General features: G+C 66.4%; 48 protein-coding genes, 1 tRNA gene and 2 pseudogenes. 34 read left to right on the forward strand and 17 right to left on the reverse strand.

Annotated elements, in window-relative coordinates; all coding sequences use genetic code 11:
* Positions 1 to 96: 96 nt before the first annotated feature.
* Positions 97 to 870: pseudogene (locus ABE543_RS07360) on the reverse strand (enoyl-CoA hydratase/isomerase family protein); the annotation flags it as partial.
* Positions 871 to 904: 34 nt separating this feature from the next.
* Here ABE543_RS07360 and ABE543_RS07365 point away from each other — a divergent pair.
* Positions 905 to 1345, forward strand: coding sequence for a copper chaperone PCu(A)C (locus tag ABE543_RS07365; RefSeq protein ID WP_197600864.1), 441 nt, complete (start codon positions 905 to 907; stop codon positions 1343 to 1345).
* A gap of 105 nt (positions 1346 to 1450) precedes the next feature.
* On the opposite strand, the gene ABE543_RS07370 is transcribed toward ABE543_RS07365, so the two are convergent.
* Complete coding sequence (locus ABE543_RS07370; RefSeq protein ID WP_053516131.1) at positions 1451 to 1858, reverse strand: thioesterase family protein; 408 nt, start codon at positions 1856 to 1858, stop codon at positions 1451 to 1453.
* Positions 1858 to 4842 carry an excinuclease ABC subunit UvrA gene (gene uvrA, locus ABE543_RS07375; protein WP_053516129.1) on the reverse strand — a complete coding sequence of 995 codons (2985 nt, stop codon included), beginning with the start codon at positions 4840 to 4842 and terminating at the stop codon, positions 1858 to 1860. The genes ABE543_RS07370 and uvrA overlap by 1 nt, the downstream gene beginning before the upstream one ends.
* A 318-nt stretch (positions 4843 to 5160) precedes the next feature.
* Between uvrA and rplU the strand changes: the two genes are divergently transcribed.
* From rplU to cgtA, 3 genes are all read left to right on the forward strand, one after another.
* Positions 5161 to 5469: a 50S ribosomal protein L21 gene (gene rplU, locus ABE543_RS07380; protein WP_006424709.1), complete on the forward strand. Its 309-nt coding sequence runs from the start codon at positions 5161 to 5163 to the stop codon at positions 5467 to 5469.
* An 18-nt stretch (positions 5470 to 5487) separates the two neighbouring features.
* Positions 5488 to 5751 carry a 50S ribosomal protein L27 gene (rpmA, locus tag ABE543_RS07385; protein ID WP_053516127.1) on the forward strand — a complete coding sequence of 88 codons (264 nt, stop codon included), beginning with the start codon at positions 5488 to 5490 and terminating at the stop codon, positions 5749 to 5751.
* Positions 5752 to 5929: 178 nt separating this feature from the next.
* Entirely contained in the window at positions 5930 to 6982 is a 1053-nt protein-coding gene (cgtA, locus tag ABE543_RS07390; RefSeq protein WP_065181115.1) for an Obg family GTPase CgtA, read from the forward strand.
* Between the two features lie 190 nt (positions 6983 to 7172).
* Here cgtA and rpsT read toward each other — a convergent pair whose 3' ends face one another.
* Complete coding sequence (gene rpsT, locus ABE543_RS07395; RefSeq protein WP_005408560.1) at positions 7173 to 7442, reverse strand: 30S ribosomal protein S20; 270 nt, start codon at positions 7440 to 7442, stop codon at positions 7173 to 7175.
* A gap of 117 nt (positions 7443 to 7559) precedes the next feature.
* On the opposite strand from rpsT, the gene murJ reads away from it, so the two are divergent.
* The 7 genes from murJ (at position 7560) to ABE543_RS07430 (ending at position 17265) form a co-directional block, all read left to right on the forward strand.
* Entirely contained in the window at positions 7560 to 9164 is a 1605-nt protein-coding gene (murJ, locus tag ABE543_RS07400) for a murein biosynthesis integral membrane protein MurJ (protein WP_346475562.1), read from the forward strand.
* A 75-nt stretch (positions 9165 to 9239) separates the two neighbouring features.
* On the forward strand, positions 9240 to 10187 hold the full coding sequence (locus ABE543_RS07405; RefSeq protein WP_197600837.1) for a bifunctional riboflavin kinase/FAD synthetase: 948 nt from the start codon (positions 9240 to 9242) through the stop codon (positions 10185 to 10187).
* On the forward strand, positions 10184 to 13015 hold the full coding sequence (gene ileS / locus ABE543_RS07410) for an isoleucine--tRNA ligase (protein ID WP_065181117.1): 2832 nt from the start codon (positions 10184 to 10186) through the stop codon (positions 13013 to 13015). Before ABE543_RS07405 ends, ileS begins: the two co-directional genes overlap by 4 nt.
* Positions 13015 to 13539: a signal peptidase II gene (lspA, locus tag ABE543_RS07415; RefSeq protein ID WP_065174616.1), complete on the forward strand. Its 525-nt coding sequence runs from the start codon at positions 13015 to 13017 to the stop codon at positions 13537 to 13539. The genes ileS and lspA overlap by 1 nt, the downstream gene beginning before the upstream one ends.
* Before the next feature lie 27 nt (positions 13540 to 13566).
* Entirely contained in the window at positions 13567 to 14517 is a 951-nt protein-coding gene (ispH, locus tag ABE543_RS07420; RefSeq protein WP_346475520.1) for a 4-hydroxy-3-methylbut-2-enyl diphosphate reductase, read from the forward strand.
* Between the two features lie 202 nt (positions 14518 to 14719).
* A complete protein-coding gene (locus ABE543_RS07425) occupies positions 14720 to 16603 on the forward strand; it encodes a peptidase M61 (RefSeq protein WP_346475521.1) in 1884 nt (627 codons plus the stop codon).
* Entirely contained in the window at positions 16600 to 17265 is a 666-nt protein-coding gene (locus tag ABE543_RS07430; protein ID WP_346475522.1) for a lysoplasmalogenase, read from the forward strand. Before ABE543_RS07425 ends, ABE543_RS07430 begins: the two co-directional genes overlap by 4 nt.
* On the opposite strand, the gene treA is transcribed toward ABE543_RS07430, so the two are convergent.
* The 4 genes from treA to ABE543_RS07450 form a co-directional block, all read right to left on the reverse strand.
* The gene (gene treA / locus ABE543_RS07435) at positions 17266 to 18885 is read right to left on the reverse strand and encodes an alpha,alpha-trehalase TreA (protein ID WP_346475523.1); all 1620 of its coding nucleotides are present in this window, start codon (positions 18883 to 18885) and stop codon (positions 17266 to 17268) included.
* 73 nt (positions 18886 to 18958) lie between these two features.
* Entirely contained in the window at positions 18959 to 21748 is a 2790-nt protein-coding gene (locus ABE543_RS07440) for a TonB-dependent receptor (protein ID WP_346475524.1), read from the reverse strand.
* Between the two features lie 14 nt (positions 21749 to 21762).
* On the reverse strand, positions 21763 to 22731 hold the full coding sequence (locus ABE543_RS07445) for a FecR domain-containing protein (RefSeq protein WP_346475525.1): 969 nt from the start codon (positions 22729 to 22731) through the stop codon (positions 21763 to 21765).
* The gene (locus tag ABE543_RS07450) at positions 22728 to 23237 is read right to left on the reverse strand and encodes an RNA polymerase sigma factor (RefSeq protein WP_080375219.1); all 510 of its coding nucleotides are present in this window, start codon (positions 23235 to 23237) and stop codon (positions 22728 to 22730) included. Before ABE543_RS07450 ends, ABE543_RS07445 begins: the two co-directional genes overlap by 4 nt.
* A gap of 442 nt (positions 23238 to 23679) precedes the next feature.
* Between ABE543_RS07450 and ABE543_RS07455 the strand changes: the two are divergent.
* The 3 genes and pseudogenes from ABE543_RS07455 to ABE543_RS07465 all read left to right on the forward strand — a co-directional run.
* A pseudogene (locus tag ABE543_RS07455) lies at positions 23680 to 23981 on the forward strand (autotransporter outer membrane beta-barrel domain-containing protein); the annotation flags it as partial.
* Positions 23982 to 24076: 95 nt separating this feature from the next.
* Complete coding sequence (locus ABE543_RS07460) at positions 24077 to 25081, forward strand: 2-hydroxyacid dehydrogenase (RefSeq protein WP_197600842.1); 1005 nt, start codon at positions 24077 to 24079, stop codon at positions 25079 to 25081.
* A gap of 51 nt (positions 25082 to 25132) precedes the next feature.
* Positions 25133 to 25208, forward strand: a tRNA-Thr gene (locus ABE543_RS07465).
* A 291-nt stretch (positions 25209 to 25499) separates the two neighbouring features.
* On the opposite strand, the gene ABE543_RS07470 is transcribed toward ABE543_RS07465, so the two are convergent.
* The 3 genes from ABE543_RS07470 to ABE543_RS07480 form a co-directional block, all read right to left on the reverse strand.
* Positions 25500 to 25988: a hypothetical protein gene (locus ABE543_RS07470; protein WP_197600867.1), complete on the reverse strand. Its 489-nt coding sequence runs from the start codon at positions 25986 to 25988 to the stop codon at positions 25500 to 25502.
* A gap of 11 nt (positions 25989 to 25999) precedes the next feature.
* On the reverse strand, positions 26000 to 26863 hold the full coding sequence (locus tag ABE543_RS07475; protein ID WP_346475526.1) for a hypothetical protein: 864 nt from the start codon (positions 26861 to 26863) through the stop codon (positions 26000 to 26002).
* 375 nt (positions 26864 to 27238) lie between these two features.
* The gene (locus tag ABE543_RS07480) at positions 27239 to 27661 is read right to left on the reverse strand and encodes a VOC family protein (protein ID WP_197600844.1); all 423 of its coding nucleotides are present in this window, start codon (positions 27659 to 27661) and stop codon (positions 27239 to 27241) included.
* 321 nt (positions 27662 to 27982) lie between these two features.
* Here ABE543_RS07480 and cyoA point away from each other — a divergent pair, with 321 nt between their 5' ends.
* Genes cyoA through cyoD form a run of 4 tightly spaced genes read left to right on the forward strand, consistent with a single transcriptional unit; the run spans position 27983 to position 31999 of the window.
* Positions 27983 to 29023, forward strand: a complete 1041-nt coding sequence (cyoA, locus tag ABE543_RS07485) for a ubiquinol oxidase subunit II (RefSeq protein WP_164150731.1) — start codon at positions 27983 to 27985, stop codon at positions 29021 to 29023.
* A gap of 2 nt (positions 29024 to 29025) precedes the next feature.
* On the forward strand, positions 29026 to 31023 hold the full coding sequence (gene cyoB / locus ABE543_RS07490; RefSeq protein WP_053518988.1) for a cytochrome o ubiquinol oxidase subunit I: 1998 nt from the start codon (positions 29026 to 29028) through the stop codon (positions 31021 to 31023).
* Complete coding sequence (gene cyoC, locus ABE543_RS07495) at positions 31020 to 31658, forward strand: cytochrome o ubiquinol oxidase subunit III (RefSeq protein ID WP_346475527.1); 639 nt, start codon at positions 31020 to 31022, stop codon at positions 31656 to 31658. The genes cyoB and cyoC overlap by 4 nt, the downstream gene beginning before the upstream one ends.
* Positions 31658 to 31999 (forward strand): cytochrome o ubiquinol oxidase subunit IV, encoded by a 342-nt coding sequence (cyoD, locus tag ABE543_RS07500; protein WP_053518984.1) that lies wholly within the window; start codon positions 31658 to 31660, stop codon positions 31997 to 31999. Before cyoC ends, cyoD begins: the two co-directional genes overlap by 1 nt.
* A 135-nt stretch (positions 32000 to 32134) precedes the next feature.
* Here cyoD and ABE543_RS07505 read toward each other — a convergent pair whose 3' ends face one another.
* Positions 32135 to 34192 carry a bifunctional diguanylate cyclase/phosphodiesterase gene (locus ABE543_RS07505; RefSeq protein ID WP_053518982.1) on the reverse strand — a complete coding sequence of 686 codons (2058 nt, stop codon included), beginning with the start codon at positions 34190 to 34192 and terminating at the stop codon, positions 32135 to 32137.
* 149 nt (positions 34193 to 34341) lie between these two features.
* Between ABE543_RS07505 and radA the strand changes: the two genes are divergently transcribed.
* The 3 genes from radA (at position 34342) to ABE543_RS07520 (ending at position 40128) form a co-directional block, all read left to right on the forward strand.
* On the forward strand, positions 34342 to 35718 hold the full coding sequence (gene radA / locus ABE543_RS07510; RefSeq protein ID WP_197600845.1) for a DNA repair protein RadA: 1377 nt from the start codon (positions 34342 to 34344) through the stop codon (positions 35716 to 35718).
* Positions 35719 to 35916: 198 nt separating this feature from the next.
* On the forward strand, positions 35917 to 37773 hold the full coding sequence (locus tag ABE543_RS07515; RefSeq protein WP_164150734.1) for an ATP-binding protein: 1857 nt from the start codon (positions 35917 to 35919) through the stop codon (positions 37771 to 37773).
* Between the two features lie 48 nt (positions 37774 to 37821).
* Positions 37822 to 40128 carry a tetratricopeptide repeat protein gene (locus ABE543_RS07520; RefSeq protein ID WP_346475528.1) on the forward strand — a complete coding sequence of 769 codons (2307 nt, stop codon included), beginning with the start codon at positions 37822 to 37824 and terminating at the stop codon, positions 40126 to 40128.
* Between the two features lie 78 nt (positions 40129 to 40206).
* On the opposite strand, the gene ccsA is transcribed toward ABE543_RS07520, so the two are convergent.
* Positions 40207 to 41001 (reverse strand): cytochrome c biogenesis protein CcsA, encoded by a 795-nt coding sequence (gene ccsA, locus ABE543_RS07525; RefSeq protein ID WP_346475529.1) that lies wholly within the window; start codon positions 40999 to 41001, stop codon positions 40207 to 40209.
* 122 nt (positions 41002 to 41123) lie between these two features.
* On the opposite strand from ccsA, the gene ffh reads away from it, so the two are divergent.
* From ffh to ABE543_RS07580, 11 genes are all read left to right on the forward strand, one after another.
* Positions 41124 to 42500 carry a signal recognition particle protein gene (gene ffh / locus ABE543_RS07530; protein ID WP_053518973.1) on the forward strand — a complete coding sequence of 459 codons (1377 nt, stop codon included), beginning with the start codon at positions 41124 to 41126 and terminating at the stop codon, positions 42498 to 42500.
* 93 nt (positions 42501 to 42593) lie between these two features.
* Positions 42594 to 43028, forward strand: coding sequence for a hypothetical protein (locus ABE543_RS07535; RefSeq protein WP_197572021.1), 435 nt, complete (start codon positions 42594 to 42596; stop codon positions 43026 to 43028).
* Between the two features lie 78 nt (positions 43029 to 43106).
* On the forward strand, positions 43107 to 44183 hold the full coding sequence (locus ABE543_RS07540) for a nitronate monooxygenase (protein WP_346475530.1): 1077 nt from the start codon (positions 43107 to 43109) through the stop codon (positions 44181 to 44183).
* Positions 44180 to 44962: an aminotransferase class IV family protein gene (locus ABE543_RS07545; protein WP_346475531.1), complete on the forward strand. Its 783-nt coding sequence runs from the start codon at positions 44180 to 44182 to the stop codon at positions 44960 to 44962. The genes ABE543_RS07540 and ABE543_RS07545 overlap by 4 nt, the downstream gene beginning before the upstream one ends.
* Before the next feature lie 136 nt (positions 44963 to 45098).
* Positions 45099 to 45359: a 30S ribosomal protein S16 gene (gene rpsP, locus ABE543_RS07550; RefSeq protein ID WP_005415733.1), complete on the forward strand. Its 261-nt coding sequence runs from the start codon at positions 45099 to 45101 to the stop codon at positions 45357 to 45359.
* 44 nt (positions 45360 to 45403) lie between these two features.
* Positions 45404 to 45916, forward strand: coding sequence for a ribosome maturation factor RimM (rimM, locus tag ABE543_RS07555; RefSeq protein ID WP_346475532.1), 513 nt, complete (start codon positions 45404 to 45406; stop codon positions 45914 to 45916).
* Between the two features lie 2 nt (positions 45917 to 45918).
* Positions 45919 to 46677 (forward strand): tRNA (guanosine(37)-N1)-methyltransferase TrmD, encoded by a 759-nt coding sequence (trmD, locus tag ABE543_RS07560; RefSeq protein ID WP_346475533.1) that lies wholly within the window; start codon positions 45919 to 45921, stop codon positions 46675 to 46677.
* A gap of 154 nt (positions 46678 to 46831) precedes the next feature.
* On the forward strand, positions 46832 to 47233 hold the full coding sequence (gene rplS / locus ABE543_RS07565; RefSeq protein WP_053518963.1) for a 50S ribosomal protein L19: 402 nt from the start codon (positions 46832 to 46834) through the stop codon (positions 47231 to 47233).
* Positions 47234 to 47315: 82 nt separating this feature from the next.
* Entirely contained in the window at positions 47316 to 47696 is a 381-nt protein-coding gene (locus tag ABE543_RS07570) for a DUF6404 family protein (protein WP_053518961.1), read from the forward strand.
* Positions 47697 to 47775: 79 nt separating this feature from the next.
* Entirely contained in the window at positions 47776 to 48210 is a 435-nt protein-coding gene (locus tag ABE543_RS07575) for a DUF1801 domain-containing protein (protein WP_053518995.1), read from the forward strand.
* Between the two features lie 38 nt (positions 48211 to 48248).
* On the forward strand, positions 48249 to 48656 hold the full coding sequence (locus ABE543_RS07580; protein WP_111186813.1) for a DUF1801 domain-containing protein: 408 nt from the start codon (positions 48249 to 48251) through the stop codon (positions 48654 to 48656).
* A gap of 19 nt (positions 48657 to 48675) precedes the next feature.
* On the opposite strand, the gene ABE543_RS07585 is transcribed toward ABE543_RS07580, so the two are convergent.
* The gene (locus ABE543_RS07585; RefSeq protein WP_346475534.1) at positions 48676 to 50133 is read right to left on the reverse strand and encodes an MATE family efflux transporter; all 1458 of its coding nucleotides are present in this window, start codon (positions 50131 to 50133) and stop codon (positions 48676 to 48678) included.
* 62 nt (positions 50134 to 50195) lie between these two features.
* Here ABE543_RS07585 and ABE543_RS07590 point away from each other — a divergent pair, with 62 nt between their 5' ends.
* Entirely contained in the window at positions 50196 to 50432 is a 237-nt protein-coding gene (locus tag ABE543_RS07590) for a hypothetical protein (RefSeq protein WP_053518955.1), read from the forward strand.
* A 9-nt stretch (positions 50433 to 50441) separates the two neighbouring features.
* The gene (locus ABE543_RS07595) at positions 50442 to 50849 is read left to right on the forward strand and encodes an RNA-binding S4 domain-containing protein (protein WP_346475535.1); all 408 of its coding nucleotides are present in this window, start codon (positions 50442 to 50444) and stop codon (positions 50847 to 50849) included.
* 73 nt (positions 50850 to 50922) lie between these two features.
* Here the strand turns inward: ABE543_RS07595 and katG are convergent, their stop codons facing one another.
* The 3 genes from katG to mutS form a co-directional block, all read right to left on the reverse strand.
* Positions 50923 to 53163, reverse strand: coding sequence for a catalase/peroxidase HPI (gene katG / locus ABE543_RS07600; protein WP_346475536.1), 2241 nt, complete (start codon positions 53161 to 53163; stop codon positions 50923 to 50925).
* A 147-nt stretch (positions 53164 to 53310) separates the two neighbouring features.
* Positions 53311 to 53919 carry a DUF937 domain-containing protein gene (locus tag ABE543_RS07605; protein ID WP_197571945.1) on the reverse strand — a complete coding sequence of 203 codons (609 nt, stop codon included), beginning with the start codon at positions 53917 to 53919 and terminating at the stop codon, positions 53311 to 53313.
* Positions 53920 to 54056: 137 nt separating this feature from the next.
* Positions 54057 to 56612 carry a DNA mismatch repair protein MutS gene (gene mutS / locus ABE543_RS07610; RefSeq protein WP_065181133.1) on the reverse strand — a complete coding sequence of 852 codons (2556 nt, stop codon included), beginning with the start codon at positions 56610 to 56612 and terminating at the stop codon, positions 54057 to 54059.
* Positions 56613 to 56806: the final 194 nt, after the last annotated feature.

Consider the following 56806-nt stretch of genomic DNA (forward strand, 5'->3'; position numbering starts at 1 on the left):
GTCAGATCCCTTTCGCCTGGCGAAAGGGATCTGACCCCGATGCCACGCGATGCCCCAACTTCGGTCGTGCCGGCCGCTGGCCAGCACGACCGCCCACTTGCCCAGCCGCGCCACCAGCGCCTGCAGGGCATTCTGTGCGTCCGGGGCGAACCAGGCCTCTACGAACCGGTCCAGCTGGATCAGGTCCGGGTGCAGCGCTTCGTGCAGGTCATTGCGGGCCACGGCGCGGGTCAGCAGCATCGGCTGCCGCGGCTGCCTGAGCAGGTTCTGCAGCCAGGCCACGGCGCGGGCGACCACCAGATCGCCCTCGGCCAGTTCGTCGACCAGGCCGATCTGCAGCGCCTGCTCGGCCGGCACCAGGGCGCCGGTGGTGAGCAGCACCCCCGCGCGGTGCACGCCGACGGTACGGCGCAGCAGGCGCTGGATGCCTTCCGGTGCGATCAGGCCGACCTGCACCTCGTTCAGTCCGATGGCATACGGGCGTGCCGGGTCGGCGCTGCGCGCCATCACCCGGTAATCGCAGCACAGGGCGAGCACGCAACCGCCGGCAGGGGCGTGGCCGGTGATCGCGGCGACCACCGGGATGCGGCTCTCGGCCAGCGTACGTACCGCGCCGAAGAAGGCATTCCAGGTATCCAGCAGCTTGTGCTTGTCATCGCCGTGGGAGAGCAGGTGTGGCACGTCCATGCCGCCGGTGAACACGCGCTCGCTGCCGGACAGCACGATGCCGTGCGCATCGTCGGCCATGGCCTGCTCGACGGCGTGGATCAGCTGCCGGCACAGGTCGGTGTCCAGCGCATTGACCGGCGGCCGCGCCAGGCGCAGTTCGCGGATGGGACCATGGTTGATCACCTCGATGAGCGTCGTCATGCTGCGGTCTCGTTGCGAAGAAGGAACGTGGGCGATGATAACCAAACCATTCGTTGGCGTACTGTTGCTTCTGTGTGCGTCCGCAGCAGCGGCGGCGGAATCACGCTGTGTGACGGTGGAGCAGGGCTGGGTGCGCCTGCCGCCGAACCCGGCCATGCCGATGACGGCGGGTTACGGGACGATCGTGAACCGCTGCGCAGCGCCGGTGACGGTGGTGGGCGCGGGCAGCAGGGCCTTCGGCGACGTGTCACTGCACGAGACCACCGTGGTCGACGGTGTCAGCCGGATGCGCGAAGTCGAACGGCTGCCGATTGCAGCCGGGGCGCGCACCGAGCTCAAGCCCGGTGGCCTGCACCTGATGCTGATGGAAGGCGAGAGAGCTTTGAAGGAAGGGCAGGTCGTGCCGCTGCAGTTGCAGCTGGAGGGCGGTGGCACCGCCAGCGCAACGCTGACGGTACGCAAGGCCGCTCCATGATGCAGCGCCCGTTCCGCCGGGTATCAGGGTCGGACCGGCGTCGGTAGCGCCGGGCCATGCCCGGCGGGGTGGGGCCGACCCGGGCCGGCACCCACCCGCAGTGCATCAGCTCGATGCGCTGCGGATCGCGTCCGGCAGCGGCGCGCTTTTGCCGGTCTGGGTATCCATCCAGACCACCACCACGTTGCCATCGGAGTACAGCTTCGACTCGTCCTGCTGGTCGACGATGCGATGACCGATGGTGACGCTGCTGTTGCCCAGGCGCTCGACGAACAGTTCGACCAGGATGTCGTTGGGCCACACGATCGGCAGCCGGTAGTTGACGTTGGTCGCGGCCACCACCGGCGCGATGCGGTCGGTCATCGACACGCCTTCCACGCCCAGCATCCAGCGCACGCGCGCTTCCTCCAGGTAGGAGATGTACTTGGCGTTGTTCACATGGCCCATGCTGTCCATGTCGCGCCAGCGCACGCTGATCGGGATGCGGGCCAGGATCTTGTGTTCGCTGCTCATCAGGCGTCCTTCTTCTTGGTCGTGCTCTTGCTGGCCTTGCCGGTGCTCTTGGCGGCCACGGCCTTCTTCGCCACCTTCTCCGGCTTCACCTTGCGCGGCGGCCGGGCGTCGGGCTTGTTGGCCACGGCGGCCGGCTGCTCCGGGCGCGCACTGGTGGACGGCAGCATGCGTGCCAGGAACTGCCCGGTGTACGACTGCGGGCAGGCGGCCACGTCTTCCGGCGTGCCGGTGACCAGGATGGTGCCACCCCGGTGGCCGCCTTCCGGCCCCAGGTCGACGATCCAGTCGGCGGTCTTGATCACATCGAGGTTGTGCTCGATCACCACCACCGTGTTGCCTTCGTCGCGCAGCTTGTGCAGCACGCCCAGCAGCGCTTCGATGTCGTGGAAGTGCAGGCCGGTGGTCGGTTCATCGAGGATGTACAGGGTGCGGCCGGTATCGCGGCGCGACAGCTCCTTGGACAGCTTCACGCGCTGCGCTTCACCACCGGACAGCGTGGTCGCGCTCTGCCCCAGCTTGATGTAGCTCAGGCCGACATCCACCAGCGTTTCCAGCTTGCGCGCGATCGACGGCACGGGCTCGAACAGCTTCAGCGCATCTTCGACGGTCATTTCCAGCACGTCGTTGATGTTGAAGCCCTTGTACAGGATCTCCAGCGTTTCGCGGTTGTAGCGCTTGCCGTGGCAGACATCGCAGGGCACGTACACGTCCGGCAGGAAGTGCATCTCGACCTTGATCAGGCCATCACCCTGGCACGCCTCGCAGCGTCCGCCACGCACGTTGAAGCTGAAACGACCCGGTGAATAACCACGCGCACGCGCTTCGGGCACCTGTGCGAACAGCTCGCGCAGCGGGGTGAACAGGCCGGTGTAGGTGGCCGGGTTCGAGCGCGGGGTGCGGCCGATCGGCGATTGGTCGATGTCCACGACCTTGTCGAACAGGTCCAGGCCATCGATCTCCTTGTACGGGGCGACAGGGTGCGAGGAGCCGTTGATCTCGTTGGCGGCCAGCGAGAACAGGGTGTCATTGATCAGCGTCGACTTGCCCGAGCCGGACACGCCGGTCACGCAGGTCAGCAGGCCCGAGGGAATCGACAGGTCCACCCCCTTCAGGTTGTTGCCGCTGGCGCCGCGCAGATGCAGGGTCATCTTCGGATTCGGCCGGTGCCGGCGCGCCGGAATCTCGATCGAGCGCTTGCCGGACAGGTACTGGCCCGTCAGCGAACGGGGCGCATCCAGGATGTCCTGCAGGGTGCCCTGGCCGACGATCTCGCCACCGTGCACGCCCGCGCCCGGGCCGATGTCCAGCACGTAGTCGGCCAGGCGGATCGCATCTTCGTCATGCTCGACCACGATCACCGTGTTGCCGAGGTCGCGCAGGCGGGTGAGGGTGCCCAGCAGGCGTTCGTTGTCGCGCTGGTGCAGGCCGATCGACGGCTCGTCGAGCACGTACATCACGCCGACCAGGCCGGCACCGATCTGGCTGGCCAGGCGGATGCGCTGTGCCTCGCCACCGGAGAGGGTATCGGCCTTGCGCTCCAGAGTGAGGTAGTCCAGCCCCACGTCGACCAGGAAGCCCAGGCGTTCGCCGATCTCCTTGACGATCTTCGAGGCGATCTCGCCGCGCCAGCCCGGCAGGCTCAGTTCGCTGAAGAACTTCAGGGCTTCGTCGATCGGCAGCACCACCAGGTCCGGCAGCGGCCGGTCGGCCACGAACACGTTGCGCGCAGCCTTGTTCAGGCGGGCACCGTTGCACTCGGGGCAGGCGCGCTCGCTGATGTACTTGCCGAGCTCCTCCTGCACGGCCGCCGACTCGGTTTCCTTGTAGCGGCGTTCCAGGTTGGGAATGATGCCCTCGAAGCGGTGCTTGCGCTGGGTGCGGCCGCCGGCTTCGGTGAAGTAGGTGAACGTGATTGCGTCCTCGCCGCTGCCATACAGCACCGCCTGCTGCACCTTGGCCGGCAGCGAGTTCCAGGCGGCATCGACGTCGAACTTGTAGTGACGTGCCAGCGAGGCGATCAGCTGGAAATAGTACGCATTGCGACGGTCCCAGCCACGCACTGCGCCGGCGGCCAGGGACAGCTCGGGATGCACGACCACGCGCGAGGGATCGAAGAATTCGGCCATGCCCAGGCCATCACAACCGGGGCAGGCGCCCATCGGCGCGTTGAACGAGAACAGGCGCGGTTCCAGCTCCGGCAGCGAGTAATCGCAGACCGGGCAGGAGTATTTGGAGGAGAACAGGGTCGGCGCGCTGGCGGTGTTGTCCAGGCTCTGCACCGAGGCCATGCCGTCGCCGAGTTTCAGCGCGGTCTCGAAGCTCTCGGCCAGGCGCTGCTTGATGTCCTCGCGCGGGCGGAAGCGGTCGATCACCGCCTCGATGGTGTGCTTCTGGCGCAGCGCCAGCGGCGGCACCGCGTCGATCTCATGCAGCTCGCCATCCACGCGCACGCGCACGAAGCCCTGTGCGCGCAGCTGGTCGAATACCTGCGCGTGTTCGCCCTTGCGGTCGCGGATCACCGGAGCCAGAAGCATGTAGCGCTGTTCCGGGTCCAGCGTCAGCACCTGGTCGACCATCTGGCTGACCGTCTGCGCTTCCAGCGGATAGCCGTGGTCGGGGCAGCGCGGCGTGCCGACGCGGGCGTACAGCAGGCGCAGGTAGTCGTAGATCTCGGTGATCGTGCCGACCGTCGAGCGCGGGTTGTGCGACGTCGACTTCTGCTCGATCGAGATCGCCGGAGACAGGCCCTCGATGTGGTCCAGGTCCGGCTTCTCCATCACGCTCAGGAACTGCCGGGCGTAGGCCGACAGCGACTCGACGTAGCGACGCTGGCCTTCGGCGTAGATCGTGTCGAAAGCCAGCGACGACTTGCCCGAGCCGGACAGGCCGGTGATCACGATCAGCTTGTCGCGGGGCAGGTCGAGGTCGAGGTTCTTCAGGTTGTGCGTCCGCGCGCCGCGGATGCGGATGAAATCCATCGCCATGGGGAATCCGGTTGTGGGGGCGTTGGCTGGGTGCCGGGCCAGCAGGGAACGGCAATCGGTCAGCCTACCGAGGTGACCAGATGGGGGCAATGGGCGACAATGCCAGCCCGGTGTCTCACCTTTTGAGACAGGCCGACAGGTGGGGGTCAGATCCCCTTCTCACGTTGTGAAAAGGGATCCGACCCCGTTCCGGCCGGGCCCCCCAGCCCGTTCAGGGGTTGACTTGACCCGCGGCCGTTGATCTGCGTACAATTCCGCTCCTGTCCGCCCTCGATGGCGGCAGCTCAGACCACAATAACTACAGAGGAAGGCCTGGTCATGTACGCAGTACTGGTCACCGGCGGTAAGCAATACCGCGTGGCGCAGGGCGAAAAGCTCCGCGTTGAAAAGCTCGAAGTCGAAGTCGGCAGCGAGATCAAGTTCGACAACATCCTGATGCTGGGCGACAGCGATGGCGTGAAGCTGGGCGATGCGCTGAAGGGCGCCGCCGTCACCGCCAAGGTTCTGTCCCAGGGTCGTGCTGACAAGGTCCGGATCATCAAGTTCCGTCGCCGCAAGCACCACATGAAGCGCCAGGGTCACCGTCAGTACTACACCGAAATCGAGATCACCGGCATCGCCGGCTAAGCATCAGGAGAAGCAGTCATGGCACATAAAAAGGGCGTAGGCTCCTCGCGCAACGGTCGCGACTCCAACCCGAAGTACCTCGGCGTCAAGATCTTCGGCGGCCAGGCCATCGAAGCAGGCAACATCATCGTGCGCCAGCGCGGCACCCAGTTCCACCCGGGTTCCGGCGTCGGCCTGGGCCGTGACCACACCCTGTTCGCCCTCGTGGACGGCAAGGTGGAGTTCTCGGTCAAGGGTCCGAAGAAGCGTCGCACCGTCAGCATCGTCTCGGCCGAAGCCTGATCCAGGCATCCGCCGGCACCCGTGCCCCGGCATGGGAATGCTGCATGAAGAGCCCCGCTTCGGCGGGGCTTTTCGTTAGAGTAAAAGCAAGACCGGCTGCGCCGGGTTGCCCGCCATCGGCTGGCATTACATTCAAGGCGACGGCAGGTTGGCCGCGCCCATCGCAGGCATCGAAACAATGAAACTGGTAGACGAAGCAGAAATCGAAGTGTTCGCCGGCAACGGCGGCAACGGCTGCATTGGCTTCCGTCGCGAGAAGTTCATTCCGCTCGGCGGCCCGGACGGCGGCGACGGCGGTGCGGGCGGCAGCGTGTACATCCGCGCCGACGAAAACCTGAACACCCTGGTCGACTTCCGCCATGACCGCATCTTCAGGGCGCAGCGCGGCGAGAACGGCATGGGTCGCCAGGCCTACGGCAAGGGTGGCGAAGATCTGACCATCACCGTGCCGGTCGGCACCGTGGTCATCAACGTCGCCACCGATGAAATCATCGGCGACCTGACCCAGCACAACGACCGCCTGCTGGTGGCCAAGGGCGGCAGGGGCGGCCTGGGCAACATGCACTTCAAGAGCTCGACCAACCGTTCGCCGCGCCAGGCGCTGCCGGGCGAGCCGGGCGAAGAGCGCACGCTGAAGCTGGAACTGAAGCTGCTGGCCGACGTCGGCCTGCTGGGCTTCCCCAATGCCGGCAAGAGCACCCTGATCCGCGCTGTCTCGGCGGCGACGCCGAAGGTGGCCGACTACCCGTTCACCACGCTGTACCCGAATCTGGGCGTGGTGAAGGTCGAGAACTACCGCAGCTTCGTGATCGCCGATATTCCGGGCCTGATCGAGGGTGCGGCCGACGGTGCCGGCCTGGGCGCGCAGTTCCTGCGCCACCTGCAGCGCACCCGCCTGCTGCTGCACCTGGTGGACATCTCGCCGATGGAGGGTGGCGTGGAGGGCATCTCCCCGGTCGAGCAGGTGCGCGCGATCGAGCGCGAGCTGGAAAAGCACGATCCGGAACTGCTGCAAAAGCCGCGCTGGCTGGTGCTGAACAAGGCTGACCTGATGTTCGAGGACGAGGCCAAGGCGGCGGCCGAACAGATCGTGGCCGAGCTGGGCTGGAAGGAGCCCTGGTTCCTGGTGTCCGCCCTGGGGCGCGAAGGTACCTTCCCGATCATGAGCCGGATCATGGCCTTCTTCGATCGGCAGAAGGAAGAGGAGCTGGAGGCCCGCAACGCGCAGTAAGGGCGTTGTGGCTCCCGCCAGAAAAGCCCGGCTTCGGCCGGGTTTTTTTGTTGGTTGCGATGCAGGCAGCAGCCGAGCATGGGCTCGGCTCTACGGAAAGCGGGCAGGGCCCGGAGTGCAGGCAACAAAAAACCCGGCCGGAGCCGGGCTTTTGCGTGTCGCCGGGACGGTAGCCCCGGCGGCAACCGGATCAGGCGGCCTTGAGGGCCTTGATGCGGTCGTTCAGGCGGCTCTTGTGGCGAGCAGCCTTGTTCTTGTGGATCAGGCCACGCGCGCTGAAGCGATCCAGGATCGGCTGGGCAACGGCGAAGGCGGCTTCGGCGCCGGCGGCATCGTTGGCGTCCAGCGCCTTGATCACTTTCTTGACAGCGGTGCGCAGCATCGAGCGCTGAGCCACGTTGCGCGCGTTGCGCACGACGGTCTGCTTGGCGCGCTTCTTGGCGGACTTGATATTGGCCACGGTGGTGGTTTCCTGAAAAAATCGGTGTTATGGGAACAGCAAGCTGGCTAGTATGATGGCGCGGGAAATGTACGTCAAGTCGATTGTCAAGAGGGACGTTGAGTGAGTTCACCGAAGATGTTGCGGGGCCTGCTGTCGTTCAGCAGCATGACCATGGTCTCGCGGGTGCTCGGACTTGTCCGGGACCAGGTGATCACCACCACGTTCGGCACCAATGCGGTCACCGATGCGTTCTGGGTGGCGTTCAGGGTACCCAATTTCCTGCGTCGCCTGTTCGCCGAAGGCTCCTTCGCCACCGCCTTCGTGCCGGTGTTCACCGAGGTGAAGGAGACCCGCAGCCACACCGAACTGCGCGAACTGATGTCACGCGTGGCGGGCACCTTGGGCGGGACGCTGCTGGTGGTCACCGCGCTGGCGTTGATCTTCGCTCCCCAGCTGGCGGTGGTGTTCTCAAGTGGCGCTGATACCGACCCGGTCAAACAGACCCTGCTGGTCGATCTGTTCCGCCTGACCTTCCCGTTCCTGTTGTTCGTCTCGCTCACCGCGCTGGCCGGCGGGGCGCTGAACAGCTTCCAGCGCTTCGCGATGCCGGCGCTGACCCCGGTCATCCTCAACCTGTGCATGATCGCCGGCGCGCTGTGGTTGGCGCCGCAACTCGGCGGCACCCCGGAAAAGCAGATCCTGGCGCTGGGCTGGGCCGTGCTGGCGGCCGGTATCCTGCAGCTGCTGTTCCAGCTGCCCTCGCTCAAGGGCATCAATCTGCTGACCCTGCCGCGCTGGGGCTGGAGCCACCCGGGTGTGCGCAAGGTGCTGACCCTGATGGTGCCGACCCTGTTCGGTTCCTCGGTGGCGCAGATCAACCTGCTGCTGGACACCCTGATCGCGGCCAAGCTGACGGATGGCTCGCAGTCCTGGCTGTCCCTGGCCGACCGCTTCCTGGAGTTGCCGCTGGGGGTGTTCGGCGTGGCCCTGGGCACGGTGATCCTGCCGGCGTTGGCCCGCCACCACGTCAGCACCGACCGCGAGGGCTTCTCGCGCTCGCTCGACTGGGGCCTGCGCATGACCCTGCTGATCTCGGTGCCGGCCATGCTGGGCCTGGTGCTGCTGGCTGAACCGCTGATCGCCACGCTGTTCCAGTACCGCCAGTTCACCGCCTTCGACACCCGCATGACCGCGCTGTCGGTGTATGGCCTGAGCTTCGGCCTGCCCGCGTTCGCCCTGTTGAAGGTGGTCCTGCCGGCCTTCTATGCCCGCCAGGATACCCGCACCCCGGTACGTGCCGGCGTGGCCGCGCTGGTGGCCAACATGGTGTTCAACTTCGTCCTGCTGGCCGTGCTGTATCAGGTGATGGTGCCGGACGCGCTGAAGGCGCAGGGTGTGATGACCGCCATCGGCAAGCAGCCCGGCCTGCATCTGGCGCTGGGCATTGCCAGTGCGTTGTCCAGTTACCTGAACCTGGGCCTGCTGTGGTACTGGCTGGGCAAGACCGATGTCTACCAGCGCCTGCCGGGCTGGGGCAGCTACCTCGTGCGGCTGCTGGTGGCCTGCGCGTGCATGCTCGGCGTGCTGCTGGCCCTGCTGTACTGGATGCCGGCCTTCACCGGGATGGACAAATGGCACCGGATTGGCGGCCTGATCCTGCTGGTGGGGGGCGGTGGCCTGACCTATCTGTTGGCGATGCTGGCCATGGGCTTCCGCCCGCGCGACCTGCGCGGGCATTGATCGTCGCCTGCGGCGGCTATACTTCAGGGTTACACCATTGAAGCGGCGGCCCCGGGTGGGCCGGAACGGGAGTTGATGAGCAGGCTGTTCAGAAGCGTCGAGGGCGGGGAGCTGCTCCCCAACGGAAGCGTGGTCTGCATCGGTGCATTCGACGGCCTCCATCTGGGGCATCGTGCACTGGTGCGGCATGCCGTTGCGCGCGCGCGCGCCTTGGGCGTGGCTGCGGTGGCCGTGGCGTTCGAACCGTTGCCCCGTGAGTTCTTCGCCCAGGGCACACCACCACCGCGCTTGACGCTGGCACGCAGCAAGGTCGAGATGCTGCGCGAGCTGGGGGTCGACGCGGTGGGGCTGCTGCGCTTCGATGCAGCGATGGCGGCGATGCCGGCCGAAACCTTCGTCCGCCAGCTGCTGGTGCGGCGACTGAATGCCCGCGAAGTGTGGATCGGGCCGGAGTTCTGCTTCGGCAACCGTCGCCGCGGTGATCTGGCCCTGCTGCAGAAGCTGGGTGGCGAGCTGGGCTTCAGCGCGGGCGAGATCGAGGCGGTCGACCTGCACGGCGAGCGCATTTCCAGTACCCGCATCCGCCAGCTGCTGCAGTCCGGCGATTTCGCCCGGGCCGGCGATCTGCTCGGTCGCCCCTACGCGATCAGCGGGCGCGTGGTGCGTGGTCGCCAGCTCGGCCGCACGCTGGGCTTCCCGACCGCCAACCTGCGTTTCCCCAAGACCCCGGCGTTGTCGGGCATCTACGCGACCTGGGTGCACGGTGTGTTCGACCAGCCCTGGCCGTCGGTGTCCAGCTTCGGCACGCGGCCGACGGTGGAGGGCGTGGAGCCGCTGCTGGAAGCCCACCTGTTCGATTTCCAGGGTGACCTGTACGGTCGCCACATCGACGTTGAATTCGTCGCCAAGCTGCGTGACGAAGAGAAGTTCAATGATCTGGCGGCACTGACCGACCAGATGCACCGCGACGCCGAGCAGGCGCGCGCCATCCTTTCCGAACATAGATTGCGAGCCACTGCGTGAGCCAGGACTACAAGACCACCCTGAACCTGCCAGCCACCGATTTCCCGATGCGCGGCGACCTGCCCAAGCGCGAGCCGGGCATTCTGGCGCGGTGGGAGGAGCAGGGGCTCTACCAGCAGCTGCGCGACAACGCCGCCGGCCGCCCGCTGTTCGTGCTGCACGACGGCCCGCCGTATGCCAACGGCCGCATCCACCTGGGCCACGCGGTCAACAAGATCCTGAAGGACATCATCGTCAAGTCGCGCTACCTGGCCGGTTTCGATGCGCCCTACGTGCCCGGCTGGGACTGCCACGGCCTGCCGATCGAGATCGCGGTGGAAAAGAAGTGGGGCAAGGTCGGCGTGAAGCTCGATGCGGTTGAATTCCGGCAGAAGTGCCGTGAGTTCGCCGAGGAGCAGATCGACATCCAGCGCGTGGACTTCAAGCGTCTGGGCGTGACCGGTGACTGGGACAACCCGTACAAGACCCTGAGCTTCGACTTCGAGGCCAACGAGATCCGCGCACTGGCCAAGGTGGTGGCCAATGGCCACCTGGTGCGGGGTGCCAAGCCGGTGTACTGGTGCTTCGACTGCGGTTCGGCGCTGGCCGAAGCCGAGATCGAATACCAGGAAAAGGAATCGCCGGCGATCGACGTGGCATACCCCGCGCGCGATCCGCAGGCCATCGGCCAGGCATTCGGCGTGAGCGTGCCGGCCGATGTGGACGTGGCGGTGCCGATCTGGACCACCACGCCGTGGACGCTGCCGGCGTCGCTGGCCGTGTCGCTGGGTGCGGACATCCGTTACGTGCTGGCCGAAGGTCCGGCGCACAACGGCAAGCGCCGCTGGCTGGTGCTTGCCGCTGCGCTGGCTGGACGTGCGCTGCAGCGCTACGGCGTCGAGGAGGTGGTACTGCACGGCGAAACCACGGGCGCTGCACTGGAAAACCAGCTGCTGTCGCATCCGTTCTATGCCGGGCGCGCGATCCCGCTGCTCAACGGCGACCATGTGTCCGACGAAGACGGTACCGGTGCGGTGCACACCGCTCCCGGACATGGCCAGGAAGACTACGTGGTCAGCCAGAAGTACGGCCTGCTCGACACGTACAACGCCGGCCAGGTGACGCCGATCGATGGCCGTGGCGTGTACCTGGAATCGACGCCGCCGGCCGGTGACGTGGTACTGGCCGGCCAGCACCTGTGGAAGGCGCAGGAGGCCATCATCGGCGTGCTGCGCGACAACGGCACGCTGCTGGCCTTCCACCCGATCCGCCACAGCTATCCGCACTGCTGGCGCCACAAGACGCCGGTGGTGTTCCGTGCCACCCCGCAGTGGTTCATCTCGATGGACAAGGCCAACCTGCGCAGCGATGCGCTGGCCGCGATCGACACCGTCGGCTGGTTCCCGGCCTGGGGCAAGGCGCGCATCCAGAGCATGGTCGATGGCCGTCCGGACTGGACGATCTCGCGCCAGCGCACCTGGGGCGTGCCGATCGCACTGTTCACCCATCGCCAGACCGGCGAGATCCACCCGCGCTCGGTGGAGCTGATGCAGCAGGTTGCCGACCGTGTCGAAGCCGAGGGCATCGACGTGTGGTACTCGCTGGATGCAACCGAACTGCTGGGCGCCGAAGCGGCCGACTACGAGAAGGTCACCGACATCCTCGACGTCTGGTTCGACTCGGGTGTCACCCATGAAGGCGTGCTGGCCGCGCGTGGCTTCGGCAAGCCGGCCGACCTGTACCTGGAAGGCTCGGACCAGCACCGCGGCTGGTTCCAGTCGTCGCTGCTGACCGGCGTGGCAATCGACAGGCGTGCGCCCTACAAGCAGTGCCTCACCCACGGTTTCACCGTGGACGAGCACGGCCGCAAGATGTCCAAGTCGCTGGGCAACGGCATCGAGCCGCAGGACATCATGAACAAGCTGGGCGCGGACATCCTGCGCCTGTGGATCGCCTCGGCCGACTACAGCAACGAGATGTCGCTGTCGCAGGAAATCCTCAAGCGCAATGCCGACGCCTACCGTCGCCTGCGCAACACCGCGCGCTTCCTGCTCGGCAACCTGGACGGGTTCGATCCGGCCCGGGACCTGCGCCCGCTCGACCAGATGGTCGCGCTGGACCGCTGGATCGTGCATCGCGCGTGGGAACTGCAGGAGAAGATCAAGGCGGCCTACGACGGCTACAACATGGCCGAGATCGTGCAGCTGCTGCTGAACTTCTGCAGCGTGGACCTGGGCTCGCTGTACCTGGACGTCACCAAGGACCGCCTGTACACGATGCCGACCGACTCGCACGGTCGCCGTTCGGCGCAGAGCGCGATGTATCACATCGCCGAGGCGTTCACCCGCTGGGTGGCACCGATCCTGACCTTCACCGCCGACGAGCTGTGGGGCTACCTGCCGGGCACGCGCACCGGCCACGTGCTGTTCACCACCTGGTACGAGGGCCTGGCGCCGCTGCCGGCGGATGCCCAGCTCAACGCTGCCGATTTCGACCAGCTGCTGGCCGTGCGCGAGCAGGTGGCCAAGGTGCTCGAGCCGATGCGTGCCAACGGCGCGATCGGCGCCGCCCTGGAGGCCGAGATCACCGTGGCCGCCAGCGAAGAGCAGGCGGCGCGCTGGCAGCCGCTGGCCGACGAACTGCGCTTCCTGTTCATCAGCGGTGACGTGCAGGTGCGTCCGGCAACCACCGACGAGGTGTTCGTCAGTGCCCAGCCGACCACCAAGGCCAAGTGTGTGCGCTGCTGGCATCACCGCGCCGACGTCGGCAGTCATGCCGATCACCCGGAACTGTGCGGCCGTTGCGTGAGCAACATCGACGGCGCTGGCGAAGTTCGGAGCTGGTTCTGATGAGCGCCGCCCGTCCGCATCCCAACGCTCTGGTCTGGCTGCTGCTGTCGGCGGCCATCATCGGCCTGGACCAGTGGTCCAAGGCCTGGGTCCTGTCGAGCCTGCCGGAGTTCCAGCCGGTGGTGGTCATCGATGGCTTCTGGAACTGGTATCGCACCTACAACACCGGTGCCGCATTCAGTTTCCTCAGCGACGCCGGTGGCTGGCAGAAGTATTTCTTCACGGCGCTGGCGATCGCCATCAGCGGCCTGATGGCATGGTGGCTGCGTGGCACCGCCCGTGGCAACTGGAAGGCCGCCGTTCCCTATGCGCTGATCATCGGCGGGGCGATCGGCAACGTGATCGACCGCCAGGTGCACGGTCATGTCGTCGATTTCATCCAGTGGTACGTTGGCAGCTATACCTGGCCGGCGTTCAACATCGCCGACTCGGCCATCGTGGTCGGTGCCATCGGCATCGCCCTGACCGGCCTGTTCGACGGCAGGTCCGCCAAAAAGGCGGATAATGCCACTCCGAAACCGTAAGCCGGCCGCTGCCGGGAGATTGAACTGATGGATGTGCTGCTCGCCAACCCGCGTGGTTTCTGTGCCGGTGTCGATCGTGCGATCGAGATCGTGAAGCGCGCGATCGAAACGCTCGGCGCGCCCATCTACGTCCGTCATGAGGTGGTGCACAACCGCTTCGTGGTCGATGATCTGAAGCAGCGCGGTGCGATCTTCGTCGAGGAACTGGACGAGGTGCCGGACAACAACACCGTCATCTTCAGTGCCCACGGTGTATCCCAGGCAGTGCGCCTGGAAGCGGAGCGTCGTGGCCTGAAGGTATTCGATGCTACCTGTCCGCTGGTCACCAAGGTCCACTTCGAAGTGGCGCGCCATTGCCGTGCGGGCCGCGACGTGGTGCTGATCGGCCACGCGGGCCATCCGGAAGTGGAAGGCACGATGGGGCAGTGGAACCAGGAAGCCGGTACCGGCCAGATCTACCTGGTGGAGGATGTGGAGCAGGTCGCCACGCTGCAGATCAACCAGCCCGAGAACTTCGCCTACACCACCCAGACCACGCTGTCCGTGGACGATACGCGCGGCATCATCGACGCCCTGCGCGAGCGCTTCCCGGCCATGCAGGGGCCGAAGAACGACGATATCTGCTACGCCACGCAGAACCGGCAGGACGCGGTACGTGACCTGGCCAAGCGCTGCGACCTGGTGCTGGTGGTCGGGTCCCCGAACAGCTCCAATTCCAACCGGCTGAGCGAGCTGGCACGGCGCGAAGGCGTCGAGAGCTACCTGATCGACGGCGCCCATGAGATCAACCCGGCCTGGGTGCAGGGCAAGCAGCGCATCGGCGTCACTGCCGGTGCGTCGGCACCGCAGGTGCTGGTCGATGGCGTGCTTGCGCGCCTGGCCGAACTGGGCGCCGGCACTGTGTCCGAGCTTGATGGCGAGCCGGAATCGATGGTGTTCGCGCTGCCGAAGGAACTGCGCCTGCGCCTGATCGACTGACCGGGAAAGGCCTCGTCCACGCACGGCGTGGATCTACTGAAACCGCTCTGGTGGGTGCAAACCAGCACAAGGTGGGTGCGAACCTTGGTTCGCACGCTTTTGGGCATGCGCGGATGGGCAGCCCGCCCATGACCTTTGGCCATGGGGCCGCGCACCACACAGGCCTAGCATCGGAGGATTCTCCGCTGTTGGAAGCCGCCCGATGAAGACCCGTGCCCTGGTGATGTCCGTGCTGTTCGCGCTGGCGGCCACACCCGCGCTGGCGCAGAGCCCGCCGCCGGCCGATGCCGCTGCGCACGGCCTGCTGCGCATCGACGTGGACGCGCGCGATCTGGCCCGGCGCATCTTCAAGGTGACCGCCACCGTGCCGGCAAAACCCGGCCCGATGACCCTGCTGTACCCGCAGTGGATTCCCGGCAACCATTCGCCCACCGGCCCGATCGACAAGCTCGCTGGCCTGCGCGTCACGGCCAATGGCAGGCCGCTGGCCTGGCAGCGCGACCAGTACAACGTCTATGCGTTCAAGGTCGATGTGCCGGAGGGCGTCAGCGAGATCGTGGCGCAGTTCGATTTCCTGTCCTCGCAGGGCGGCAACCAGGGCCGCGTGGTGATGACGCCGGAAATGCTCAACCTGCAATGGAACGCCAACGCGCTGTATCCGGCCGGGGTCGATGCACGCCATCTGCAGGCCCAGGCCAGCGTGACCCTGCCGAAGGGCTGGAGCTATGCCACCGCGCTCGAAACAGTCCGGCGCGACGGTGACACGGTGGTGTTCAAGCCGATCACTTTCGACCATCTGGTCGATTCGCCGCTGTTCGCCGGTGAGCATTACCAGCGCATCGATCTGGACCCGGGCGCCAAGGCGCCGGTGCACCTGAACGTGTTCGCCGATGAAGCGAAGTCGCTGAAGCCGACCGAGGCACAGATCAAGGCGCACCGCGCCCTGGTGCAGCAGGCTGACCGCTTGTACGGCGCGCGCCACTACGACCATTACGAGTTCCTGCTGGCATTGACCGACCGACTGGGCGGCATCGGGCTGGAGCATCATCGCTCCAGCGAGAACAGCGCTGCGCCGGGCTACTTCACCGAGTGGGATGACTCCGCATGGATGCGTGACCTGCTGCCGCACGAGTACACGCATTCCTGGAACGGCAAGTATCGCCGTGGCGCGGACCTGGCAACCGACAACTTCAACGTTCCGATGGGTGACAGCCTGCTGTGGGTGTACGAAGGCCAGACCCAGTTCTGGGGCCAGGTGCTGGCCGCCCGCTCGGGGTTGTGGTCCACCGAACAGGCGCGCGACATGCTGGCCAATGTTGCGGCGACCTATGATCGCGGTCGCCCGGGACTGGCCTGGCGGCCACTGCAGGACACCACCAACGACCCGACCATCGCCCAGCGGCGCACACTGCCGTATCGCAATTACCAGATGAGCGAGGACTATTACTCCGGCGGCCAGATGCTGTGGCTGGAAGTGGAGGGCAGGCTGCGCGCGCTGACCGGAAACCGGCGCAGCCTGGATGATTTTGCCCGTGCCTTCTTTGGCGTAGGCAACGGTGACTGGGACGTCAATCCGTATACGTTCGACGACGTGGTGGCGACCTTGAACGCCATCGCTCCGTACGACTGGGCCGGATTCCTGCGGCAGCGCCTGGACGGCCATGGGTCGCTGACCGGCGGTCTGGAACTGGCCGGCTGGAAGCTGGTCTACCGCGACGCGCCGAACGATGCCTACAAGGCACAGGAAAAACGTGCCAAGGCGGCGCTGCTGGCGTACTCGCTCGGCGCGACGGTGATGGACAGCGGTGTGGTCGGCGATGTGATCTGGGACAGTCCCGCCTTCAATGCAGGCCTGGCGCCAGGCATGAAGGTGATCGCCATCGGTGACCGCGAGTACAGCAGCGAGCGGTTGAAGGACGCGGTTGCCGTTGCCGCCACCAACAAGGCGCCGATCACTCTGCTGGTCAAGCAGTTCGACCGCATCGTGCCGATCCGGATCGACTATCACGGTGGCCTGCAGTATCCGGTGCTGGAGCGCATTCCCGGCCGCCCGGATCAGCTGGCCGAGCTGTGGAAGCCGCGATGAGACCACGCCTGGGCGGCAGTGCGGTCCTGCTGCTGGCGGTGCTGGCCATCGTCGGTGCATTCCTGCCCGGCGAAGGCCGCTGGCTGCACTGGCTGGCAAAGCCGACAGCGACCCTGCTGATCGCGGCGATGGTATGGCAGGTGCATCCTGCTGGATCGCCGTCGTACCGTCGCGCGGTGCTGGCGGGCATGCTGCTCTCGTGCGTAGGCGACATCGCGCTGATGCTGCCGATGGATGCCTTCGTCCCCGGCCTGCTGGCGTTCCTGCTGGCCCACCTCTGCTACATCGTCGCCTTCCGCGATGGTCTGCGCGCGGGTCGCGGCCTGGTCGCCGCAGGAGGACTTCTGGGTGTGTTCGCCGCGCTCAACGTGTCCGGTCTATGGCCGCATCTGCCACCGCCGATGCGCATCCCTGTGCTGGCCTATGTGGTGGTACTGGCGTGCATGGCGATCCTGGCGCTGGCGCGGCAGTGGACCCGCCCGCGACCGGACGCTGTCGAAGCGGGCAGTGCGCGCTGGGCGGCAGCCGGCGCCCTGCTGTTCGTCGCCAGCGATTCACTGCTGGCCTGGGACCGCTTCGCCGGTGGCTTGCCGCTGGCAAGCCTGCTGGTGCTGTCCACCTACTACGCGGCGCAGTACGCGATCGCACGATCGGTGCGCTAGCTACTCGACGTCGCCCGCGTTCTCGCAGGTCCGCTGCCGCGGGCACAGGCGATCCAGCAGTGCCAGTGTCACCCCGTTGCTCCAGCCGAAGCCATCCTGCAGCGGATACTCGCCGCCACCCCCTCCGCCCGCGGAGCCATCGACCACGTACTTCTCCACCAGTTTGCCTTGCCGATCGTAGACGGACTGCACGGTGCGCAGGAAGCGCACTCCCAGCTGCCGCGCCAGGCGCTCCTGACCGTAGTGCTGCAGGCCATCGACGGCCACCCACTGCAGCGGTGCCCACCCGTTCGGCGCGTCCCACTGCTGGCCGCTGACGAGGGTGGTGGTCAGCAGGCCGCCCTCACGCATCAATTGTGCTTCGGCTGCGTCGGCGCTGCGTCGCGCCTGCTCATCGGTGGCGATCTTCAACCACAACGGATACAGCGCGGCAGCGGTCAGGGCAGGGCGCAGCTGTCCGCTGCGCAGATCGTGATCGGCATACCAGCCCTGCGCCGCATCCCACAGCAGGCGATTGATGGCACTGCGTCGGGCCTCGGCCCGGGCCGAGTAGTCGCGGGCCGAGGCGCGGTCGCCGGCCACGCGGCTGGCCCGGGCGATGGTCTGCTCGAGGTGGTACAGCAGACTGTTCAGGTCGACTGGAACGATCGACGTGGTCTGGATGCTGGACAGTGCACTGGGGTCGTCCATCCATCGCGAGCTGAAATCCCAGCCGGATTCGGCGCCGGCGCGAAGGTCGCGGTACACCTGCGAGGGTGCCCGCTGCGGTGCCTGTGCCGCCGTCGCCAGATCGTCCGTCCACGATTCGCTACGCGGCACCGCGCGCGCATCCCAGTAGCGGTTGAGCAGGTCGCCATTGGACATGCGCACCACGCGCTCGCGTGCCTGGCCGGGCGCAAGGCCATCGGCGCCCCGCATCCAGAAGTCGTGCTCGGTGCGCAGCTGTGTCAGATAGCGGCGGTACGCCTGATCGCCTTCGTGCGCGGCCAGCAGGGTCACCATCAGACTGAAGAACGGCGGCTGCGAGCGGCTCAGGTAGTAACTGCGGTTGCCGTTGGGAATGTGCCCGTACTGGTCGAGCTGCCACGCGAAGTTGTCGACCATCGCGCGGACCTGGGGCCAGCGGCCACTGGAGGCCAGTCCCAGCATCGTGAAGTAGCTGTCCCAGTAATACACCTCGCGGAAGCGCCCGCCGGGCACCACATACGCGTGCGGCAACGGCAGCAGCGAGCCATGGGGATCGACCGCCGTGGACTGCCGGGTCAGCACGGGCCACAGGCCTTCGATATGCGCGCGCAGGCTCTGGCCGGCGGGTGAGACGTAGGGCGCAGGCCCACCGGGCAGGTCGAAGGCCCTGTCGACGAAGGCCTGCAGCGTGTAGCCAGGCTCTCGCTGCGCGCGCTGCCAGTCAGCCAGCAGTGCAGCCGGCGACTGCCGCGGCACAGCATCGGCAAAGGTCTTCTGGTCGGGGAACAGATGTGCGCGCTGGACCTGCTGGAAAAGCGGCTGCCAGGCCTGGTCCGGTGGAGCAGGGGTCGAAGCGGGCGAGTCGGCGCATGCCGCGCCGGCACTGAGCAACAGGGCCAGTACGCAGACGACCGGGCGGATCGAAGGACGCATGACGTACCTCACGGTGGGCGTGCGCCCACCCTAGCGTGCCGCCCGTGTCACCCGCGTGTGGATGCCAGCGGCCTCAACGGAACTGCAGGGTCAGCAGGAAATAGCGGCCCAGCGGATCATCCAAGCCCGGCAACTGTCCGCCGTTGCCGACCAGATAGTTCACCGGCTGCCGGTCAAGCACGTTGTGCACGTCCAGCGCGGCGATCACGCGCGGCCCCAACCTGCGCGCCATGTGCAGGTTCCAGCGCAGCTGCCGTGGATTCATGCAATGGTTCATCTCGCGCTGGTCATCGGGGCATTCCGCACCGGGCAGCCAGGCGCGCGTGCGTCCCACCTGGTTGCCGCGCAATGCCACGTCCCATGACGTGTTCTGCCATTGCACGGTGAGGATCGCGGCCATTGCCGGCGTGGCATGGCCGCGAAGATCCACGCTGCCATCCTGCCCTCGTTCGCGGCGCAGCGCCTGCTGTTTCAGCGCGTCCAGTGAGAAAAGCCACTGGCCGGTGTCATCGGTGTCGACGCGGTATTCGCCGCGCATTACCCAATTGCGCGACGTCGTGCGGCCGATGTTGTCGAATGACAGGCGAAGACTGCTCAGCCGCCCTTCGTCATCCAGCTCCCACGTGCTGCGGTTCCATGCCGCGTCGGTGGGCCGCAGGGCAAGGATCTCGTTGCGCAGCTCGACGATGTTGTGGGTCAGTGACAGCGAGAACACGTCGTTGGGCGTCCACGTGGCTGCCAGCGAATGGCTGCGTGAACGCTCTGCCTTCAGCGCGTCGTTCTCGGCGACCTCCACGTTGACCAGGCAGCTGCCGTCGATCGCGGGCTGTGCGCAGGGCGGCAGGCCCGGCGAGGCCGGCAGCGCGACCAGGCCGAAGTAGCCAGGGGGGCGTCGCTGCTCGAACAGGCTGGGCGCACGGTAGCCTTGTCCGCTGGTCAGCAGGAACGACCAGTGGGGCGTTGGACTCCAGCGCAGTCCCGCGCGTGGCGAGAACGCCAGGTAATCGCCATCGCGGTCCCAGCGTGCGGCCACGTCCATGCGCAGCGAGCGGCTGAGCGGCAGGCCGACCTCGGCATAGGTGGCTCCGCTGCGACGTGACAGGCGTCGCTGCTGCTGGGGCAGGCCCAGTGCCAGATCGCCCTGGATCAACAACGGATCGGGTAACGAGGCCCATGCTTCGTAGCGCAGATCGACGCCGGTGGCCAGCTGGGCCGGCCCTCCAGGCAACTGCATCAGTTGCCGCTGCATGCCCCACCAGCCCTGCCACTGGTCAGTGCGTCCACGATTGCGGATCGACGGGAACAGCTGTTGCGCTTTGTCCGCACGCAGCGAGGTAAAGCCGGGAAGGTAGTCCAGTGTCTCGGCGGCGTGCAGCAGCGGTTCGGTGCGCACGGTGCCCGGCGTGACCAGGGTGACCTGGCTGCGTTGCGCGCTGATGCCCGCATCCCAGCTGCGTGACTGCTGCTCGCGACCGATACCCAGGGTGATGTCGGCATCGCTGGCGCGCACGTGCGGGCGCACGCTTCCGGCCTCGCGCAGCACGCTGTTGAACGTGATGCCGTACAGGCCGATGGCAACGGCGGTCGGCCCCAGGTCGAAGCGCTGCCGATTGTGACTGCCACGTGCTTCCAGATAGGCGTAGCGTCCTTCGCCACGCTCGTGCCGGTAACGCAGGTAGGCCGAGGCAGTATCCGACGCGGGCTGCAGCGAGCGCGGCCGCGCGCTGTCGAACCAGCAGCCATCCTCACGCTGCATCAAGGGACCTTCGCAGAGTTCGGCCGGGATGTACGCGCCGTCGTAGAACGCGCCGATCGGATACAACGATGTTTCCGCATGCCACGCGCGGCGATCGCCGGCCACGTGCTCGATGCGATGCAGGTCCAGGCCGGCGAACCAGCGGTCCCCACCTTCGCGTACGCCGCCGTTGGCGATCTGCAGGCGATTCTGCTGCGCGTCGCCGCGGCTGCTGATGCCCGATTGCACCGTCGCCTCCGGGCCTTCGGCCTGTTCGCGCAGGATGATGTTGACCACGCCGGACATCGCGTCGGCACCATAGATGGCCGACGCGCCTCCGCGCACCAGCTCGATGCGTTCGATGAAACTCAGGGGAATGCCGCCCAGATCGGTGAGCCCGCCCTGTTCCAGCGACACCATCGGATAGCGTGGCAGCCGCCGGCCGTTGACCAGGAACAGGGTCGCACGCGGCCCCATGCCATCCAGGCTGGTGGTGGCTGCAGCGCCCACCGGCAGATACTGCGAATCGCCGCCGCGCGACGTGGTCATCGCCGGGTGGCCGTTCATGCCGGGAAGGTGTCGCAACAGGTCGAACAGGCTGCCGTAACCACTGCGCAGGATGTCTTCGCGATCGATGATCGTCATCGGCAGCGTCGTCTGCACGGAGGTGCGCGGCAGGCGGCTGCCGGTGACGTGTACCGGTGCCAGTTCCACCTGCGCGGGGGCCAGTGCGACGGGCGGCGGCGGCTTGGGCGACGTCACGGTCGGGGCACGTGCAGGGGGCGCGGCAGAAGCAGCGACGCGGCGGATGACGAACGCCCCCGAGGGTGTGCGCAGGATGTTCACCGGCATCCCGGAGACCAGCTGCTTGAGAGCGATCGCCGGTGCCTGTCGGCCGTCGGCGCCGGGGGTGTGCAGGCCCGTCAGCTCGCGGGCGTCGAATACCAGGGCGATGCCGCTCTGGCGTGCCCATTGCTGCAGTGCCGGTGCCAGCGGGCCGGGTGCGATGTGGTAGTCGACATTGGCGGGTTGCTCGCCGGCGTGGGCCGGCGCGGCGCTGGCAGCGCCGAACATGACCCACAGCAGTCCCCGGAGCAGCCCCCACTGCAGCGCGCCCGGTCCTGCCATCACCGCCTTTCTCCTCAGTAGGTACGCCGCAGTTCCAGCGCGCCATCCGGACGCGCCTGGCCGGCAACCGACCATCCCAGCTCCAGTGCAGACAGCAGTTCCTCTGCGTCGCCTGCACGGAAGGTGCCGCTGACCGCGAGATTGGCGATCTCCGGATCGGCGATCACCATCTGCGTGCGGCCGTAGCGGTTCATGCGTTCGACCACGGTCGCCAGGGGAGTGGCATCGAACACCAGCCGTCCCTGCAGCCACGCCTCAGCCGCTTCGGTCGAGGCGAGCGCAGGGCCCGGCTGGATCCGCCCGGAGGGCAGTACCTGCAACTGCTGGCCCGGTGCCAGCGTGTGCTGCGCGCTGCCGCTGGTGACCTCCACTGCGCCTTCCAGCAGGGCGACCTCGACATGGCCGTCGCGCAGGCGCTCCACCTGGAAGGTGGTTCCGATATCGCGGATCGAACTGTTGCCCGCCTGCACACGCAGGGCCTTGCGCGACGGTGCCACCTGCAGTTGCAGCCGACCCTGCTCCAGGACCAGTTCCCGATGGCGCCAGCCCATGCGCACGGTCAACGTGGTCCCTGCGTCCAGGATGGCAGAGCTGCCATCGGCCAGCGTCTGTTGGCGGGGAGCAAGGCTGTCGTTGGCATAGATGCGGGGCGTGGGATTGCCATCGGTGGCGACCATCCAGCCCATGCCGATGGCAAGACAGAGCGCCGCCGCAGCAGCGACGCCGGGCAGCCAGCGGCGCCGGGCCGGACGCGCGGCGCGCGCCGCCGCCGTGCGCAGCCACGGATCCTGGGCCAGGCCCGCACTCTGCTGATAGAGCGTTTCGGCCTGTACCCACGCCTTGACGTGGCGGGTGTCCTGCGCCAGCCAGTCTTCGAAGCGCTCGCGTTCCTCGGGCGTGCAGTCGTGTGCCTCCAGGCGCGCCACCCAGGCGCTGGCGCGCTCGAACACTCCCGCCTCTTCCGTGTGCCGGGTGCTGATCATTCGTTGTCCCTGTCGTTGTGCAGCGGGTGTGGCCCCAGCTCCTGGCGCAGGCCCTGCAGTGCACGGGCGATGTGTTTTTCCACGGTCTTGGCGGTGATGCCACAGTGCTGCGCGATCTGCGTGTAGCTCATCCCGGTGATCCGGTTGAGCAGGTACACCTCGCGCGCGCGCTCCGGCAGTTTGAACAGGGCCTGCCGGAGCAGGGCTAGCATCTGCCCGGATTCGGCCTGGCGCAGCGGGTCGGCTGACGTGCTGGAGGGCTCGTCGCTGCCATCGCGCTCGGCCAGCGACAGATGCGGTCTCGCCTGCGGCGAGCGGCCGCGGTCTGCCAGGCGGTTGCGGGCGATACGATACAGCAGCAGGCGCAGCTCCTCGGTGCCGTGCGCGCGATAGCGGATCAACCGTTCCATGCAGTCCTGGGCGATGTCCTCCGCATCCTCCGGGCCCACCCCACGGGTACGCAGGAAAGTGCACAACGGCGCGCGCTCTTCCCTTACGAACGTGATGAAGGCGTCCGGAGGCCCAGGCGGATCCGGTGCGCGATGGATCAGGGGGGACGAAGCGGACAGGGCTGGCCTCGGGCAACGATGGGGGGGGCGTCACCGAGTTTTACGCGACGATGACCGGATGGGGAAGAGCCGCCAGCCTGCACGTGTCGATCATGAATTCGTTCACTTTTCTCCCGGGTGGCCACTGGGGGTGTTGGCGCCATTTCTGCGTTTTTGCCTTTGCCGGAGGCTGTATTTCTCCTGTGGAAGCGTTGAGAGCGCTAACTAAGCCACGGTTTTGACTGTCAACTTGATCTGAATATGTTCATTATTTTTCGTGATACGCAGTGGCGAAGGGTTTCCCTCTCTGGCGTTTAGCTTCCCGTCCGCGTGTTGCGGGGGAGAGAGAACGATATGAAGCAGGAGTCTGGCCTTGGCCGGCCTGATTGGTGTTGGCGTCATGGTCAAGGCTGATGACGCCATGGCAATGAACTATCACGTGCAGGGAGACCGCATCTTCCTCAGCGGTGGCGTCACCTTCGCCGACGTCGTTTCGCTGCCGGGGGTGATTCGCACGTCCGGCCTGAACACCATCGTGTCAGGCGACTGCATCTCGTCCTGCTCGATCATGCAGTCCGGTGGCAAGGAAGACTATCTGGCCGGCGATCTGCCGATTGTCGATTCGGCGGAGATCCACGCGGGCAACAACGGCGACATTGGATCTGCGAGCCGTCACCGTGCATGACCCAGATCTACACTGGGACACCCGGCGCAGCATCGCCGGCATCGAGGGCCTGCAGGACCCGTTGCGTGCGCCTGCGGTATGGTTCGGCATGGAATTCCAACCAGGCCCCTCCATGCAGATCGCAGTCTTCAGCGCCCGGCCCTATGACCGCCGCTTTCTTGACGAGGCCAATCAGCGCGGCGCCGCAGAACAGGATTTCGCGTTCGTCTACTTCGATGCCGCGCTCGACCTGCATACCGCCACGCTGGCACAGGGCTGCGACGCCGTCTGCGTGTTCGTCAATGATCGTCTTGATGCCCCTGTGCTGCAGGCCCTGCACGCGCAAGGCGTACGTGCCGTGCTGCTGCGGTGCGCCGGCTTCAACAACGTCGATCTCGCCGCTGCGACGTCGTTGGGCCTGTTCGTCGCGCGCGTGCCGGCCTACTCGCCTGAAGCCGTCGCCGAGCATGCACTGGCCCTGGTGATGACCCTCAACCGGCAGACACATCGCGCATACAACCGCGTGCGCGAAGGCAACTTCATGCTCGATGGCCTGCTCGGGCACACCCTGCATGGCCGCACTGTCGGCATCGTGGGCACCGGCAAGATCGGCGTGGCGACGGCGCGCATCTTCAAGGGGCTGGGCTGCACGGTGCTGGGCCATGATCCCTATCCATCGGCATCCTTCGCCGGGCTGGGAGAAAACGTGGCTCTGGCCGAGCTGTTGTCCCGCGCCGACATCGTGTCGCTGCACTGCCCATTGACGGCGGACACCCATCACCTGATCAACGATGCGTCGCTGGCGCAGATGAAAGCGGGTGCCATGCTGGTCAACACCTCGCGTGGCGGTCTGGTCGACACCCATGCGGTCATCCGCGCGTTGAAATCACGCCGGCTGGGCCACCTGGCCATCGACGTGTACGAGCAGGAAAGCGCGCTGTTCTTCCAGGATCTCTCCGGGGAAATCATCGATGATGAAGCATTCCAGCGCCTGATGACCTTCCCCAACGTACTGGTGACCGGCCACCAGGGCTTCTTCACCGTGGAGGCCCTGCAGGAGATCTCGGCGATCACGCTGGGCAACCTGGCGGATTTCGTAGCCGGGCGGGCATGCGCGAACCGGGTGGAGGCAGGCTGACCGAGGGTGGATTGACCACCGGGCAGGGGAGCCCGTAAAATCGCGTGCTCGGCCGGAATAGCTCAGTTGGTAGAGCGGCGCATTCGTAATGCGTAGGTCGCAGGTTCGACTCCTGTTTCCGGCACCATGTTTGATGAAAAAGCCCCGGCCCTGGTCGGGGCTTTTTTGTGTCTGGTGGCGCCTGGCCATGCCCGGCGGAATACGAGTTCCCCAGCAGTGAGCGATGACGATCAGTCAGAGTTCCAGTTGTGCAGGGTGGGGCAGCGTTGATCGGCGGATCCCTGCTCGAGTTCCAGGATCCGCCGTCTTGCTACCTGGAGGTGATCAGTCTCCAGACCGTTGAAGGTTCAAGCGTGCTTCATGACTGACACCAGCGTGGCGCTGCGGTCGCAGTTGCCTGTGCGTTCGCTGCCGGCATTCACTGCTGTTCGATGGGGCCAACTATGACCCGCCCGCAACAATCACCACCGCCGCCACCACCACCACCACCACCCCAATCGCCCCAGCTACCACCGCCGTAGCCTCCGCCGAAGTCACCACCACCGCCGCCACCACCGCCCTGCGCGGGTGGGGGCAGAACGGTTGAAATGACCGTTCCGGAATTGAAGCGATCATTTCCGCGCCAGGTGTACTCGACGCATTCGATGCCGTTGCAGACCACTACCGTATCGCCTGTCTTCAGCCCTTGGGCACCCCAAGAGTTCAATCGCCCTTTTTCGCCCAGTAGTACACTGCGGGTGCTTCCATCCGGGTCAGGCGTGCTTACTGCGCAATGACCGCACTGCAGGACACTGGCTCGCTTGGCTGCATCCGCCGTATCAATGGCCGCGCAGAACGCAGCTGCAAAAGCCGAGGCACAGATCACTCCCTTGAAACTTGCAGCGTTTGCAAAACGCTTACTCTGCATGCTTGATTTCCTTATTGTTTAACGCAGCATTTGTTGTAGATCTCGTCAGAAGCAGACTTCACTCGCATCATTTCCCTTGCGTTCAATCTCCTTTCCATATCGGACACCTGGTCCGGGGCGATAAAACTGGAGTTCACCCTGCTCACCACGCGCGAGTACGCGGCTGCCATGACAGGGTCTGCATCGACCACGCCGCCGTAGGTGTAGGCGCTGGCGAGATCCCAGAGGGCAGAGACGTTTCCTTGACTGGAAAGCTCTGTCAGGTACTGCCGGGCATTGCTCCGCCATTCAGCCACCTTGTCTGGATCGCCGACCGCCTTGTCCAGCGAGCCCAAGACTTCCTCCGGCGAGTTCGCATACGTCCTCATCGCCGACTGCGAACCCATCGCGGCGGCAGTCGACAACCAATCTTCCTCATAGATCTCTTTGTGCAGAACCAGGGATTCGCATTCCTTGAGTTTTTGTTCGGACCTCTGCAGGAACTGCCCTTCGTTTCCAACCGATCTGGCCGACTCCGCAAGTTCATCCGCGTGCTGCGAAGTAAAGGTCTTGCACTCCCTTACCGTCAGGTAGATGTCGTAGGCCGCGTTCGCGTCACCTGCTCTGGATCGGTCGATCAACTGCTTTACGTGTGCCAGTGCCTCGCCGGGAGGCCGGATGTGGTTGCCGCGGATGATTTCGTAGGCTTTGGGGCCCATGGGCTTGAACGAGCCTTGCGGAATCTTGTTCTCTGCTTCAAGTCTCTGCGCCGCTGCGAGTGACGGTACTGAAGCAGCGCCGTTCTGGCCCTGCGTCAGCGCCACTACGCCGGTGTTGGCGCCGGGAGCGGGTATCTGCGAATTGGAGTAGATCGCGGCAAACGTGATCGCCGCCACTGCCCCTGCTACAACTGTTCCTGTAAGCCATCTGTTCATTGGTCGATATGGGTCTCTTGGTGGAGTGCGCGGTCAAAGACAGCCATTCCGGATCGGTGCGGGCGCAAGCCTCCTGCGCGGAATCCAGACGATTCCGCAGGCAGCTTTTCAACATAATTTAAGGGTGCTGAGTGTCGGCCCTGCACCACGTTGGTGGTCCGACACATCGACATGCGAATCCCCGATTTCAGGATGTGATAACGCTGCATGGGGCAAGTCTCCCCCAGGACTGCATCTGATTGTTCATGATGCATTCATGCTGCATCGGAGTGGCATTAACGACACGCATCGCGTTGCTCGCCCAGATACGCCCGATATCCCGATCACCGTCCGCGCTCATGTGGTTGCGGCTGGCCCCTTCAGTTCAAGGGCGTTGCCATCGGGGTCGTTGAAATAGAGCGATGGTCCATCGCCCTCGGCGCCGAAATTGACTTCGGCCGGGCCGGTTACCGGCACGCCAAACACCTGCAGGTGTGCCACCAGCGCCGCCTCGTCGAAGGGAGTGATGCGCAGGCACAGATGATCGGTGTTGCGACCCTGCACATCGGGCCCGCGCCCGCCGCGCTGGCCCAGCGAGCCGTCCAGGCTCACCAGGTCGATCATCGAAGCCCCGGCGCGCAGATGCACCAGGCCCAGATGATCGCGCCGCCGCACCACTTCGCAGCCCAGCACCTGCTCGTAGAACGCCACGCTCCGCGTCAGGTCGCGAACCCGGAACACCACGTGGTCGATGCGTTCAACACTAAACGGCCTTGCCACCCGATCCTTCCTCCCTGTAGGGGTGTTGTTGCCTGAATGCGTTCATTCGACTTTGCCGAACGAGGGATTCGGGCGTGGCGACACCTGCGGCTGCGATGCTCCGCGCCCCATTGCGCGCACGGTGCGACAACGTGTCGCAGCCAGAATGGGGCCTTTCCTGCGGAGGATCATTGTCAATGCCTTTCTTAAATGGTGGGTGACGGCCTAAAATTGCAAGGCTGACTCGACCCCACCTCCCTGCCTGTCTCCGGACGGGTGGGACCGGCTTTGGCCGGAGCGGGCAGGACGGGGAACGGCATTCCCTCGCAATTGGATCGACCGATGATTCCGTTGAAAACCCTTGGGCGCTGGTTGCGCCCGGGCCTGCTGCTCGCAGTGCTGGTGATGCTCACCGGCTGCGATGCCGTGGCCATCCTCAGTCCGAAGGGCCAGATCGGCCAGGATGAGAAGACCCTGCTGATCACGGCCACCGTGCTCATGCTGCTGGTCGTCATCCCGGTCATCATCATGACCCTGACCTTCGCGTGGAAGTACCGCGCTTCCAACACCAAGGCCCGTTACGAGCCGAAGTGGTCGCACTCGACGGCGATCGAGGTGGTGGTGTGGTCGATCCCCTGCATGATCGTGCTGGTGCTGGCCGTGCTGACCTGGCGCTCCTCGCACGCGCTGGATCCGTACAAGCCGCTGGAATCGGACGTCAAGCCGGTCACCATCGAGGCGATCTCGCTGGACTGGAAGTGGCTGTTCATTTATCCGGAAGAGAAGATCGCGGTCGTCAACGAGATCAAGTTCCCGGTCAACACTCCGCTGAACTTCAAGATCACGTCCGACACGGTGATGAATGCCTTCTTCATCCCGCACCTGGGCAGCATGATCTATTCGATGGCGGCGATGGAGACCAAGCTCCACCTGATCGCCAACGAAACCGGTGAATTCCCGGGCATGTCCTCGCACTACAGCGGTGCGGGCTTCGCCAAGATGCACTTCACTGCCTATTCGGTCACCGATGCCGAGTACCGCCAGTGGCTGGACCAGGTCCGCGCCGGTGAGCAGACGCTGGACAAGACTTCGTTCAAGGCCCTGGGTGAAGCGCGCAATGCCGAGTGGTATCCGGTGACCTACTACGGCCGGTCCGAGGAGGGCCTGTTCGACTGGGTCATCGCCAAGCACATGGGCGACAACAAGCACTACGGCATGAAGCACGCCCATGCGGGCGCCGCTGCCGCCGATGCTGCCAGCCATGAAGGGCACGAAGGCCACGCCCCGAGCGAAGAGCACAAGTCCAAGGAGTCCGGGGAAAACCTGGATGCCACTGAACACGAGCACGCCGGCCACGCCGGTCATGCGGGCTCGGGAGAATGAACATGCTGGGAAAACTCTCTCTTGAGTCGATCCCCCACGATCCGATCGTGCTGACCACACTGGTCGGTGCGGTGCTGGGTGGCCTGGGCGTCGTCGCCCTGATCACCAAGTTCAAGCTGTGGGGCTATCTGTGGAAGGAGTGGTTCACCTCGGTGGATCACAAGAAGATCGGCGTGATGTACCTCATCGTCGCCTTCGTCATGCTGCTGCGCGGTTTCTCCGACGCGATCATGATGCGCACCCAGCAGGCCATCGCCGTCGGTGGCTCCGAGGGTTACCTGCCGCCGCACCACTACGACCAGATCTTCACCGCCCACGGCGTGATCATGATCTTCTTCGTGGCGATGCCGTTGATCACCGGCCTGATGAATCTGGCCGTGCCGCTGCAGATCGGTGCGCGCGACGTCGCGTTCCCGTTCGTCAACTCGCTCAGCTTCTGGCTGTTCGTCGCCGGTGCGGTGCTGATCATGCTGTCGCTGTGGATCGGTGAGTTCGCCGCCACCGGCTGGCTGGCATTCCCGCCCTTGTCGGGGATCGAATACAGTCCAAGCGTAGGCATGGACTACTACATCTGGGGTCTACAGGTGGCGGGTCTGGGTACCACGCTGAGTGGTATCAACTTCTTCATCACCATCCTCAAGATGCGCACGCCGAGCATGAAGCTGATGCAGATGCCGGTGTTCACCTGGACTGCCCTGGTGACCAACGTGCTGATCGTCGCTGCCTTCCCGGTGCTGACCATCACCCTGGTGCTGCTGACCCTGGACCGTTACCTGGGTACGCACTTCTTCACCAATGACGGTGGCGGCAACGCCATGCTGTACATCAACCTGATCTGGATCTGGGGCCACCCGGAGGTGTACATCCTGGTCCTGCCGGCGTTCGGCGTGTTCTCGGAAGTGATCGCCACGTATTCGCGCAAGGCCCTGTTCGGTTACAAGGGCATGGTCTACGCCACCGCCTGCATCGGCGTGCTGTCGTTCATCGTGTGGCTGCACCACTTCTTCACCATGGGTTCGGGTGCCAACGTCAATGCCTTCTTCGGCATCACGACGATGATCATCTCCATTCCCACGGGCGTGAAGATCTTCAACTGGCTGTTCACCATGTTCCGCGGCCGCGTGCAGTTCACCACGCCGGTGCTGTGGACGATCGGCTTCATGGTCACCTTCACCATCGGCGGCATGACCGGCGTGATGCTGGCCATCCCGGCCATCGATTTCGTGCTGCACAACAGCCTGTTCCTGATCGCGCACTTCCATAACGTGATCATCGGCGGCGTGGTGTTCGGCATGTTCGCGGGCATCACCTACTGGTGGCCGAAGATGTTCGGCTTCCGCCTCAACGAGTTCTGGGGCAAGTGCGCGTTCTGGTGCTGGTTCATCGGCTTCTACGTGACCTTCATGCCGATGTACGTGCTGGGCTTCATGGGCATGACCCGTCGCCTGCAGAGCACGGTCAATCCGGCCTATGAGCCGCTGCTGCTGGTTGCTGCTGCAGGTGCCTTCATCGTCGGTGCCGGCATCCTGTGCCAGATCATCCAGGTGGCCGTGTCGATCCGCGACCGCAAGAAGACCGTCGACCTGACCGGCGATCCGTGGGATGCCCGTACGCTGGAGTGGGAAACCTCTTCGCCGCCGGCGTTCTACAACTTCGCCACGCTGCCGGACGTCACCGAGCTGGACGATTTCTGGGAGCGCAAGCAGCGCGGTGAGGCCTGGCCGAAGCCGGCGAAGTACACCGACATCCACATGCCGCGCAATACCGGCACGGGTGTTGTCATCGGTGCCTTCAGCCTGGTGTTCGGCTTCGCGATGATCTGGCACATCTGGTGGCTGGCCATCGTCGGCTTCGTCGGCATGATCGCCACGTTCATCTACCGCACCTTCGACCAGGACGTGGACTACTGGGTCCCGGCCGCCGAGGTGGAACGCATCGAGAACGAACACCGCAAGCACCTGGAAGCCCAGGGCCTGGTGAAGTCGGAGCTGAAGGCATGAGCACCAATACCTCGACCCTGAGCCACGGGCACGCCGCGCATGCGGCGGCCCATGGCCATGACGACCACGAGCATCACGACACCGGCGGCAACACCGTCTTCGGTTTCTGGGTGTACCTGATGAGCGACTGCCTCATCTTCGCGTCGCTGTTCGCCACCTATGTGGTGCTGGCCGGCGGCACCGATGGTGGCCCCGGTCCGAAGGACCTGTTCGAACTGTCGTTCGTGGCCTGGGAAACCGCGCTGCTGCTGACCTCCTCGCTGACCTTCGGTCTGGGCATGATCGCCCTGCACCGCAAGCAGGTGGGTCAGATGTACCTGTGGCTGGCAATCACCTGGCTGCTGGGCTTCGGCTTCATGTGCATGGAAGTGTGGGAATTCCAGCACCTGATCCACCAGGGCTATGGTCCGGACCGCAGTGCCTTCCTGTCGGCGTTCTTCGCCCTGGTCGGTACCCACGGCCTGCACGTCAGCGCCGGCCTGCTGTGGCTGCTGGTGATGTTCGTGCAGCTGAACAAGTACGGCCTGACCCCGACCAACAAGACCCGCATGGCGTGCCTGAGCCTGTTCTGGCACTTCCTGGACCTGATCTGGATCGGCGTGTTCTCCGTCGTCTACCTCAATGGAGCGCTGTAATGGCACATGACAACCACGCACACGATCATGGCACCGGTGGCGAAAGCCACGGCAGCGTGAAGTCGTACCTGATCGGCTTCGTGCTGGCAGTGGTGCTGACCGTCATCCCGTTCTGGATGGTGATGTCGGGCGACTTCTCCCGCACCGTCAACGGTGTGGTGATCGCGATCACCGCCGTGCTGCAGATGCTGGTCCACCTGGTGTTCTTCCTGCACCTGGACCGCTCCTCGGAGAGCCGCTGGAACGTCAACGCTGCTGCCTTCACCATCGTGGTGATCGGCATCATCGTGGTCGGCACCCTGTGGGTCATGCACAACATGAACGTGCATATGATGCACTGACGTCCCCGCGACGTTGCCACGCAGAAAGGCCGCCCCCGGGCGGCCTTTCTGTTGTCGGGTGGATGGGGTCGGATCCCATGTCGCAGGCGAGGGCTCCGAACTCGCACGCCGGGCCTCACCCCACCTTGCGCAGCCTCACCCCACCTTGCGCAGGAACTCCTCGGCATCCATCGGCCGACCCAGGTGGTAGCCCTGCAGCTGGTCGCAGCCCAGTTCGCTCAGGTACTCGCGCTGGGCCTGGGTCTCCACGCCCTCGGCCACCACCTGCAACTGCAGCGTACGGCCCAGGGCGATGATCGAGGAGACGATCGCGGCGTCTTCGGCATTGCGTTCCAGGTCGTGCACGAAGGCCCGGTCGATCTTCAGCTCGGTGGCCGGCATGCGCTTGAGGTAGAGCAGGCTGGAATAGCCGGTGCCGAAATCGTCGATGGCGATGTGCACGCCCATCGCGGTGAGATCGTTGAGAATCGCCAGGCTCGCGTCGACATTCTTCATCGCAGTCGTTTCGGTGATCTCAAGCGTCAGCAGAGGCGGATCGATGGCGTGTCGTTCCAGCGCCGCACGCACGCTGGCCAGCAGCGTCGGCGAGGCGAACTGCAGGGGAGACAGGTTGACCGCCATCGTCCAGCCGCGATGGCCGGCATCATGCCACGCACGCAGCTGGGCGCAGGCGCGATCCAGCACCCAGTCACCGATCGGCAGGATCAGCCCGCTGCGCTCGGCGATCGGGATGAACACGTCCGGTGCCAGCAGGCCCAGTTCCGGGTGCTGCCAGCGCAGCAGCGCTTCGGCGCCGCTGGCGGGGGCATCGGCGGCGGGAAATTTCGGCTGGTAGTGCAGCACCAGTTCGTCCCGGGCGATGGCCTTGCGCAGATCCTGCAGCAGCCGCAGCTGGCGGTTTGCACTGAGCTGCATCGAGGGAGTGAAGAACGTGTAGCCGTTCCGGCCAGTGTCCTTGGTGTGGTACATGGCTGCATCGGCGTGGGCCATCAGCTCGCGTTCGTTGCCGGCGTCGTCCGGGTACAGGGCGATGCCGAGGCTGGCGCTGACCTGCAGCTCGGCCGCGTCGAGAATGAAAGGCTCGCTGGCCGCGGCGATGATGCGCTCTGCGACGACCACGGCGTCATCCGGGATGTCGATCGCCAGCACGATCACGAATTCGTCCCCGCCCAGGCGCGCGAAGGTGTCCTGCGGTCGCAGCAGGCCGCCGATGCGTTGCGCGACGGCGACCAGCAGGCGATCACCCAGTTGATGACCGTAGGCGTCGTTGACCGCCTTGAATCCGTCAAGATCGCAGAACATCACGGCCACCGCGTGCTGGTGCCGGCAGGCTTTCTCGATGGCCTGTTCGATGCGGTCCTGCAGCAGCATGCGGTTGGGCAGCTGGGTCAGCGGGTCGTGCAGCGCGGCCTGGATCAGCCGGTTGTTGGCGTGCGCCAGCGAATCGGCCAGCAGCCCGGTACGGACCCGCATCTGGCGATCGAACAGGGAGGCCACCAGCGCAATGCCAAGCGTCGCCACGGTGGTGACGATGACCAGTACCGCCAGCCAGCGGGCATCGATGCCGCCATTGACCACGGCACCGCAGATGCTGCCGTCCGCGAAGCGTGCGGCCGCCATGCCGGTGTAATGCATGCCGACGATGGCCAGCCCCATCACCAGCGAGGCGAGCAGGCGCAGGCGCAGCGTGTTGCGCTGCTCGGTGCGCAGGCGGAAGGCGATCCACAGCGCAGCGCCGGCTGCGCCGATGGCCACCACGATCGATGTCGCGAACCATCCTGGGTGGTAGTCGATGCCGGGCTGCATGCGCATGGCGGCCATGCCCAGGTAATGCATGGCGGCGATGCCGGTGCCCATCAGCACCGCACCGGCCAGCAGCCGCCGTCGCGGCAGGCTGGGGCGGGAGACCAGCCACAGCGCATAGGCCGATGCGCCGATCGACACGGCAAGGGAGTAGAGGGTGATGGCCAGGTCGTAACCGATCGGGATCGGCAGGTCGAACGCCAGCATGCCGATGAAGTGCATCGACCAGATGCCCAGGCCCATCGCGGCGGCGCCACCAGCCAGCCACCAGCGGGCGACGCGTCCCTGCGCGCTGGCGACACGCCCGGCCATGTCCAGGGCCGTGTACGAAGCAAGAATGGCCACCAGCAGAGAGATGGCGACCAGGCTCTGACTGTAACTTCCAGTCATGTTGAATCCAGTGGGAAAGGGAGGGGCGCCCGCAAGGCGCACGCCCGCGACCCCTATCGGCGCAGGTGGGCGGTACTTGAGCGGTCGCAGCACCTGCGACCGGGCTCGGCTATCCTGCCACGCCCGTCCCCGCCGCAGGAAATTCCCAGATGGCAAAAGCCCGCACCGCCTACGTCTGCAATGAATGCGGCGCCGAGTACAGCAAATGGCAGGGCCAGTGCACCGAGTGCAATGCCTGGAATTCGCTGTCGGAAATCGTCCTGGAAAGCGGGGCGGCGGCAAAGGCGCCGGCATCGCGGCGGGCCGGCTGGGCGGGCAAGGTCGATCCGCCGAAGATCACCGCCCTGAAGGACGTGGAGCAGACCGAGCATCGCCGGGTCAGCACCGGCATCGGCGAGTTCGACCGCGTGCTCGGCGGCGGCCTGGTGGAGGGGGCGGTGGTGCTGGTCGGCGGCGATCCCGGCATCGGCAAGTCGACCCTGCTGCTGCAGGCGGTCGCCAGGATGGCGGCCGAGCTGCCGGTGCTCTACGTCACCGGCGAGGAGTCTTTGGCCCAGGTGGCCGGTCGCGCGCATCGGCTGGAACTGCCCCTGGATGGCGTCAACGCGCTCGCTGAAACCGGCGTCGAGTCGATCCTCCAGCACGCGGCCAAGGCCGGCCCGCGCCTGATCGTGGCCGACTCGGTGCAGACGCTGTGGACGGAAAGCCTGACCGCCGCACCGGGGTCGGTCAGCCAGGTGCGCGAGAGTGCCGCACGGCTGGTGCGTTTCGCCAAGGAAACCGGCACCGCCGTGTTCCTGGTCGGCCACGTCACAAAGGAAGGTGGCATCGCCGGCCCGCGTGTGCTGGAACACATGGTCGATGCGGTGCTGTACTTCGAAGGCGAAAGCGGCAGCCGCTTCCGGCTGCTGCGTGCGTTCAAGAACCGTTTCGGCGCGGTCAACGAGCTGGGCGTGTTCGCCATGGGCGACAAGGGCCTGAAGGAGGTCTCCAATCCGTCGGCCATCTTCCTGTCCGGTGGCAGTACGCATCAGCCCGGCAGCTGCGTGATGGTGACCCGTGAAGGAACCCGTCCGCTGCTGGTGGAGGTACAGGCGCTGGTCGACGCGTCGCCGCTGTCGAACCCGCGCCGTGTCGCCGTAGGCCTGGAGCAGAACCGTCTGGCCATGCTGCTGGCGGTGCTGCACCGGCACGGCGGTGTGCTGGTGGGCGACCAGGATGTGTTCGTCAATGTCGTCGGCGGCATCCGCGTGCAGGAGACGGCCGCCGACCTCCCGGTGCTGCTGGCGGTGCTGTCGTCGCTGCAGGACCGGCCGTTGGCCGAGAAGACCATCGCCTTCGGCGAAGTGGGCCTGTCCGGCGAGATCCGCCCGGTGCCCAATGGTGAGGACCGGCTGCGCGAGGCGGCCACCCATGGTTTCAGGCGTGCGATCGTGCCGAAGGCCAATGCGCCCAAGGGGGGCTCGGTCAAGGGCATGGAGGTGATCGCCGTGGAGCGCCTGTCCGAGGCGATCGACGCAGCGTGATTCCATCGGAGGCGCGCCGGCGGCCGCGATCCTGTTGAGCCTGGCCACGCGCGTCTGCTTCACCGGCGAAGGACCGCCGGGCATGGGCCAGACCCTGCAGACGTCAGATGCGGCTACGGTCAGCCTCGCTGTGCTAGTTTTTCCCGCTCGACGAAGGCGCCCTGTGGCGCCTTTCCGCGCCCAGGAGTAAACGATTACATGCAGGACCCCGCGCTTACCGCCCCCGCCGCCGAAATCCGCCGTGCGGGCGTCGACCTCAATGGACTGATGACGGTGCTGGGCAAGCACCTGTACTCCACGCCGATGGTGGCCCTGCGCGAGCTGGTGCAGAACGCGCATGACTCGATCATCCGCCGTCGCATCGAGCAGCCGGGCAGGGACGTGCCTTCCCGGATCTCCGTCCAGGTCGACGCCACCGCCGGCGTGCTGCGCATCAGCGATACCGGGGCGGGCCTGACCCGCCAGGAGATCCACGATTACCTGGCGACCGTCGGTGTCGGCTACACCCGTGGCCTGCGCCAGGGCGGCGCCGACGAGGATGGCCTGATCGGCATGTTCGGTCTCGGCTTCCTGTCCGCCTTCGTGCTGGCGCGTCGGGTCAGCGTTCGCACCACCTCCTACCAGACGCCGGAACTCGGCCATCTGTACGTGTCCAGCAATGCCGAGCAGTACACGGTCAGCGAAGTGCCCGCGCGCGAGATCGGAACCGAAGTGGAGCTGGAACTGCACCCCGACTTCCTGCCGCTGGCCAACGAAGCACGCCTGCACGAGGTGCTGGGGCGGTACTGCGCGCTGCTGTCCGAACCAATCTTCATCGGTGCCGCCACCTCGGCGATCAATCCGGAGCCGCCGCCGTGGCGGGCGCAGGGCGAGGTCGCGCTGCACCCGGTGCAGGCGCGCCGGCAGTCCCTGCAGTTCGCCGCGCGTTTCGAGCATGACTTCGAGCCCATCGTCACCCTGCCGCTGCGCGCCGATGGCGTCAGCGACGCCACGGGCCTGTTGTGGGTGCAGGATGGCGCCACCTATGGCACCAGTGACAACCGCAATCTGTCAGTGTTCGTGCGCGGCATGCTGCTGGACGACGATGCACGTGACCTGCTCCCGCCCTGGGCCGGCTTCATCGGTGGCGTGATCGAGTCCTCGCGGCTGACGCCCACCGCCAGTCGTGAGGATCTGCAGCGCGATGATCATTACCGCGCCGTGCAGCATGCCCTGCTGGAGGCGTTGATCGATGGCCTGGCCGAGGTCGCACGGCAGCAGCCTGAAGCCTGGCGCCGGGTGCTGGCCCGCCACAACGAAGCGCTGCTGGGCGCGGCGCTGTGTGATGACCGCCTGTTCGAACTGCTGGTGGAGCACGTGCGCGTGCCGACCTCGCAGGGCGATCTGCCGGCCAGCGCACTGCCGGCACGCGGCGCCGTGCATGTGATCCTCGACAACGGTGGCGGTTTCGAAGAGATGCTGTTCCGCGCGATGGGGGTGCCGGTCGCGCACGGCCATCGTTATGCGGTGGTTCCGTTCCTGCGTCGCTGGGCCCAGGCCAAGGGCCTGCGCTTGGTGGAACTGGGCACCGAGCAGGGCAACCGCGCGCTGTTCCGTACCGATGACAGCCTCGATGAGGCGCAGCTGGCCTGGCTGCGTGAGCAGTTGGGCGATGGTGAGCAGCTGCTGCCGGCGCGCTTCAGTCCGGAGGCACTGCCGGTGGTGGTGGTGCCCGACCGCGAGGCCGAACTGAAGCAGCGGCTGGAGGACGACGAGAACGACAAGCGTGTGTCGATGGCCGCGCTGCGGCTGGCCCGCCAGTTCACTGCACGCATCGAATCGCGTGCACCGTCGCGGCTGTATCTCAACCTCGACAACACCGCGGTGCAGGCGCTGCTGCGCGCACAGCGCGAAGGCCACCCGCAGGCCGAAGCGGCTGCACGCCTGCTGCGCTCCCTGAAGATCATCGTCGCCGCGCAGGGCAGGCCCCTGGCGCGGACGACGGCAACCGCAGGCCCCGACCTCAATGGAGCCTTCACCGACATCGCGGGCGCGCTGCAGCAGATGCTGCGCTGACGCCCGCTCTCATCCAGCCTTCGCTAGACAGGAGCACGTAATCCCCTCATGGACATCTGGAACTGGGTAGAAAAACTGCAGGGCGACCTGCGCCAGGCCGGGCAGGCGCAGAACGCGCACCTGCTGAACCGCCTTGCAGACGACGTCAGCGAGCTGCAGGTCGACCGCGTCGATGCGCTGTTGCCCGAGGCGCGTGCGCTGGGCAAGGCGCTGGACAATCCCTGGGTCGATGTCTACGTCGGCCACTGGGCGCTGCGCAACCGCGTGGGCAACCGCGTCGAAGGTGAAAGTGCACTGGGCGAGGCGGTCGCGCTGTTCGAGCGTGCGCATCGCGATGACACCTTGGAGTGCCCGCAGTCGATCTGCGTGACCCAGGATCTGGCTGCCTGCTACGGCAACATCGACGGCCCCGGCTGGGTGCCCGAACGGGTCGAGGTCTGCGACGAGACCCTGGCACGCATCGATCCGAGCTGGGCCTGCTTCCAGTGCCTGAGCTGCGAGAAGGCGGACGCGCTGCTGGACGACGGTCGGGGCCAGGAGGCGCTGGATTACCTGCAGGCACAGGCCGACGCGATCAAGGCCTGCGGCAAGGAGGTGTTCGACAGCTTCCCGGAGATGCAGATCAAGATCCTTCTGGGCCTGGGCCGCGCTGAGGAAGCGCTGGCACTGATCGAAAAGCGGGAGGCCGAGGTGGTCGCTTCGGGCGAGTATGAGCCGGCCAACTGCACCGTGCCGCGCCGCCTGTCCAAGGCCTGGGCGCTGGCACAGCTGGGCCGCGACGAAGAAGCGCTGCAGCAGATGGTGCCGTGGAGCGAGCTGACGCCGAACTACTGGCGACTGTGGGCGAACACCGCCGCCGCGTTGTGCCGGCGCGATCCGGCGCGCAACACCTGGGACCTGGGTACGCGCTTCAACACCATCATCGAGCATTTCGCCCGCGTCGGTTCGCACCGGCTGTTGATCGAGGTGGCTGCACTCAGCCTGGAGCTGGCGCTGCAGCGGGGCGCGCGCTGGGTGGCGCAGCGGCAGCTGGGCCTGGCCCGTGCCCACCTTCCGCAGCTGCGCCAGGACCGCGGCGCGTCCGCGCTGGTGGCCGCCCTGGCTGCACGCGTGGAAAGCCTGCCGGAGGTCGCGCCGTTGCCGGTGCCGGCCACGGAGCTGCTGGCGTGGCTGGAAGCGCGCGGGGAGCAGAACCACGCGCGCGATCCCGAGCAGGAGGCGCAATGGTTGCTGCAGGCCCACGCACAGTGTCCCGATGATGAGCCGTTGGCCGACACGGCGGCTTCGGCGCTCAATGCCTGCGGCGCGCAGGCCGAAGCACGCGCACTGCTGTGGGACTTCGTGGCGGCGCATCCGCAGCACGATGGTGCTGCGGCCTACACGCTGATGCGGTGGCTGGCCGAACAGGGCGATGACGCCGGCCTGCGCCGGTTGGCGGATGTCTTCCGCGACAGCGTGCCGGTGTTCGCCCACTGGTGCGAGGTGCAGCGCGCGCGCCGGGTGTCCGACTGGCCGGCGTTGGAGCTGGCCGCAAAGGCACTGCTGGAGCTGTCGCCGGGATCGCATGGCGCGCGTGGCACGCTGGCCCGCATGTACATGGAGACCGGACGCTTCAGCGATGCCCAGGCCTGCTACGCGCAGCTGATCGAACTGCTGGAGGAGCCCAATGCCGCGCATTGGGACCACATGAGTGCCGCCAGCGCCGCGCATGACTGGGACGCCGTGCGGCGGTCGGCGGCGGCGATCGGCATGGAACTGTCCAGCACCGAGGGTGTGGTCGAAGAGCCGTGGGGCTGGGTGATCATCCGCAGCGAGGAAGAGGGCGAGCCGATGGAGTACTACGCCCGGCGCAGTGGCCCGGTGACCGCCCGCATCGTCGAGAACGCGCCGGCCAACCGCGCCCAGCAGGTGGGTGACTGGGTGGTGTTCGACGCGGCGCTGGTGCATCCGGCACCGGAAGACGAGGAGGCACGCGAGCACTTCATCCCGACCTACGCACAGGTGCATGTGCTGGAGCGTGGCGGCTTCGCCCGCAGCTGGCTGATCGACGGCGCCCATCCGGGTGAGGACGCCTGGAATGCCCTGGTCGAGGCGGTTGAGGCGCAGGGCTGGAAAATCTGGGCCCACAGCCGTCCCGACTACACCGTGACCGACCCGGAGGCCGAGGATGGCACGCTGCCGGGGCTGCTGTTCACCATCGCCCAGCCTCAGGATCACGCACCGCTCGCGCTGCACCGGTTCCTGCAGCAGGCCACCGCCGGCTGGGCACATCCGCTGTGCTGGCTGCGCCTGGCCGAAGCCTGCGACCAGGATCGCCAGCCGCATCTGGACGTGATCGAGCGGTACGGCCTGTAGGCACGCCTCGCTCGCCGGGCATGGCCCGGCGCTACTGCTCTGCGCCGCCGGGCGATGCCCGGCGGACCTGTCATCCGATCAACGGGAGTGTCCGAACACCAGCTCGATCGCGAACTGGCTGCCGAAGAAGGCCAGCAGCAGCAACAGCATGGCCGTCAATGTCCAGTGCACCGCCTTCACCCCGCGCCAGCCGTAGCGGCGGCGGCCGATCAGCAGCACGCCGAAAACGATCCACGACAGCACGCTCAGTACGGTCTTGTGCACCAGCTTCTGTGCAAGCAGGTCATCGACGAACAGGACGCCGGTGACCAGGGTCAGCGTGAGCAGGGCGAAGCCCACCGCGATGACCCGGAACAGCAGCGCTTCCAGATCGGCCAGCGGGGGCAGGGCGTGCAGCCAGGGCCGGAATTCGCGGCGGCGCAGCGCGCGTTCCTGCAGCCACAGCATGATCGCCAGCAATGCCGCGATGCTCAGCGTGGCGTAGGCCAGCAGGGCCAGCCAGGCATGGCTGGCCAACCGCCAGCCCAGCACCTTGCTCGGCTCGTGGCCATAGCCGTGATAGGCCAGCAGCAACAGTGCCGCGAGCGGAAACACCACCACGCCCAGCGCGGACATGCGGCCGCGTGCACCCACCAGCGACGTCAGCCAGGCCATGCCCAGGCCGACCAGCGACAGCGCCGCGAAGAAATGCATGTCCGGCCCGCCGTTCGTGCGCATCGCCACCATCACGTGATAGCCGCCATGCAGCACGATGGCTGGCAGCGCCGGCCACAGCCAGGCGGGCGAACCTACGGCACCATCGCGGCCGAGCGCGCGCACCAGCAGGACGCTGGCGGCCAGGTAGAGCAGGACGGCGATGAGAACGATTGTCATCGTGGCAGTTTCGCATACCCCCGGGGTGCTGGCGACGGCCGCCGTGTCGCAGCCCGGGAGCAGGGGCGGACCGGCTATACTGTGTGCCTTATTGTCCCCCGTTTTCAGACAGGTCGCACCGCATGTTCGAGTCCCTGACCCAGCGCCTTTCCGGCACCATCGAGCGCCTGCGCGGCCGTGGCCGCCTGACCGAGGAGAACATCCGCGAGGCCACCCGCGAGGTCCGCATCGCGCTGCTCGAGGCCGATGTCGCGCTGCCGGTGGTACAGGCGCTGATCGAGCGCATCAAGGTGCGCGCCGTTGGCCAGGAAGTGTTGAAGTCGCTGACCCCCGGCCAGGCGCTGATCAAGGTCGTCCGCGACGAGCTGACCGCGGTGATGGGCGCTGAAGCCAGCGACCTGAACCTCAACGTGCCGGCGCCGGCCATCATCCTGATGGCGGGCCTGCAGGGCGCCGGCAAGACCACGACCGTGGGCAAGCTGGCCAAGCACCTGAAGGAAAAGCGCAAGAAGAAGGTGATGGTGGTCTCGGCCGACGTCTACCGTCCTGCGGCGATCGAGCAGCTGAAGACCCTGGCCGAACAGGTCGGCGTGCTGTTCTTCCCGTCCAGCGCCGACCAGAAGCCGGAAGCCATCGTCCGCGCCGCCATCGACGATGCGCGCAAGTCGTTCGTCGACGTGCTGCTGGTCGATACCGCCGGCCGCCTGGCCATCGACGAAGCGATGATGGCCGAGATCAAGGCCCTGCACGCAGCGGTCAACCCGGCAGAAACCCTGTTCGTGGTCGATGCCATGACCGGCCAGGACGCGGCCAACACCGCCAAGGCCTTCGGTGATGCGCTGCCGCTGACCGGCGTGGTGCTGACCAAGACCGACGGTGACGCCCGTGGCGGTGCCGCCCTGAGTGTGCGCTACATCACCGGCAAGCCGATCAAGTTCGTCGGCGTCAGCGAAAAGCCGGACGGCCTGGATGTGTTCCATCCGGATCGCATCGCCAGCCGCATCCTGGACATGGGCGATGTGCTGTCGCTGGTCGAGCAGGTCGAGCAGCAGGTCGACAAGGACAAGGCGGCCAAGCTGGCCGAGAAGGTCGCCAAGGGCAAGAAGTTCGACCTGAACGACATGCGCGACCAGCTGGAGCAGATGCAGAACATGGGCGGCATCGGCGGGCTGATGGACAAGCTGCCGGGCCTGGGCAACATCCCGGACCACCTCAAGCAGCAGGTCAGCCAGGGCAAGGAAGTGCCCCGCATGATCGCCATCATCAGTTCGATGACCAAGAAGGAACGGCGCAACCCGAACCTGCTCAACGGCTCGCGCCGCGCGCGCATCGCCAAGGGCTCGGGCGTGACTCCGGCCGACGTCAACAAGCTCATGAAGCAGTACATGCAGATGGAAAAGATGATGAGCAAAATGGCCGGCGGCGGCATGAAGGGCATGATGCGCAGCATGAAGGGCATGATGGGCGCCATGGGTGGCCGCGGCATGCCGTTCCGTTGATTTTCACCGGCGGGCGCGTGCGTGTCGGGATCTGCACTTGCGCGGCCGCTGCCGAATTGCTTGACTACCTGCGTGTCTGACAAGGGAATGTTCATGAACAGAACCATCATGGTGATCGCGCTGGCCTTTGGGCTGGTCGCATGCAAGGACGACACGTCCGTCTCGCAGAAGGCTGGCAGCGCCATCAGCGGTACGGCGGCGGATTTCGTCGCGGGACTCGGTGAAGGCGTGGACAAGCGCATGAACGTGACGCTGCAGGCCGATCCAGGCCTGGCTGCGCGCGGCCTGACCATCACGTTGGGCAAGAGCCGTGGCATGGGCTCCAAGGAGGCCGCGGTGTATGTGGTGGCTGACAAGGCCTTCAATGGCAAGCTGGTTGCGCGGGCACTGGACGCTGAGGGCTCCGAGATCGGTCGTGCCTCGGCTGATGTCGAATTCGCCGCCGACGACGCACGCTATGTGACTTTCCAGTTCAACGAGGAAATGGACAGCCAACTGGTCCGCAGCTACGCGGTGGCGGCGCGCTGACCTCCACGGTCGGATCTACGGATCAGACCGTGACGACTGGCGTATGCTGGGCGGCGACCTCTCCCGCAGGTATGTCGCGTGAACGCATCGCCGATTCTTGAACGCGCCGACGCCTTCTGTCGGCGTTTTTCATTGCAGCTTCCGATCCTCCTCGCCCCCATGGCCGGTGCCTGTCCGGTGCCGTTGTCGGCGGCGCTGGCCAATGCCGGCAGCATGGGCGCAATGGGCGCGGTGCTCTCCTCGGCCGCCGATATCGGGCGGTGGATGGATGAGTTCCGGGCCATCTCCACCGGCCCGGCGCAGGTGAACCTGTGGTTGCCGGACCCGGCGCCGACGCGCGACGTGGTCGCCGAATCCGCCAGCCGTGCCTTCCTCGCGCAGTGGGGACCGGAGGTGCCGGCCAGTGCGGCCGATGCCACGCCAGCCGATTTCGAGGACCAGTTCGCTGCGTTGCTGGCCGCGCGCCCGGCGGTGGCCTCGACCATCATGGGCGTGCTTTCCCCCGCGCATGTGCAGCGGTTGAAGGACGCCGGCATTGCCTGGATCGCCTGTGCCACCACGCTGGCCGAAGCGCGGGCTGCACAGGACGCCGGGGCCGATGCGGTGGTGGCACAGGGGGCTGAAGCCGGTGGCCATCGCGGGGCCTTCGATCCGGCGCTGGCCGAACGCCAGTTGGTCGGCCTGTTCGCACTGCTGCCGCGGCTTACGGACCATCTTCAAATTCCGGTGATCGCGGCCGGTGGCATCGCCGACGGGCGTGGCATCGCCGCGGCATTGACGCTGGGTGCCAGCGCGGTGCAGATCGGCACCGCGTTCCTGCGCACACCGGAGGCAGCACTGGCGCCGGCCTGGGCCGACGCGCTGGCGATCACGGAACCGGAGGATACCTGGCCGACGCGCGCGTTCAGTGGCCGACTGGGCCGCGGCCTGGCAACGCCCTATGTACGCGCCGCTGCGGCGGCCGGTGCGCCGGCTCCGCGCCCGTACCCGGTACAGCGTGGACTGACCGGGCCGATGCGCGCGCAGGCCACACGCGAGAACCGGCTGGCGGCGATGCAGGCCTGGGCCGGGCAAGCGGCGTGGATGGCGCCGGCCCAGCCGGCCGCCGACGTGCTGCGCGGCATGTGGGAACAGGCGCAGGCGCTGCTGCGATGATGCTGACCTGCAACGGCCAGCCGGCGCAGGTGGAGGATCTGCTGCCGGCGCTGGTGAATTACGGTCACTTCACCTCGCTGCAGGTGCGTGGCGGAGCAGTGCAGGGATTGGACCTGCATCTGGCTCGACTGTTGCAGGCCACACGTGAACTGTTCGGCAGCGAGCTGGACACGGCGCAGGTGCGCGGCTGGATGGCGCAGGCGCTGCAGAGGGCCGGTCTTGCCGACGCCTCGCTGCGGGTGACGGTGTTCTCGCGTCACTTCGACTTCCGCGATCCACTGGCCCGCGTGGCGGTCGATGTGCTGGTGGCGGTATCCGCGCCGGTATCGCTGTCCGCGCCGCGGCGCGTGCGCAGCGTCACCTGGCAGCGGGAGCTGCCGCAGATCAAGCACGTCGGCACGTTCGGCCTGTTCGCGCAGCGGCGCGCGGCGATGGCCGACGGGTTTGACGACGCGCTTTTCGTGGACACGCAGGGGCACGTCAGCGAGGGCACGACCTGGAACGTGGCCGTGCATGATGGGCACCAGCTGATCTGGCCACGCGCCGCCGCGCTGCGGGGTACCGCAGAGGCCCTGCTGCGTGAGCATTGGAACGGACCGCAGGTGTGCCGGCCCCTGCCGGCAGGCGCCCTGCATGGAGTGCAGGCTGCGTTTGCCTGCAACGCCAGCGGACTCTGGGCGCTGCAGAGCATTGATGGGCGGGCCCTGACCGGCTCGCTGGCGTTGGCTGAACAGGGCCGGGCGGTACTGGCCGGCGTGCCGTGGCAACCGCTTTCCTGAACGGATGCATGGCCTGCCGGCCGCCGGGCATGGCCCGGCGCTACCGTGACGCATGGGGTTGGCTCGGTCACGCTCTGCCGCTATAATCGCCCGCTTACCTCGCCATCCTGGCGACTGGGCAATAGGAAAACACACCATGGTCAAGATTCGACTGACCCGCGGCGGCGCCAAGAAGCGTCCGTTCTACCACATCATCGTCACCGACGTGCGCAGCGCGCGCGACGGCCGCAACATCGAGCGCGTTGGCTTCTACAACCCGGTCGCCCAGGGCGCCGAGAAGCGCATCGAGCTGGATCTGGCCCGCGTTGACCATTGGGTCAAGAACGGCGCCCAGCCGACCGACAAGGTCCGCAACCTGATCAAGGAAGCGACCAAGTCCCAGGCCGCTGCGGCCTGATCCTGACGGGCCACGCTCCGGCGTGGCCCTCCTGGTTGAAGCAGATGAAAGATATCGAGCGCCGCATCCTGCTGGGCAGGATTGTCGGCGCTTTTGGTGTGCGCGGCGAGATCAAGCTCGAGTCCTGGACCGAGCCACGTTCCGCCATTTTCCGTTACCAGCCATGGATCGTGCGCAGTCCGTCCGGCGTGGAAACCACGATTGAAGGTGTGCGTGGTCGCGACAGCGGCAAGCACCTGGTCGCGCGTTTCCCCGGCGTCGAGGACCGTGACGCGGTCGAAGCCATGCGTGGCACCGAGATCTACGTGCCGCGCAGCGCGCTGCCGCCGCCGAATCTGGATGAATATTACTGGGTCGACCTGGAAGGCCTGGACGTGAAGACGACCGAGGGCGTTGCCCTGGGCCAGGTCTCGCACCTGTTCAGCACCGGCGCCAACGACGTGGTGGTGGTCCGTGGCGACCGCGAGCGGATGATCCCGTTCGTGCTGCCGGACTTCGTCGTTTCGGTGGATTTCGAGGCGAACCTGGTCGTGGTCGACTGGGATCCCGAGTTCTGAGCATGCGTTTCGACGTCATCACCCTGTTCCCCGAGTTCCTCGCCCAGTCTGCTGGACTGGGCGTGGTCGGGCGCGCGCAGGAGAAAGGGTTGTTCAGCCTTCACGGCTGGAATCCCCGTGATTACGCCGAAGGCAACTACCGCCGGGTGGACGACCGTCCCTTCGGCGGTGGCCCGGGCATGGTGATGCTGATCGAACCGCTGCAGGCCTGCCTGCAGGCGATCCGCAATGCCGATCCGACCCCGGCCAGGGTGATCTACCTCAGCCCGCAGGGGGCGCCGTTGACCCAGGCCAAGGTCCGTGAACTGGCGGCGCTGCCGCGCATGGTCCTGCTCTGTGGGCGCTACGAGGGCATCGACGAGCGCTTCCTGGAAGCCAATGTCGACGAGGAGATTTCCCTCGGCGACTACGTGCTGTCCGGCGGCGAGCTGGGCGCAGCGGTCATCATCGACGCCGTGGCCCGCCTGCAGGAGGGGGCCCTGAACGACGCTGAATCGGCGGCACAGGACAGCTTCGAGGGCGACCTCGGCCTGCTCGACTGCCCGCATTACAGCCAGCCGGCCCAGCACCCGCTGGGTGACGTGCCGGAGGTGCTGCGCTCGGGCAACCACGCGGCCATCGCCGCCTGGCGCCGCCAGCAGTCCCTGGTCCGTACCGCCCAGCGGCGCCCGGACCTGCTGGATGAACAAGCGCTGGGCAAGACCGACCGCAAACTGCTGGAGCAGGGCCGTCAGGCCCGGAAACAAATGGCCAGCCCCTAGCGCAGGGCTGGCGTTATCGGCTATCATGGCCAATTCCCGCCGGCCCCGGCTGGCGTGCGCAGTACCCAAAACAAACGTGCAGCACAGTCCGGTGACTGCATGAGCCTACGTTGTCGAATCGACACGCCCACCCGAACAAGAATCGGTGTAACCCATGAGCAAGCTGAACAAGTCCATCGTCGCGGAATTCGAATCCGCCCAGATCACCCGCGAACTGCCGAAGTTCAGCCAGGGCGACACCGTTGTCGTCAACGTGAAGGTGAAGGAAGGCAACCGTGAGCGCGTGCAGGCCTACGAAGGCGTTGTGATCGGCACCAAGAATGCCGGCCTGAACTCCTCGTTCACCGTCCGCAAGATCTCGCACGGCTACGGCGTCGAGCGCGTCTTCCAGACCCACAGCGCCATCATCGACTCGGTCGAAGTGAAGCGCCGCGGCAAGGTCCGCGCCGGCAAGCTGTACTACCTGCGTGGCCTGGAAGGCAAGGCTGCCCGCATCAAGGAAGACCTGGCTGCCGCTGCGCAGGCCAAGGCTGCCCGTCTGGCCGAAAAGGCCTGATAGACAACTCCGGTTGTTGCCGCGACGGCCGCCTTCGGGCGGCCGTTTGCGTTTGTGCTCCTGCATCCGCTAGGTTCGTGCGATGAACAAGAACGACCTGCGCTATCCCGACCGCATCCGCGCGGCGCTTCGTCTGCTGGACGACAAGGGGCTGCCTCGCGCGCAGTCCGCACCGTTGCTGCATCGGACGCTGTGGCGGATGGGCGTCGCTGTGCCGCCGCCGATCCTGGCCGGTTTCCGCATCAACGCGCTGGTGCAGGGGCTGCTGTTCGGCCTGTTCTGGTGCGCCCTGATGTGGCTGCTGCTGTGGCAGGGCGGTGAGCGTCCACTCGGCCTGCTGCTGGGTGCCGGATTGCTGGCGGGCGGCCTGTTCGGTGTGGTGATGGCGCTCCTGATGCGCTCGCTTCAACGCCAACGACAGCTGCCCGAATGGCGCCAGTTCCTGGCCTCGCTGGCGGACTGAAGCGATGGCGCAGTGCGCCGTGACCGCAGGCTGCCGATGGCGCTAGTCTGCGGCTTCATTCCCATGCATGCGCCGTGCGATGCCTTCCAAGCGAGCCGCACCTTCCACTGCACCCAGGCTCCTGTCCGGGGGAAATCCGCAGATCGCCAAGGGCGAGGGTGATGCGCCGGTGCAGGCGTACATCGCCGCCATGCCGGACTGGAAGCAGCCCATCGGCGCACGCCTCGACGCACTGATAGGCCAAGCCGTGCCCGGCGTGCACAAGGCGGTGAAGTGGAACTCGCCGATGTACGCGGTGGCCGCCGATGCCGGCTGGTTCCTCAGCTTCCATTGCTTCGCCCGTTACATCAAGGTTGCGTTCTTCCGCGGCGCGGCCCTGCAACCGATGCCACCGGAGCCGTCCAGAAGCGCCGATACCCGCTACCTGCACATCACGCAGGAGGGCATGCTGGATGAAGCGCAGTTCCTCGAGTGGGTCCGCCAGGCCGCTGCATTGCCCGGCGAACGCATGTAAGCCCGCCATTCCGGACGTTCCGCCGACGAGAGCACACGATGACCACGCATGCACCGAACCCCGACGACGCCGGAACACCCGCGGCCGCACTGATCGATGCGCGCATCGCGGAACTGGGTGACTGGCGCGGTGAAACGCTGGCACGCGTTCGGGCGCTGATCCATGAAGCGCTGCCGGAGGTGCAGGAAACCTGGAAATGGCGGGGCATACCGGTATGGGAACATCACGGCATCCTGTGCACCGGTGAGACCTACAAGCAGGCAGTGAAGCTGACCTTCGCCCAGGGCGCGGCCTTGCCGGACCCGAAGCGCCTGTTCAACGCCAGCCTGGAAGGCAACACGCGGCGCGCGATCGACATCCATGAAGGCACCATGCCCGATGCCACGGCGTTCAAGACCCTGATGCGCGCGGCGGCCAAGCACAACGCCGCGAAGAACAAGCGGTAGCGCCGGGCCATGCCCGGCGCTACCGGGTCACGGCATCCGGGTCCGCCACCGGTGACGGCGGGCAGGCGGGAATCTCCGACGGTGTGGCAATCGCCTCGGCCTTCGCGGGTGTGCTGATCATCTTCGCCTTGCGCCATCCCCCCCAGCGGTAGTACGCCAGCGACAGCAGCATCGACACCAGAGAACTGACCGGGAAACTCCACCAGATCGCATCTGCACCCCAATAGGGCTGCAGCAGTTCGGCGAACGGAACGCGCACGCCCCACAGTGACGCGGCCAGGATCAGAAGCGGTGGAATCACCGCACCCGTCGAGCGCACCACGCCGGAAATCACGAAGCTCACGCCGAAGAACAGGAACGAGCCGATCACGACATGGTTGAGGTGGCGCGCGATCTGCAGCGACTCGCTGCCCTGCGGCAGGAACAGGGCCAGCGAGTACTGGTCCAGCAGCACCAGCGGCAGGATCAACGCACCGGTCAGCAGGAAATTGAACAGCACGCCCTTGCGTGCGGTGCCGCGAACGCGATCCCACTGCTGGGCACCCACGTTCTGTGCGGCCATCGTGGAACAGGCCGCGCCGATCGCCATCGCCGGCATCTGCACGTAGTTCCACAATTGCAACGAGGCGCCATAGGCCGCTGCGGTTTCGGTGCCGTACTGGTTGACCATGGTCATCAGCAGGATCACCGACAGCGAGATCAGCACCATCTGCAGGCCCATCGGCACGCCTTTGACCACCAGTGCCTTGAGGATGGTCAGGTCCAGCTTGAACAGGCGCATGTCGGCGCGACCCAGCCACAGCGTGTGGCGCTTGTGCCGCATGTACAGCAGCAGGCCGCCCAGCGAGAGGGTCTGCGACACCAGCGTGGCCCAGGCCGAGCCGGCGATGCCCAGCTCCGGGAACGGCTCCATGCCGAAGATCAGTACCGGATTCAATGCGATGTCCAGCACGACCGACAGCAGCAGGAAGCGGAACGGCGTACGCGAGTCACCGGCACCGCGCAGCGCGGCGCTGAGGAAGGCAAAGGCATACAACGTCGGCATTGCCAGGAAGATGATGCGCAGATAGGCCTCGGCCAGTGGCAGCGAGGCCGCCGGCGTGCCCATCGCCGCCAGCAGCGGATGGGCCATGAACCAGCCGGCGATGGCGATGATCGCCGACAGGCCGATGAAAAACGTGGCACTGGTGCCGACCACGCGCCGTGCCTGGGCGATATCCCGTGCACCGATGGCCTGGCCGATCAGGATGGTGGAGGCCATGCCGAAGCCGAACACCGAACCGATCAGGAAGAACATGATGTTGTTGGCGTTCGCGGTGGCGGTCAGTGCCGCTTCGCCGAGGAAGCGCCCGACCCATACCGCGTTCACCGAACCGTTCAGCGACTGCGCGATGTTGCCCGCCAGGATCGGCAGCGAGAACAGCAGGAGATTGCGGCCGATCGGGCCGGCGGTCAGGTCAAGCGGCGCTTTGGCCATGGGGTGGTGATCGAATCCCGGGAGGCGCACACTAGCACCAAGCCGGTTCGCGGGATGTGGCAATGCATCAACGACAGCAGGTGAGGTCGATGACGTTGGCCTTGATTGGCGGCCTGTTGGCCGCATGTTCGTCGGGAGACCGGCTGGGCGATACCCAGGTGCGGCCGACCGACCGCCCCGAATGTCTGGTCGGCAGCCAGCGCCAGGATCTCGCTGCCGGAGCACCGACCCTGATCGGGGGCAGCGGCTGCCGCACCGACCCCGACAATCCGCGCCCCCTGAACAAGCGAACGGAGTAGTACCTGCCGATGCCTGAGCTTTCCCCGCTGTCGCCCAGTGTCCGTCTGGACATCTGGTTGTGGGCGGCCCGTTTCTTCAAGACCCGCAGCCTGGCCAAGCAGGCCATCGAAACCGGCAAGGTCAGCGTGGCCGGTCAGCGGCCGAAGTCCTCGCGCGCGGTGCGCGTGGGTGAGCACCTGCAGGTCGATCGCGGCGAGGAGCATTTCGAGATCCAGGTGATGGGCCTGAGCGACCAGCGCGGGCCTGCCCCGGTCGCGCACCAGCTGTATGCCGAGAGCGAGGCCTCGAAGGCACGGCGCGCCGAGCAGCGCGCACTGCGCATCGCCGCGCGCGACGGCTTCCAGCCACCGGAGCACAAGCCGAACAAGCGCGCGCGGCGTCTGATCCGCGCGCTGGGCGACATCGACGCGCTGTAACGCGAACGCCCCCAAGGCAGCGCCGGGCCATGCCCGGCGAGCCCTTCAGTGGTAGCGCCGGGCCTGCCGGTGATCAGCCGTGCAGGTCGTAGCGGTCCAGCTCCATCACCCGGGTCCACGCCGCGACGAAGTCCTGCACGAACTTCTTCTCGCCGTCTGCACTGCCATAGACCTCTGCCAGCGCACGCAGCACCGCATTGGATCCAAATACCAGATCAGCACGGGTGGCGGTCCAGCGTGCGGCGCCGTCGTTGCGGCTGCGGCCTTCGTAGGTTTCACGACCGGTGGCCTTCCACTGCGTGCCCATGTCCAGCAGGTTGACGAAGAAGTCGTTGCTGAGTGTCCCGGGCCGATCGGTGAAGACGCCGTGCGCGCTGCCATCGGCATTGGCACCCAGTACGCGCAGGCCACCGACCAGCACGGTCAGCTCCGGGGCGGTCAGCGTCAGCAGTTGCGCCCGGTCGATCAGCAGCGCTTCGCCCGGAACGCTGTAGGCGCCCTTGAGGTAGTTGCGGAACCCATCGGCCGCCGGTTCCAGCACCGCGAACGATTCCACGTCGGTCTGCTCCTGGCTGGCGTCGGTACGGCCCGGAGTGAACGGTACGCTGATGTTGTACCCACCGGCCTTGGCGGCCTGTTCGATGCCCACGCCACCGGCCAGCACGATCAGGTCGGCCAGCGACACCTGCCTTTCACTGCCGGCATTGAACCCGCTCTGCACCTTTTCCAGTGCGGCCAGCACCTTGGCCAGACGGGTGGGCTGGTTTACCGGCCAGTCCTTCTGCGGTGCCAGGCGGATGCGCGCACCATTGGCGCCGCCCCGCTTGTCCGAGCCACGGAAGGTGGAGGCCGATGCCCAGGCCGTGGAGACCAGTTCAGGGACGCTCAGGCCGCTTGCGGCGATCGCCTGCTTCAGGGTGGCCACGTCCCTGGCATCGATGAGCGGGTCCTTTGCGGCCGGCAGCGGATCCTGCCAGATGAACTCTTCGGCCGGCACTTCCGGCCCCAGATAGCGCGCGCGCGGCCCCATGTCGCGATGGGTCAGCTTGAACCAGGCGCGCGCGAACGCATCGGCAAACGCCTGCGGATCGGCCAGGAAGCGGCGCGAGATCTTTTCGTAGGCGGGATCCATGCGCAGCGACAGATCGGTGGTCAGCATGGTCGGGCGGTGCTTCTTCGAGGCGTCGTGCGCATCGGGAATGACCGCCTCGGCATCCTTGGCCACCCATTGATGCGCGCCGGCCGGACTTTTGGTCAGTTCCCATTCGTACTTGAACAGGTTCTCGAAGAAGTCATGGCTCCACTGCGCTGGAGTACGGGTCCAGGTGACTTCCAGGCCACTGGTGATGGTGTCGCCGCCCTTGCCGCTGCCGAAGCTGTTGGCCCAGCCCAGGCCCTGGCTCTCCAGATCGGCCGCTTCAGGCTCCTTGCCGACGTTGTCTGCCGGGCCGGCGCCATGGGTCTTGCCGAAGCTGTGCCCGCCGGCGATCAGCGCCACCGTTTCTTCATCGTCCATCGCCATGCGGCCGAACGTGTCACGGATGTCATGTGCAGCCAGTACCGGGTCAGGATTGCCATCAGGGCCCTCGGGATTCACATAGATCAGGCCCATCTGCACTGCGGCCAGCGGGTTCTCCAGCTTGCGCGAATGCACGTCGCCATCGGCATCGTCATCGGACACCAGCACGCCGTGGGATTCCACCACGCCTTCGGAGCCGTGCTTGTAGCGCACGTCACCGCCCAGCCATGTGGTTTCGCGGCCCCAGTACACATCCTGATCCGGTTCCCAGGTATCGGGACGGCCACCGGCGAAGCCCAGTGTCTTGAAGCCCATCGACTCCAGCGCGACATTGCCGGTCAGGATCAGCAGGTCGGCCCAGGAGATGGCCTGGCCGTACTTCTGCTTGATCGGCCACAGCAGGCGTCGCGCCTTGTCCAGGCTGACGTTGTCCGGCCAGCTGTTGAGCGGAGCGAAGCGCTGCTGGCCGCGGCCGCCGCCACCGCGGCCGTCACCGATGCGATAGGTGCCGGCGCTGTGCCACGCCATGCGGATGAACAGGCCGCCGTAGTGACCGAAGTCGGCCGGCCACCAGTCCTGCGAGTCCGTCATCAGTGCTTTCAGGTCTGCCTTCAGCGCGGCATAGTCCAGGCTCTTGAACGCCGATGCGTAATCAAAGCCGGCATCGAGCGGGTTGGAGCGCGCGGAATGCTGGTTGAGCAGGTCCACGCGCAGCTGGTTCGGCCACCAGTCGCGGTTGGTCGTCGCGTCACCGACGACGGCATGGTTGAAGGGGCACTTCGCTTCGCTTTTCATGGGTCTCTACCTGTGGACTGGCGAAAGGTGGAATCGGGGGAGGCCCGACCCACATTAGGTGGCGCCTGCGGATCGGTAAATTCGATTGATTCAACCAATGCGATAGTGGCTGTCTATTAGGTCCGGGGCTTGTACGGGTGTGTGCGATCAGCGCTTGAGCAACCCCGCGCCGAGCTTCAGCAGGTCGCTGGCCCCGAACTGGCCGTCGCCGTCCTGATCGAGCACCCCGCCCAGCATGCTGCCGATGCCGCCGGACTGCTGGGCCTCCTGGCCGAGGGCGCTGCTGAGTTCGCTGGCGTTGCCCTGCTGGGCGAAGCGCTGGGCCAGGAAGGACATGACGATGGGCGCAAGGATCGCCAGCAGCTTGCCGGAGGTGCCGCTGTCCAGCCCGGTCTTCTGGCCTAGCACCTGCGCGGCCTGCGGCTGCTGGCCACCGAAGATGTGGCCGAGGATGCCGGCCCCATCGGTGGCGCCGCTGCCGCCGCCACCCATCACTGCGCCGAGGATGCTGCCGAGGTCGAAGCCGCCACTCCCACCAGTGCCTAGATGGTCACGCTGCAGCGCATTGAGCAGGGACTGCGCGCCCTGTGGCTCGCTGGCGTTCTGGCCCATTGCGCCCAGCAGCAGCGGCAAGGCGCTGCCCACCGCCTGGGTGGTCTGGCTGCTGTCCAGGCCGAGCTGCTGGGAAACCTGCTGCAGGCCCTGCCCCTGCTGCAGCTGCTGGAAGAGGGATGCGGCGAGGGATTCGGTGCTCATGGCGGTCTCCGTTCTGTGAAGGAAGGACCGCCCGAGCATAACGCCGCCTGCACGACGGAAATGCGAAGGCTGCCGGGCGCAGGCTCGCTCTGACCGGGGGCGGGAGGGGGGCCGGCGTTGCGCCGGTCCCATGCCGGTTACAGCAGTGACTTCAGCCGATACAGCGCTTCCAGCGCCTGTTTGGGCGTCAGTTCGTCCGGATCGATGGCGGCCAGCGCCTCCTGCGCCTTGCTGGACGGGGCATTGAACAGGCCGAACTGCTGCGGGGCATCCAGCGCCTGAGGGGCCAGCTCCGCCGCGTGGCTCTCGCTGCCCCGTTGTTCCAGTTCGGCCAGGCGCCGCCGCGCCTGTGCCACGGTCGATCGAGGCAGGCCGGCCAGCGCGGCCACCTGCAGTCCGAAGCTGCGGTTGGCCGGGCCGTCTTTCACAGCGTGCATGAACACCAGCGCTTCGCCATGCTCGACCGCATCCAGGTGCACGTTGGCGATACCGCTGCGGCCGCCCTCGTGCTGCTCGTCGGCCAGCGCGGTCAGCTCGAAATAGTGGGTGGCGAACAGTGTGTAGCAGCGGTTCTCGTAGGCGAGGTGGCGGGCCACCGCGTCGGCCAGGGCAAGGCCGTCATAGGTGGAGGTGCCGCGGCCGATCTCATCCATCAGCACCAGCGAATGTGGGCTGGCGTGATGCAGGATGTAGCTGGTCTCGGCCATTTCGACCATGAAGGTCGACTGCCCGCGGGCGAGATCGTCGCCGGCGCCGATGCGGGTCAGGATGCGGTCGATCGGGCCGATCACGGCGCGGCTGGCCGGTACGAAGGAGCCGATGTGGGCCAGAAGCACGATCAGTGCATTCTGCCGCATGTAGGTGGATTTACCGCCCATGTTCGGGCCGGTGATGACCAGCATCCGGCGGTCCGGGTGCAGGTCCAGATCGTTCGGCTCGAAGGGCTGCTCGCGCACGGCTTCCACGACAGGGTGACGGCCGCGCTCGATCTTCAGGCAGGGTGCCGTTTCCAGTTCCGGGCGCGACCAGTCCAGTGCCTGCGCGCGCTCGGCGAATGCGGCCAGCACATCCAGTTCGCTCAACGCGGCGGCACACTGCTTCAGCGGCTCCAGCTGTGCACCCAGCGTGTCCAGCAGCTGCTCATACAGGAACTTCTCGCGCGACAGCGAGCGGTCGCGCGCGGACAGTACCTTGTCCTCGAACGCCTTCAGTTCTTCGGTGATGTAGCGCTCGGCGTTTGTGAGGGTCTGGCGGCGCGTGTAGTGCACCGGTGCGCGGTCGGCCTGGCCCTTGCTGATCTCGATGTAATAGCCGTGCACACGGTTGTAGCCGACCTTCAGTGTGGCAATGCCGCTGCTTTCGCGCTCGCGCCGCTCAAGGTCGACCAGGAACTGGTCGGCGTTCGTGGAGAGGCGTCGCAGCTCATCCAGCTCCTCGTCGAAGCCATCGGCCAGCACGCCGCCATCGCTGAGCTTCAGCGGCGGCATTTCAGCGATGGCACGCGCGAGCAGCTGCGCGCAGTCGTCATGCTCGCCCAGCGCGGCGTACAGCGCCTGCAGGCGTGGCGAGTCCAGCGGCGCCAGCACGTCGCGCACCGCAGGCAACAGGCCCAGGCCATCGCGCAGTGTCGAGAAATCGCGGGGGCGTGCCGAGCGCAGGGCGACGCGGGTGAGGATGCGCTCGAGGTCACCCAGGCGACGGAACTGTTCGCGGATGTCGCCATCGCTGCCGCGATCGATCAGCGTCGCTACCGCATGGTGGCGCTGTACCAGCACCTCGCGCAGGCGCAACGGGCGATGCAGCCAGCGACGCAGCAGGCGGCCGCCCATCGGGGTGACGGTGCTGTCGAGCACGCCCAGCAGGGTGTTGCGGGTATCGCCGTCGACCCGCGTATCCAGCTCCAGGTGGCGGCGGGTCGCAGCGTTCATGGCGATCGCCTCGCCGGCGGTTTCCATCGCGATCGAGGTCAGGTGCGGCAGGCGCTGCTTCTGGGTTTCTTCGACATAGCCGAGCAGGGCGCCTGCGGCGGCCGTGGCGCGTGGCTTGTCGTCGATGCCGAAGCCGCTCAGGTCATGCAGCTTGAAGAAGGCCAGCAGCTGCCGACGACCGCTGTCCGCGTCGAACAGCCATGGCGCGCGGCGACGCACACCGCTGCGCTGGCGCAGGAAGTCCGGCCAGTTCTCCTCGTCCGGCACCAGCAGCTCGGCCGGCTCCAGGCGCGCCAGCTCGGCTTCCAGCGCGTCGTCGGTGTCGACCTCGTTGACCAGGAAGCGGCCACCGGCGAGGTCGGCCCAGGCCAGGCCGTAGCCCTGCCGGGTGCGCGACAGGGCCATCAGCAGGGTGTCGCGGCGTTCGTCGAGCAGTGCTTCGTCGGTGACCGTACCGGGGGTGACGATGCGGACCACCTTGCGCTCGACCAGCCCCTTGGCCAGGGCCGGGTCGCCGATCTGCTCGCAGATCGCCACGGATTCGCCCAGCGCCACCAGCCGTGCCAGGTATCCCTCGTAGGCATGCACGGGCACACCGGCCATTGGAATCGGGGCGCCGCCGGAACTGCCGCGCTGGGTCAGGGTGATGTCGAGCAGGCGTGCAGCCTTGCGTGCATCGTCGTAGAACAGCTCGTAGAAGTCGCCCATGCGGAAGAACAGCAGCAGATCCGGGTACTCGGACTTTGCTGCGAAGAACTGCTTCATGAGGGGCGTGTGCTCTGCACTGGCCTTCGATGCAGACGGTTTCGCTTTTGAATCAGTGGTTTGCAAGAGAGCTTCCTACCGGTTGTAGCGGTCGATCCGGGGCCACGCCGGCGGCAGTGACTCAAACAGGATCACATTGATGGCGCGACAGGCACACAGCGGATCGACCATGGATACGGTTGTTGCGACGCAGG

This window comes from Stenotrophomonas sp. TWI169 (assembly GCF_039674705.1).
Taxonomy (GTDB): Bacteria; Pseudomonadota; Gammaproteobacteria; order Xanthomonadales; family Xanthomonadaceae; genus Stenotrophomonas; species Stenotrophomonas maltophilia_P.

Excerpts from the sequence above, each read along its gene's own strand:
- ABE543_RS07365 (WP_197600864.1), top strand. The coding sequence starts at position 905 with ATGATAACCAAACCATTCGTTGGCGTACTGTTGCTTCTGTGTGCGTCC.
- ABE543_RS07370 (WP_053516131.1), bottom strand. The coding sequence starts at position 1,858 with ATGAGCAGCGAACACAAGATCCTGGCCCGCATCCCGATCAGCGTGCGC.
- uvrA (WP_053516129.1), bottom strand. The coding sequence starts at position 4,842 with ATGGCGATGGATTTCATCCGCATCCGCGGCGCGCGGACGCACAACCTG.
- rplU (WP_006424709.1), top strand. The coding sequence starts at position 5,161 with ATGTACGCAGTACTGGTCACCGGCGGTAAGCAATACCGCGTGGCGCAG.
- rpmA (WP_053516127.1), top strand. The coding sequence starts at position 5,488 with ATGGCACATAAAAAGGGCGTAGGCTCCTCGCGCAACGGTCGCGACTCC.
- cgtA (WP_065181115.1), top strand. The coding sequence starts at position 5,930 with ATGAAACTGGTAGACGAAGCAGAAATCGAAGTGTTCGCCGGCAACGGC.
- murJ (WP_346475562.1), top strand. The coding sequence starts at position 7,560 with ATGTTGCGGGGCCTGCTGTCGTTCAGCAGCATGACCATGGTCTCGCGG.
- ABE543_RS07405 (WP_197600837.1), top strand. The coding sequence starts at position 9,240 with ATGAGCAGGCTGTTCAGAAGCGTCGAGGGCGGGGAGCTGCTCCCCAAC.
- lspA (WP_065174616.1), top strand. The coding sequence starts at position 13,015 with ATGAGCGCCGCCCGTCCGCATCCCAACGCTCTGGTCTGGCTGCTGCTG.
- ispH (WP_346475520.1), top strand. The coding sequence starts at position 13,567 with ATGGATGTGCTGCTCGCCAACCCGCGTGGTTTCTGTGCCGGTGTCGAT.
- ABE543_RS07425 (WP_346475521.1), top strand. The coding sequence starts at position 14,720 with ATGAAGACCCGTGCCCTGGTGATGTCCGTGCTGTTCGCGCTGGCGGCC.
- ABE543_RS07430 (WP_346475522.1), top strand. The coding sequence starts at position 16,600 with ATGAGACCACGCCTGGGCGGCAGTGCGGTCCTGCTGCTGGCGGTGCTG.
- treA (WP_346475523.1), bottom strand. The coding sequence starts at position 18,885 with ATGCGTCCTTCGATCCGCCCGGTCGTCTGCGTACTGGCCCTGTTGCTC.
- ABE543_RS07440 (WP_346475524.1), bottom strand. The coding sequence starts at position 21,748 with ATGGCAGGACCGGGCGCGCTGCAGTGGGGGCTGCTCCGGGGACTGCTG.
- ABE543_RS07445 (WP_346475525.1), bottom strand. The coding sequence starts at position 22,731 with ATGATCAGCACCCGGCACACGGAAGAGGCGGGAGTGTTCGAGCGCGCC.
- ABE543_RS07460 (WP_197600842.1), top strand. The coding sequence starts at position 24,077 with ATGCAGATCGCAGTCTTCAGCGCCCGGCCCTATGACCGCCGCTTTCTT.
- ABE543_RS07470 (WP_197600867.1), bottom strand. The coding sequence starts at position 25,988 with ATGCAGAGTAAGCGTTTTGCAAACGCTGCAAGTTTCAAGGGAGTGATC.
- cyoA (WP_164150731.1), top strand. The coding sequence starts at position 27,983 with ATGATTCCGTTGAAAACCCTTGGGCGCTGGTTGCGCCCGGGCCTGCTG.
- cyoB (WP_053518988.1), top strand. The coding sequence starts at position 29,026 with ATGCTGGGAAAACTCTCTCTTGAGTCGATCCCCCACGATCCGATCGTG.
- cyoC (WP_346475527.1), top strand. The coding sequence starts at position 31,020 with ATGAGCACCAATACCTCGACCCTGAGCCACGGGCACGCCGCGCATGCG.
- cyoD (WP_053518984.1), top strand. The coding sequence starts at position 31,658 with ATGGCACATGACAACCACGCACACGATCATGGCACCGGTGGCGAAAGC.
- ABE543_RS07505 (WP_053518982.1), bottom strand. The coding sequence starts at position 34,192 with ATGACTGGAAGTTACAGTCAGAGCCTGGTCGCCATCTCTCTGCTGGTG.
- radA (WP_197600845.1), top strand. The coding sequence starts at position 34,342 with ATGGCAAAAGCCCGCACCGCCTACGTCTGCAATGAATGCGGCGCCGAG.
- ABE543_RS07515 (WP_164150734.1), top strand. The coding sequence starts at position 35,917 with ATGCAGGACCCCGCGCTTACCGCCCCCGCCGCCGAAATCCGCCGTGCG.
- ABE543_RS07520 (WP_346475528.1), top strand. The coding sequence starts at position 37,822 with ATGGACATCTGGAACTGGGTAGAAAAACTGCAGGGCGACCTGCGCCAG.
- ccsA (WP_346475529.1), bottom strand. The coding sequence starts at position 41,001 with ATGACAATCGTTCTCATCGCCGTCCTGCTCTACCTGGCCGCCAGCGTC.
- ffh (WP_053518973.1), top strand. The coding sequence starts at position 41,124 with ATGTTCGAGTCCCTGACCCAGCGCCTTTCCGGCACCATCGAGCGCCTG.
- ABE543_RS07535 (WP_197572021.1), top strand. The coding sequence starts at position 42,594 with ATGAACAGAACCATCATGGTGATCGCGCTGGCCTTTGGGCTGGTCGCA.
- ABE543_RS07545 (WP_346475531.1), top strand. The coding sequence starts at position 44,180 with ATGATGCTGACCTGCAACGGCCAGCCGGCGCAGGTGGAGGATCTGCTG.
- rpsP (WP_005415733.1), top strand. The coding sequence starts at position 45,099 with ATGGTCAAGATTCGACTGACCCGCGGCGGCGCCAAGAAGCGTCCGTTC.
- rimM (WP_346475532.1), top strand. The coding sequence starts at position 45,404 with ATGAAAGATATCGAGCGCCGCATCCTGCTGGGCAGGATTGTCGGCGCT.
- trmD (WP_346475533.1), top strand. The coding sequence starts at position 45,919 with ATGCGTTTCGACGTCATCACCCTGTTCCCCGAGTTCCTCGCCCAGTCT.
- rplS (WP_053518963.1), top strand. The coding sequence starts at position 46,832 with ATGAGCAAGCTGAACAAGTCCATCGTCGCGGAATTCGAATCCGCCCAG.
- ABE543_RS07570 (WP_053518961.1), top strand. The coding sequence starts at position 47,316 with ATGAACAAGAACGACCTGCGCTATCCCGACCGCATCCGCGCGGCGCTT.
- ABE543_RS07575 (WP_053518995.1), top strand. The coding sequence starts at position 47,776 with ATGCCTTCCAAGCGAGCCGCACCTTCCACTGCACCCAGGCTCCTGTCC.
- ABE543_RS07580 (WP_111186813.1), top strand. The coding sequence starts at position 48,249 with ATGACCACGCATGCACCGAACCCCGACGACGCCGGAACACCCGCGGCC.
- ABE543_RS07585 (WP_346475534.1), bottom strand. The coding sequence starts at position 50,133 with ATGGCCAAAGCGCCGCTTGACCTGACCGCCGGCCCGATCGGCCGCAAT.
- ABE543_RS07590 (WP_053518955.1), top strand. The coding sequence starts at position 50,196 with ATGCATCAACGACAGCAGGTGAGGTCGATGACGTTGGCCTTGATTGGC.
- ABE543_RS07595 (WP_346475535.1), top strand. The coding sequence starts at position 50,442 with ATGCCTGAGCTTTCCCCGCTGTCGCCCAGTGTCCGTCTGGACATCTGG.
- katG (WP_346475536.1), bottom strand. The coding sequence starts at position 53,163 with ATGAAAAGCGAAGCGAAGTGCCCCTTCAACCATGCCGTCGTCGGTGAC.
- ABE543_RS07605 (WP_197571945.1), bottom strand. The coding sequence starts at position 53,919 with ATGAGCACCGAATCCCTCGCCGCATCCCTCTTCCAGCAGCTGCAGCAG.
- mutS (WP_065181133.1), bottom strand. The coding sequence starts at position 56,612 with ATGAAGCAGTTCTTCGCAGCAAAGTCCGAGTACCCGGATCTGCTGCTG.